Source organism: Rhodococcus sp. NPDC058521 (genome assembly GCF_042719695.1).
Classification (GTDB): Bacteria; Actinomycetota; Actinomycetes; order Mycobacteriales; family Mycobacteriaceae; genus Rhodococcus_F.
Map to the genome: position 1 here is coordinate 600,643 of NZ_JBHXNL010000001.1, position 55,065 is coordinate 655,707.

The 55,065-nt window shown below is 64.5% G+C and carries 60 protein-coding genes, 1 tRNA gene, 1 other RNA gene and 1 pseudogene (1 of these 63 only partly in view); 39 read left to right on the forward strand and 24 right to left on the reverse strand.

Features of this window, described 5'->3' with window-relative positions:
* Positions 1-261 carry the beginning of an acyl-CoA dehydrogenase family protein gene (locus ACFWO3_RS02805; protein WP_378573444.1) on the reverse strand. Its footprint begins 948 nt before the window's first position, so only the first 261 of its 1,209 coding nucleotides appear in the window; it begins with the start codon at positions 259-261; the stop codon falls past the left edge of the window.
* Between the two features lie 30 nt (positions 262-291).
* On the reverse strand, positions 292-1,704 hold the full coding sequence (locus tag ACFWO3_RS02810; RefSeq protein ID WP_378574006.1) for an acyl-CoA dehydrogenase family protein: 1,413 nt from the start codon (positions 1,702-1,704) through the stop codon (positions 292-294).
* Positions 1,705-1,838: 134 nt separating this feature from the next.
* Here ACFWO3_RS02810 and ACFWO3_RS02815 point away from each other — a divergent pair, with 134 nt between their 5' ends.
* Positions 1,839-2,207 (forward strand): DUF1304 domain-containing protein, encoded by a 369-nt coding sequence (locus ACFWO3_RS02815; RefSeq protein WP_378573446.1) that lies wholly within the window; start codon positions 1,839-1,841, stop codon positions 2,205-2,207.
* Between the two features lie 20 nt (positions 2,208-2,227).
* Here ACFWO3_RS02815 and ACFWO3_RS02820 read toward each other — a convergent pair whose 3' ends face one another.
* Positions 2,228-2,791: a TetR/AcrR family transcriptional regulator gene (locus ACFWO3_RS02820; RefSeq protein WP_378573448.1), complete on the reverse strand. Its 564-nt coding sequence runs from the start codon at positions 2,789-2,791 to the stop codon at positions 2,228-2,230.
* A gap of 147 nt (positions 2,792-2,938) precedes the next feature.
* Here ACFWO3_RS02820 and ACFWO3_RS02825 point away from each other — a divergent pair, with 147 nt between their 5' ends.
* Positions 2,939-3,520 (forward strand): hypothetical protein, encoded by a 582-nt coding sequence (locus ACFWO3_RS02825; RefSeq protein WP_378573450.1) that lies wholly within the window; start codon positions 2,939-2,941, stop codon positions 3,518-3,520.
* Between the two features lie 16 nt (positions 3,521-3,536).
* Here the strand turns inward: ACFWO3_RS02825 and hisN are convergent, their stop codons facing one another.
* Positions 3,537-4,322 (reverse strand): histidinol-phosphatase, encoded by a 786-nt coding sequence (hisN, locus tag ACFWO3_RS02830; RefSeq protein WP_378573452.1) that lies wholly within the window; start codon positions 4,320-4,322, stop codon positions 3,537-3,539.
* Positions 4,323-4,400: 78 nt separating this feature from the next.
* Here hisN and prfB point away from each other — a divergent pair, with 78 nt between their 5' ends.
* From prfB to ACFWO3_RS02865, 7 genes are all read left to right on the forward strand, one after another.
* Positions 4,401-5,507: a peptide chain release factor 2 gene (gene prfB / locus ACFWO3_RS02835; protein ID WP_378573454.1), complete on the forward strand. Its 1,107-nt coding sequence runs from the start codon at positions 4,401-4,403 to the stop codon at positions 5,505-5,507.
* Positions 5,508-5,513: 6 nt separating this feature from the next.
* Complete coding sequence (locus ACFWO3_RS02840; RefSeq protein WP_378573456.1) at positions 5,514-6,440, forward strand: mechanosensitive ion channel family protein; 927 nt, start codon at positions 5,514-5,516, stop codon at positions 6,438-6,440.
* On the forward strand, positions 6,437-6,877 hold the full coding sequence (locus ACFWO3_RS02845) for a hypothetical protein (RefSeq protein ID WP_378573458.1): 441 nt from the start codon (positions 6,437-6,439) through the stop codon (positions 6,875-6,877). The genes ACFWO3_RS02840 and ACFWO3_RS02845 overlap by 4 nt, the downstream gene beginning before the upstream one ends.
* A gap of 63 nt (positions 6,878-6,940) precedes the next feature.
* A complete protein-coding gene (gene ftsE, locus ACFWO3_RS02850) occupies positions 6,941-7,630 on the forward strand; it encodes a cell division ATP-binding protein FtsE (RefSeq protein ID WP_378573460.1) in 690 nt (229 codons plus the stop codon).
* A gap of 54 nt (positions 7,631-7,684) precedes the next feature.
* The gene (gene ftsX, locus ACFWO3_RS02855; RefSeq protein WP_378573462.1) at positions 7,685-8,590 is read left to right on the forward strand and encodes a permease-like cell division protein FtsX; all 906 of its coding nucleotides are present in this window, start codon (positions 7,685-7,687) and stop codon (positions 8,588-8,590) included.
* Positions 8,591-8,662: 72 nt separating this feature from the next.
* On the forward strand, positions 8,663-9,136 hold the full coding sequence (gene smpB, locus ACFWO3_RS02860; protein WP_378573463.1) for an SsrA-binding protein SmpB: 474 nt from the start codon (positions 8,663-8,665) through the stop codon (positions 9,134-9,136).
* Positions 9,137-9,144: 8 nt separating this feature from the next.
* Positions 9,145-9,999, forward strand: a complete 855-nt coding sequence (locus ACFWO3_RS02865; RefSeq protein ID WP_378574008.1) for an EamA family transporter — start codon at positions 9,145-9,147, stop codon at positions 9,997-9,999.
* A gap of 9 nt (positions 10,000-10,008) precedes the next feature.
* On the opposite strand, the gene ACFWO3_RS02870 is transcribed toward ACFWO3_RS02865, so the two are convergent.
* Complete coding sequence (locus tag ACFWO3_RS02870; protein ID WP_378573465.1) at positions 10,009-10,560, reverse strand: helix-turn-helix domain-containing protein; 552 nt, start codon at positions 10,558-10,560, stop codon at positions 10,009-10,011.
* A gap of 77 nt (positions 10,561-10,637) precedes the next feature.
* Here ACFWO3_RS02870 and ACFWO3_RS02875 point away from each other — a divergent pair, with 77 nt between their 5' ends.
* From ACFWO3_RS02875 to ACFWO3_RS02920, 10 genes are all read left to right on the forward strand, one after another.
* Entirely contained in the window at positions 10,638-11,591 is a 954-nt protein-coding gene (locus ACFWO3_RS02875; protein WP_378573467.1) for an NAD(P)/FAD-dependent oxidoreductase, read from the forward strand.
* Between the two features lie 80 nt (positions 11,592-11,671).
* Positions 11,672-12,044, forward strand: a transfer-messenger RNA (tmRNA) gene (gene ssrA / locus ACFWO3_RS02880).
* A gap of 127 nt (positions 12,045-12,171) precedes the next feature.
* On the forward strand, positions 12,172-12,621 hold the full coding sequence (locus tag ACFWO3_RS02885) for a DUF6463 family protein (protein ID WP_378573469.1): 450 nt from the start codon (positions 12,172-12,174) through the stop codon (positions 12,619-12,621).
* 9 nt (positions 12,622-12,630) lie between these two features.
* Positions 12,631-12,993: a fluoride efflux transporter FluC gene (locus tag ACFWO3_RS02890; protein WP_378573471.1), complete on the forward strand. Its 363-nt coding sequence runs from the start codon at positions 12,631-12,633 to the stop codon at positions 12,991-12,993.
* Positions 12,990-13,334 carry a fluoride efflux transporter CrcB gene (gene crcB / locus ACFWO3_RS02895; RefSeq protein ID WP_378573473.1) on the forward strand — a complete coding sequence of 115 codons (345 nt, stop codon included), beginning with the start codon at positions 12,990-12,992 and terminating at the stop codon, positions 13,332-13,334. The genes ACFWO3_RS02890 and crcB overlap by 4 nt, the downstream gene beginning before the upstream one ends.
* 55 nt (positions 13,335-13,389) lie before the next feature.
* Positions 13,390-15,021 carry a phosphoglucomutase (alpha-D-glucose-1,6-bisphosphate-dependent) gene (gene pgm, locus ACFWO3_RS02900; RefSeq protein WP_378573476.1) on the forward strand — a complete coding sequence of 544 codons (1,632 nt, stop codon included), beginning with the start codon at positions 13,390-13,392 and terminating at the stop codon, positions 15,019-15,021.
* A gap of 22 nt (positions 15,022-15,043) precedes the next feature.
* The gene (locus tag ACFWO3_RS02905) at positions 15,044-16,246 is read left to right on the forward strand and encodes an MFS transporter (RefSeq protein ID WP_378573478.1); all 1,203 of its coding nucleotides are present in this window, start codon (positions 15,044-15,046) and stop codon (positions 16,244-16,246) included.
* 24 nt (positions 16,247-16,270) lie between these two features.
* Positions 16,271-16,759, forward strand: coding sequence for a MauE/DoxX family redox-associated membrane protein (locus ACFWO3_RS02910; RefSeq protein WP_378573480.1), 489 nt, complete (start codon positions 16,271-16,273; stop codon positions 16,757-16,759).
* Between the two features lie 44 nt (positions 16,760-16,803).
* Positions 16,804-17,541 carry a DsbA family protein gene (locus ACFWO3_RS02915; protein WP_378573483.1) on the forward strand — a complete coding sequence of 246 codons (738 nt, stop codon included), beginning with the start codon at positions 16,804-16,806 and terminating at the stop codon, positions 17,539-17,541.
* 131 nt (positions 17,542-17,672) lie between these two features.
* Positions 17,673-17,745 (forward strand) — tRNA-Ala (locus ACFWO3_RS02920).
* Positions 17,746-17,856: 111 nt separating this feature from the next.
* Here ACFWO3_RS02920 and ACFWO3_RS02925 read toward each other — a convergent pair.
* Both ACFWO3_RS02925 and ACFWO3_RS02930 read right to left on the reverse strand, forming a co-directional pair.
* Positions 17,857-20,163: an excinuclease ABC subunit UvrA gene (locus tag ACFWO3_RS02925; protein ID WP_378573485.1), complete on the reverse strand. Its 2,307-nt coding sequence runs from the start codon at positions 20,161-20,163 to the stop codon at positions 17,857-17,859.
* Between the two features lie 173 nt (positions 20,164-20,336).
* Complete coding sequence (locus tag ACFWO3_RS02930) at positions 20,337-20,906, reverse strand: TetR/AcrR family transcriptional regulator (protein ID WP_378573487.1); 570 nt, start codon at positions 20,904-20,906, stop codon at positions 20,337-20,339.
* A 74-nt stretch (positions 20,907-20,980) separates the two neighbouring features.
* Here ACFWO3_RS02930 and ACFWO3_RS02935 point away from each other — a divergent pair, with 74 nt between their 5' ends.
* Positions 20,981-22,042 (forward strand): FAD-dependent monooxygenase, encoded by a 1,062-nt coding sequence (locus ACFWO3_RS02935; protein ID WP_378573489.1) that lies wholly within the window; start codon positions 20,981-20,983, stop codon positions 22,040-22,042.
* A 10-nt stretch (positions 22,043-22,052) separates the two neighbouring features.
* On the opposite strand, the pseudogene gap reads toward ACFWO3_RS02935, so the two are convergent.
* Positions 22,053-23,032 (reverse strand): annotated as a pseudogene (gap, locus tag ACFWO3_RS02940) (type I glyceraldehyde-3-phosphate dehydrogenase).
* Positions 23,032-23,631 carry a TetR/AcrR family transcriptional regulator gene (locus ACFWO3_RS02945; protein WP_378573491.1) on the reverse strand — a complete coding sequence of 200 codons (600 nt, stop codon included), beginning with the start codon at positions 23,629-23,631 and terminating at the stop codon, positions 23,032-23,034. The pseudogene gap and the gene ACFWO3_RS02945 overlap by 1 nt, the downstream one beginning before the upstream one ends.
* Before the next feature lie 65 nt (positions 23,632-23,696).
* Between ACFWO3_RS02945 and ACFWO3_RS02950 the strand changes: the two genes are divergently transcribed.
* The gene (locus ACFWO3_RS02950) at positions 23,697-24,614 is read left to right on the forward strand and encodes an alpha/beta hydrolase (protein ID WP_378573493.1); all 918 of its coding nucleotides are present in this window, start codon (positions 23,697-23,699) and stop codon (positions 24,612-24,614) included.
* Positions 24,615-24,621: 7 nt separating this feature from the next.
* On the opposite strand, the gene ACFWO3_RS02955 is transcribed toward ACFWO3_RS02950, so the two are convergent.
* Entirely contained in the window at positions 24,622-25,368 is a 747-nt protein-coding gene (locus tag ACFWO3_RS02955) for a TetR/AcrR family transcriptional regulator (RefSeq protein WP_378573495.1), read from the reverse strand.
* A gap of 94 nt (positions 25,369-25,462) precedes the next feature.
* On the opposite strand from ACFWO3_RS02955, the gene ACFWO3_RS02960 reads away from it, so the two are divergent.
* The 6 genes from ACFWO3_RS02960 (at position 25,463) to bluB (ending at position 30,610) form a co-directional block, all read left to right on the forward strand.
* Positions 25,463-26,632, forward strand: coding sequence for a DUF418 domain-containing protein (locus ACFWO3_RS02960; RefSeq protein WP_378573497.1), 1,170 nt, complete (start codon positions 25,463-25,465; stop codon positions 26,630-26,632).
* 33 nt (positions 26,633-26,665) lie between these two features.
* The gene (locus tag ACFWO3_RS02965; protein WP_378573499.1) at positions 26,666-26,956 is read left to right on the forward strand and encodes a DUF6412 domain-containing protein; all 291 of its coding nucleotides are present in this window, start codon (positions 26,666-26,668) and stop codon (positions 26,954-26,956) included.
* 52 nt (positions 26,957-27,008) lie between these two features.
* The gene (locus tag ACFWO3_RS02970; protein ID WP_378573502.1) at positions 27,009-27,632 is read left to right on the forward strand and encodes an ATP-binding cassette domain-containing protein; all 624 of its coding nucleotides are present in this window, start codon (positions 27,009-27,011) and stop codon (positions 27,630-27,632) included.
* Positions 27,623-28,834, forward strand: a complete 1,212-nt coding sequence (locus ACFWO3_RS02975) for a DUF6297 family protein (RefSeq protein ID WP_378573505.1) — start codon at positions 27,623-27,625, stop codon at positions 28,832-28,834. Before ACFWO3_RS02970 ends, ACFWO3_RS02975 begins: the two co-directional genes overlap by 10 nt.
* A gap of 83 nt (positions 28,835-28,917) precedes the next feature.
* Positions 28,918-29,952: a CobW family GTP-binding protein gene (locus tag ACFWO3_RS02980; protein WP_378573507.1), complete on the forward strand. Its 1,035-nt coding sequence runs from the start codon at positions 28,918-28,920 to the stop codon at positions 29,950-29,952.
* 43 nt (positions 29,953-29,995) lie between these two features.
* A complete protein-coding gene (gene bluB, locus ACFWO3_RS02985) occupies positions 29,996-30,610 on the forward strand; it encodes a 5,6-dimethylbenzimidazole synthase (RefSeq protein ID WP_378574012.1) in 615 nt (204 codons plus the stop codon).
* On the opposite strand, the gene ACFWO3_RS02990 is transcribed toward bluB, so the two are convergent.
* The 4 genes from ACFWO3_RS02990 to glp form a co-directional block, all read right to left on the reverse strand.
* Entirely contained in the window at positions 30,607-32,019 is a 1,413-nt protein-coding gene (locus ACFWO3_RS02990) for a DEAD/DEAH box helicase (protein WP_378573509.1), read from the reverse strand. The genes bluB and ACFWO3_RS02990 overlap by 4 nt on opposite strands.
* A 245-nt stretch (positions 32,020-32,264) precedes the next feature.
* Positions 32,265-32,678, reverse strand: coding sequence for a molybdenum cofactor biosynthesis protein MoaE (locus tag ACFWO3_RS02995; RefSeq protein WP_378573511.1), 414 nt, complete (start codon positions 32,676-32,678; stop codon positions 32,265-32,267).
* On the reverse strand, positions 32,671-33,648 hold the full coding sequence (gene moaCB, locus ACFWO3_RS03000) for a bifunctional molybdenum cofactor biosynthesis protein MoaC/MoaB (protein ID WP_378573513.1): 978 nt from the start codon (positions 33,646-33,648) through the stop codon (positions 32,671-32,673). The genes ACFWO3_RS02995 and moaCB overlap by 8 nt, the downstream gene beginning before the upstream one ends.
* Complete coding sequence (glp, locus tag ACFWO3_RS03005; protein WP_378573515.1) at positions 33,645-34,841, reverse strand: gephyrin-like molybdotransferase Glp; 1,197 nt, start codon at positions 34,839-34,841, stop codon at positions 33,645-33,647. Before glp ends, moaCB begins: the two co-directional genes overlap by 4 nt.
* A gap of 92 nt (positions 34,842-34,933) precedes the next feature.
* On the opposite strand from glp, the gene moaA reads away from it, so the two are divergent.
* Together moaA and ACFWO3_RS03015 are read left to right on the forward strand one after the other, a co-directional pair.
* Positions 34,934-36,004 carry a GTP 3',8-cyclase MoaA gene (moaA, locus tag ACFWO3_RS03010; RefSeq protein ID WP_378573517.1) on the forward strand — a complete coding sequence of 357 codons (1,071 nt, stop codon included), beginning with the start codon at positions 34,934-34,936 and terminating at the stop codon, positions 36,002-36,004.
* Complete coding sequence (locus ACFWO3_RS03015) at positions 35,997-36,248, forward strand: MoaD/ThiS family protein (RefSeq protein ID WP_378573520.1); 252 nt, start codon at positions 35,997-35,999, stop codon at positions 36,246-36,248. Before moaA ends, ACFWO3_RS03015 begins: the two co-directional genes overlap by 8 nt.
* Before the next feature lie 8 nt (positions 36,249-36,256).
* Here ACFWO3_RS03015 and dapA read toward each other — a convergent pair whose 3' ends face one another.
* On the reverse strand, positions 36,257-37,147 hold the full coding sequence (dapA, locus tag ACFWO3_RS03020; protein WP_378573522.1) for a 4-hydroxy-tetrahydrodipicolinate synthase: 891 nt from the start codon (positions 37,145-37,147) through the stop codon (positions 36,257-36,259).
* A 70-nt stretch (positions 37,148-37,217) separates the two neighbouring features.
* On the opposite strand from dapA, the gene ACFWO3_RS03025 reads away from it, so the two are divergent.
* Positions 37,218-38,123, forward strand: coding sequence for a LysR family transcriptional regulator (locus ACFWO3_RS03025; RefSeq protein WP_378573524.1), 906 nt, complete (start codon positions 37,218-37,220; stop codon positions 38,121-38,123).
* Here ACFWO3_RS03025 and ACFWO3_RS03030 read toward each other — a convergent pair.
* Together ACFWO3_RS03030 and nadE are read right to left on the reverse strand one after the other, a co-directional pair.
* On the reverse strand, positions 38,120-38,899 hold the full coding sequence (locus ACFWO3_RS03030; protein ID WP_378573526.1) for an SDR family oxidoreductase: 780 nt from the start codon (positions 38,897-38,899) through the stop codon (positions 38,120-38,122). The genes ACFWO3_RS03025 and ACFWO3_RS03030 overlap by 4 nt on opposite strands.
* Positions 38,900-38,905: 6 nt before the next feature.
* On the reverse strand, positions 38,906-39,745 hold the full coding sequence (gene nadE, locus ACFWO3_RS03035; protein WP_378573528.1) for an ammonia-dependent NAD(+) synthetase: 840 nt from the start codon (positions 39,743-39,745) through the stop codon (positions 38,906-38,908).
* Positions 39,746-39,812: 67 nt separating this feature from the next.
* Here nadE and ACFWO3_RS03040 point away from each other — a divergent pair, with 67 nt between their 5' ends.
* Entirely contained in the window at positions 39,813-40,364 is a 552-nt protein-coding gene (locus ACFWO3_RS03040) for a nucleosidase (RefSeq protein ID WP_378573530.1), read from the forward strand.
* Here the strand turns inward: ACFWO3_RS03040 and ACFWO3_RS03045 are convergent.
* Together ACFWO3_RS03045 and ACFWO3_RS03050 are read right to left on the reverse strand one after the other, a co-directional pair.
* Positions 40,351-41,133: an META domain-containing protein gene (locus tag ACFWO3_RS03045; protein WP_378573532.1), complete on the reverse strand. Its 783-nt coding sequence runs from the start codon at positions 41,131-41,133 to the stop codon at positions 40,351-40,353. The two genes, ACFWO3_RS03040 and ACFWO3_RS03045, sit on opposite strands and share 14 nt — an antisense overlap.
* 9 nt (positions 41,134-41,142) lie before the next feature.
* Positions 41,143-41,742: a TetR/AcrR family transcriptional regulator gene (locus ACFWO3_RS03050; RefSeq protein ID WP_378573534.1), complete on the reverse strand. Its 600-nt coding sequence runs from the start codon at positions 41,740-41,742 to the stop codon at positions 41,143-41,145.
* 98 nt (positions 41,743-41,840) lie between these two features.
* On the opposite strand from ACFWO3_RS03050, the gene ACFWO3_RS03055 reads away from it, so the two are divergent.
* Entirely contained in the window at positions 41,841-42,407 is a 567-nt protein-coding gene (locus ACFWO3_RS03055) for an NAD(P)H-dependent oxidoreductase (protein ID WP_378573536.1), read from the forward strand.
* 7 nt (positions 42,408-42,414) lie between these two features.
* Here ACFWO3_RS03055 and ACFWO3_RS03060 read toward each other — a convergent pair whose 3' ends face one another.
* Together ACFWO3_RS03060 and ACFWO3_RS03065 are read right to left on the reverse strand one after the other, a co-directional pair.
* Complete coding sequence (locus ACFWO3_RS03060; RefSeq protein WP_378573538.1) at positions 42,415-42,975, reverse strand: siderophore-interacting protein; 561 nt, start codon at positions 42,973-42,975, stop codon at positions 42,415-42,417.
* Positions 42,870-43,232: a siderophore-interacting protein gene (locus ACFWO3_RS03065; RefSeq protein WP_378573540.1), complete on the reverse strand. Its 363-nt coding sequence runs from the start codon at positions 43,230-43,232 to the stop codon at positions 42,870-42,872. The genes ACFWO3_RS03060 and ACFWO3_RS03065 overlap by 106 nt, the downstream gene beginning before the upstream one ends.
* A gap of 560 nt (positions 43,233-43,792) precedes the next feature.
* On the opposite strand from ACFWO3_RS03065, the gene nrdH reads away from it, so the two are divergent.
* From nrdH to nrdF, 4 genes are all read left to right on the forward strand, one after another.
* Positions 43,793-44,026, forward strand: a complete 234-nt coding sequence (gene nrdH / locus ACFWO3_RS03070; protein ID WP_378573542.1) for a glutaredoxin-like protein NrdH — start codon at positions 43,793-43,795, stop codon at positions 44,024-44,026.
* A 39-nt stretch (positions 44,027-44,065) separates the two neighbouring features.
* Positions 44,066-44,533 carry a class Ib ribonucleoside-diphosphate reductase assembly flavoprotein NrdI gene (gene nrdI / locus ACFWO3_RS03075; protein ID WP_378573544.1) on the forward strand — a complete coding sequence of 156 codons (468 nt, stop codon included), beginning with the start codon at positions 44,066-44,068 and terminating at the stop codon, positions 44,531-44,533.
* Entirely contained in the window at positions 44,500-46,674 is a 2,175-nt protein-coding gene (gene nrdE / locus ACFWO3_RS03080) for a class 1b ribonucleoside-diphosphate reductase subunit alpha (protein ID WP_378573546.1), read from the forward strand. The genes nrdI and nrdE overlap by 34 nt, the downstream gene beginning before the upstream one ends.
* A 76-nt stretch (positions 46,675-46,750) precedes the next feature.
* Entirely contained in the window at positions 46,751-47,716 is a 966-nt protein-coding gene (gene nrdF, locus ACFWO3_RS03085; protein WP_378573549.1) for a class 1b ribonucleoside-diphosphate reductase subunit beta, read from the forward strand.
* Between the two features lie 84 nt (positions 47,717-47,800).
* Here the strand turns inward: nrdF and ACFWO3_RS03090 are convergent, their stop codons facing one another.
* From ACFWO3_RS03090 to ACFWO3_RS03100, 3 genes are read right to left on the reverse strand one after another with little or no spacing between them, the layout of a single operon-like run.
* Positions 47,801-48,277, reverse strand: coding sequence for an NUDIX domain-containing protein (locus ACFWO3_RS03090; RefSeq protein WP_378573551.1), 477 nt, complete (start codon positions 48,275-48,277; stop codon positions 47,801-47,803).
* A 1-nt stretch (position 48,278) separates the two neighbouring features.
* Complete coding sequence (locus tag ACFWO3_RS03095; RefSeq protein WP_378573553.1) at positions 48,279-49,358, reverse strand: HtaA domain-containing protein; 1,080 nt, start codon at positions 49,356-49,358, stop codon at positions 48,279-48,281.
* Complete coding sequence (locus ACFWO3_RS03100; RefSeq protein WP_378573555.1) at positions 49,342-50,406, reverse strand: iron-siderophore ABC transporter substrate-binding protein; 1,065 nt, start codon at positions 50,404-50,406, stop codon at positions 49,342-49,344. The genes ACFWO3_RS03095 and ACFWO3_RS03100 overlap by 17 nt, the downstream gene beginning before the upstream one ends.
* 368 nt (positions 50,407-50,774) lie before the next feature.
* Here ACFWO3_RS03100 and ctaD point away from each other — a divergent pair, with 368 nt between their 5' ends.
* The 3 genes from ctaD to ACFWO3_RS03115 all read left to right on the forward strand — a co-directional run bounded on the left by ctaD (position 50,775) and on the right by ACFWO3_RS03115 (position 54,627).
* Positions 50,775-52,565 (forward strand): cytochrome c oxidase subunit I, encoded by a 1,791-nt coding sequence (gene ctaD, locus ACFWO3_RS03105; RefSeq protein WP_378573557.1) that lies wholly within the window; start codon positions 50,775-50,777, stop codon positions 52,563-52,565.
* A 101-nt stretch (positions 52,566-52,666) separates the two neighbouring features.
* Positions 52,667-53,887, forward strand: a complete 1,221-nt coding sequence (gene serB, locus ACFWO3_RS03110; RefSeq protein ID WP_378573559.1) for a phosphoserine phosphatase SerB — start codon at positions 52,667-52,669, stop codon at positions 53,885-53,887.
* A complete protein-coding gene (locus ACFWO3_RS03115) occupies positions 53,884-54,627 on the forward strand; it encodes a peptidyl-tRNA hydrolase (RefSeq protein WP_378573562.1) in 744 nt (247 codons plus the stop codon). The genes serB and ACFWO3_RS03115 overlap by 4 nt, the downstream gene beginning before the upstream one ends.
* Positions 54,628-55,065: the final 438 nt, after the last annotated feature.

The window sequence follows — 55,065 nt, forward strand, 5'->3', positions numbered from 1 at the left end:
GAGGAGTGACGACATGTTGCCGCCGTTCTGGTTGCCGTCCTTCTCCTTGGCATCGGCGCTGCGACCCATGGTGGCGCCGGCGGCGCCCTTACCGGAGTCGTTGAGGCCCTCGACCATGGCGGCCATCGTGTCGAGCTCGACGGGGTAGTCGTGCTCGCCGAGGTCGTAACGGCGGGAGATGGGACGGAAGATCTCGGCAGCGACCTGGTGGGCCTGGTTCGCCTGGGCCTTGAGCTTCTTGGGGAGTTCGAGATTGATCATGTGAAGTGTCCTTTTGTTAGCTCAGGCCGCTCAGATGAGGACGATGCCCTCGGCAACGCCGACTGCACGAAGGTCGCGGTACCAACGCTCGACCGGGTGCTCCTTGGTGTATCCGTGTCCACCGAGAAGCTGAACGCCGTCGAGGCCGATCTGCATGCCCTTGTCGGATGCGAGCTTGCGGGCGAGCGCGGACTCGCGGGCGAACGAGAGGCCCTGCTCGGCGCGGGAAGCACCACGAAGGGTGACGAGGCGAATGCTGTCGAGTTCGATCGCGATGTTGGACACCATGAAGGCGACTGCCTGACGGTGGCTGATCGGCTCGCCGAAGGCTTCGCGCTCGTTGACGTAAGGAATCACGTAGTCGAGGACGGCCTGGCCGGTACCGACTGCGAGCGAAGCCCAGCCCAGGCGTGCGAGACGGATGGCCTCGGCGTACTCGAGCTTGCGCTGGTCGGCATCACCGTCACCCAGGATTGCGGACTCGGGAACGGCGACGTCGTCGAGGATGAGGCGACCCAGGCCGGCTGCGCGCAGGCCCATGCTCGGGTCTGCTTCGACGACAAGGCCCTTGGTGTCGGACTCGACGATGAAGAACGTCGGCTTTCCGTCGAGCTCGGCGGCGACGATGAACAGCTCGGACGACGCGGCGGCGGGCACGAGGCTCTTCACACCGTTGAGCTTGTAACCGCTGGGGGAGCGGACGGCCTTGGTCTGCAGAGCGAACGGGTCGAACAGTGCCCGCGGCTCGTTGACGACGACGGCCGCGTTGGGAACCTTCTCGCCGGTGAAAGCGGGGAGGTAGGTCTTCTGCTGTGCATCGCTACCGAACTGGGTGAGCGCGACAGCGACACCGCTGGGGGCGAGGATCGGGAGGGCAAGGCCCATGTCGCCGTGCGCGAGGGCCTCGGCAACGAGAGAGTTGGTGACCGCGCCGCGCTCGCTGGCTGCGCCGTCGAGCTCCTCCGGAACGTTGATGAGCGTGATGCCGAGTTCGGCGGCACGCTCGACCAGGTCGGCCGGGGACTCTGCTGCGGCGTCCGCGTCGTGGCCGGCGGGGCGCAGGATCTCTTCGGCGAACTCGCGCACCGTTTCGACGATCATCTTCTGCTCGTCGTTGGGCGTGAGGTCGAAGTAGTCGGCGTTCTTGGTCTCGGAGTCGGGGAGTCGCTTGGGAGCGCCACCTCCGGACACCTGCTTGAAGGTGCGGGTGGCCGCACCGAGAGTCTTGAATCCGGTCTTGGTGCCTTCGTAGGTCACGCGGTCGATCGTCTGCCGAAGGTTGTACTTCTCGGCCAGGTCGGATCCGGTGATCTTGGTCAAGACTCGCATTGCGGCACCCATGGCGTCGCGCTTGACCGGATTCAGTCCGACAGCGGACGTGTCGCGGGGTTCCCGCTTGGCGCCGTCAGTGGGGGCAACAGTGTCTTGCTTGCTCATGATCACCAGCAGTTTCTCGGTGTACGGGCGTGGACACTCCATAACCTTACTCCGGAGTAAGGTCGGTGTCTACTTTGGAGTAAGTTCCGAGTCCTGCCGTTCCGCCGAAATGTGTTGCCGGCTGTGGCAGATTTCTCTCCATGCCACTGATATCCCTGGTCCTGGCAACTTTCACCGCCTTGCTTCACGTAGGCATATTCGTGTTGGAGAGCGTGTTGTGGACGCGCCCGGACGTGTGGCAGCAATTCGGTGTGAAGTCGCAAGCCGACGCGGAGGTCGCTCGGCCCCTCGCTTTCAATCAGGGCTTCTACAACCTGTTTCTGGCGCTTGGGTTGTTCGGTGGTCTCATCCTCGGCGGCTCGGCAGGGCACGGCGTGGTCGTGTTCTGCTGCCTTGCGATCGTCGGCGCGGCCCTGGTCCTCGCTACGACGGGGAAGGCCTACCTGCGGCCGGCGTTCATACAGGGAATTCTGCCGGCGCTCGCTCTTCTTGCGGCCGTGATCTGGTAGAGGCCCGCTGCCACGACCGGCTAGCGATTGTGGTCAAGATGCTCGAGAATGCCTTCGATGCCGAGCAGGAAGGTCTCCGCAACGGGGCGGGGGTCGGTAAGGCAGCCGGCGGCCATGGCTCCGTCTCGCAGCATGACGAAGTGCCGGGAGGCGGTGTTCGGGTCGCTTTCTCCGGTGGCGGATACGAGTTGGGTGACCGTTTCCAGGAACCACTGTCTGTGTGAGAGGACCGCTTGGTGGACCGGGTGTGCGGGGTCCGGGTACTCGGCAGTGGCATTGAGGAAGGCGCAACCACGGAAGCCGGGGCTCTGGACATCCTCGGCGATGAACCGGGCGATGGCTCGAAGGGTGTCTTGGGGGGTTGCTTCCTGAGTTCGTGCTGAATCCGCACGCGCGCGGAGAGCATCGTCTGCTTGCGTCAGGTAGGCGACGGCGAGGGCGTCCTTGCTCGGAAAGTGCCGGTACAGCGTCGCCCGTGTCACCCCCGCGGTGGCAATGATGCGATCGATGCCCACGGAATGGAGTCCCTCGGTGTAGAAGAGCTCGGTAGCCGTTCCCAGGAGTCGCGCTCGTGCTTCCGACATCGAACCCCTGCTTTCGCTCGCTTGCTTGTCCTTGATCTCCGGACGGTAGCAGATAGAACGATCGGTCTTGACATCACCCCCTCAAGTTCTACATACTACGAGGAGTACCGATCGTTCTATCTACATTCATTTCGAAGGAGTAATCCGATGTCCAGTGCCATCGACACCCGCAACCCCGTTCCGGCCAGGAATGCAGGCCACGTCAGGGGGTTGCGACACTTGTACTACGCCCGATTCGGGTTCGCCGTCGTCTGGGCGGGCCTTCTCGCCCTCACGGCTGCGACGCTCACCGCACCCGTCATTGCCCTACTGGTGATCTACCCTCTGTTCGACGTCGTCGCGGCAGTGATCGACTTCCGTACCTCCGGCGCTGCACGAGCGCGAGCAGCGCTGTACGTCAATATGGCACTGAGTCTGGGGGCCGCGGTCGGTCTGGCCGCGGCAGTCACCTCGGGCATTCCTGGCGTGCTGCGGGTATGGGGTGTCTGGGCCATCGCTGCAGGCCTCGTGCAATTGATCGTCGCAATCCGGCGTTACCGGTTCGGTGGGCAGTGGGCGATGATCCTCAGCGGCGCAATCTCCGCAATCGCTGGTACGAGCTTCGTTCTGCAGTCGGTCGGGTCACAGGTGTTGCTCACGAACATTGCCGGATACGCGACCCTGGGTGGCGTCTTTTTCCTGATCTCGGCGATTCGCATGCATCGCCTCGACGCGAATCAAGCGGCCTAGCAGGGGTGACGCTGGACTATGAGCCGAGTGCCGCGAGTGTTGCCCCGTGCAGCAGACCGTTGGTCGCGACTGCGCTTCCGCCGTGCGGCCCGGGCTTGCCCTCGAGGTTGCCGAAGGCGCCACCCGCCTCGCGAACGAGAATGTCGAGCGCCGCGAGGTCCCACAGCGACACCTCGGGTTCGGCGGCGATATCGACGCTGCCTTCCGCAAGCAGGCAGTAGGAGTAGAAGTCGCCGTATCCGCGGACACGCCACACGTTGTCCGTCAGGCCGAGGAAGCGATCGCGGATGCCGCGGTCCTTCCACCCCGACAGGCTGGAAAAGCTCAGGCTCGAGGAGGCGAGGTCACCGACGGCGGACACGGCCAGTTTGCGTGGCTCACCCCCATCGAAACTTGCCCAGGCTCCCGCACCCTCCGAAGCCCACCAGCGACGCGACAGTGCCGGGGCGCTGACAACTCCCACCACCGGTACGCCGTGTTCGAGGAGTGCGACGAGCGTGGCCCACACCGGAACGCCGCGCACGAAGTTCTTGGTGCCGTCGATCGGATCGACGACCCACTGGCGTCCCACGAACGTCGGGTGCCCACCGAATTCCTCGCCGAGGACCGCATCGCGGGGCCGTTCGCGTTCGAGGGTCGCGCGCACCGCGCGCTCGACGGCAAGGTCGGCGTCGGAGACGGGAGTGAGATCGGGTTTGGAGTCGACCTTCAGATCGAGAGCGCCGAAACGGGCCTCGGTGAGTGCGTCCGCCTCGTCGGCGATTCGGAGGGCGAGGCGAAGGTCGTCCGCAAGATCGGTCACGAGGCCGAAGTTTACTAGGCGAGCACCTCGTTCGGTCGGCCCGTGGCGCCATCGAAGCACCCGGTAACCTTGAGAACCGTGCAACCTGACGTATCCGCAGACCTGAACGAACTCGACACCACCCTCCGTACCGTCGAATCGGTGCTGGACGTGGAGGAACTGCGTCGGCGTATCGACGAACTGGAGCACCAGGCGGCCGATCCCGACCTGTGGAACGACCAGGAGCACGCCCAGAAGGTGACGAGCACCCTGTCTCATGCGCAGACGGAACTGCGCCGAGTGGAGGGCCTCCGCCAACGCCTCGACGACCTTCCGCTGCTCTACGAACTCGCCGAAGAAGACGAAGGCGCGGACGCGATCGCCGAAGCGGACGAGGAGCGCGCCAGCCTGCGCACCGACATCGCGGCGATGGAAGTGAAGACCATGCTGTCGGGTGAGTACGACGAGCGTGACGCACTGGTCAACATCCGTTCGGGTGCAGGCGGTGTCGACGCCGCAGACTGGGCCGAGATGCTCATGCGCATGTACATCCGCTGGGCGGAGAAGCACGACTACGGAGTCGAGGTCTACGACACCTCGTACGCAGAAGAGGCGGGCATCAAGAGTGCAACCTTCGCGATCAAGGCTCCTTACTCCTACGGAACGCTGTCCGTGGAAATGGGGACGCACCGCCTGGTTCGCATCAGCCCCTTCGACAACCAGGGACGACGTCAGACGTCGTTCGCCGAGGTCGAGGTGCTTCCGGTCGTCGAGACCACAGACCACATCGACATCAACGAGAACGACGTGCGAGTCGACGTCTACCGTTCGTCGGGCCCGGGTGGCCAGTCGGTCAACACGACGGACTCCGCGGTTCGATTGACGCACGTCCCCACCGGCATCGTCGTGACCTGTCAGAACGAGAAGTCGCAGCTGCAGAACAAGGTGTCCGCGATGCGGGTGCTGCAGGCGAAACTGCTCGAGCGCAAGCGTCAGGAAGAACGCGCCGAGATGGACGCACTCAAGGGCGACGGTGGCAACTCCTGGGGCAACCAGATGCGCTCGTACGTTCTACATCCGTACCAGATGGTCAAGGACTTGCGGACCGAGTTCGAGGTCAACAATCCCTCGACGGTCCTCGATGGTGATATCGACGGTTTTCTCGAGTCCGGTATCCGCTGGCGTATGCGTGAGAACCAGGAGTAGGTCGTGATGTCGGCTGCCTCGAACGCCGCCGTCGCGGCGGCGTTCGTGCCGGCGCAGAACTTCCTGGGCTGGCTGTCCACTGTCGCACTGCCGGTGGCCCTCACCGTGCTCGGCGCGATGCTGGTGGCGCGCTTCGTGAGCTGGGGCGGAGCCAAGATCACCGACCGGATCGACAGCAGTTACACCCAGGGCGACGCACTTGTCCGTTCCGAGGTCAGTAAGCACCGGCACTCGGTGGCGCAGATGATCACCTGGGTGATCATCACGATGGTCTACGTCATTGCGACCACGAGGGTTCTCGGTCGGATGGGGTTGCCGATCGCGAGTCTCGTGGCCCCGGCAACCGTCATCGGTGCAGCCCTGGGCTTCGGCGCGCAGCGTGTGGTGCAGGACATTCTCGCGGGGTTCTTCATCATCACCGAGCGGCAGTACGGGTTCGGTGACACCGTCAATCTCGCCGTCACCGGCTCCTCCGAGGATGCGGAAGGCGTGATCGAAGACGTCACCCTCCGGGTGACCCGCCTGCGCAACTCCGACGGCGAAGTGATCACCGTCCCGAACGGTCAGATCGTCAAGGCCACGAACCTGTCGAAAGACTGGGCACGAGCCGTGATCGACGTGCCGGTTCCCGCCGCAGCCGACATCAACCGGGTCAACGATCTGCTGCACCGAGTCGGGGTCGAGGCGATGGAGGACCCGCACCTGAAGACACTCCTGCTCGACGAACCGTCGGTGATGGGCGTCGAGAATCTCGGCGTCGACGAGGTAGTGGTGCGGATGGTCGCCCGAACTCTTCCGGGCAAGCAGTTCCAGGTCCGCCGTGCGCTTCGGGTGCGCGTGGCGTCGACGATGCAGCAGCAGGGGATGGCCGTCACTTCCGATCTCGCCGCTGTACCCGACTCCGCCGAGTCGGCGAAGGAGGATCGGCAGTGAGCAGCAACGACCGAACCGGACTCGACCGCTTCCTGGCTCCGAACGTGCTACCCAGCCATCTCTTCGGTGGGCGAGTACGCACCTCGACTCTGTTTCTGGTGATCCTGTGGCTTGTGCTCTACTCCCTCAACGCGTATCTCAACCCGGAGGAACCGGAACCGAGTGTGGTGACCAACCCTCCCGCCGCCACGTCCGAAGCGCCTGTCGAGACACCTGCGCCGCAGACGACGACTTCCGTCACCAGCGAGACCACCACCGAACCCACGACGACCACCGAATCCACCACGACCGAGTCGACGACCACCGAACAGACCACATCCGAGTCGACCACGACGGCTCCCGGGCTGCCTCTGTTCGAGATTCCGGGGTTGAACCGGGACACGCCCGCGCCCGAGGACGAGCCGACCACCATGGTCCCGGCTGTTCCAGCGCCATAGCGAATCGAGCTCGGGAGTTGTCACAGAAGGGCACTCCCTCGCATCGGGCTAGACTGGCTCTCCGTGATCAGCGTCGAGAATGTGTCGAAGTCGTACAAGACCTCAACCAGGCCTGCTTTGGACAAGGTGAGCGTCGATGTGGACAAGGGCGAGTTCGTCTTCCTCATCGGGCCGTCGGGTTCGGGTAAGTCGACGTTCATGCGCCTTCTTCTCAAGGAGGAGTCGCCCACCGCCGGCGACATCCACATCTCGAAGTTCCATGTGAACAAGCTGTCTGCCAGGCGGGTGCCGAAGCTGCGTCAGAGCATGGGCTGTGTCTTCCAGGACTTCAGGCTGCTGCAGAAGAAGACGGTGTCCGAGAACGTCGCCTTCGCCCTCGAGGTGATCGGTAAGCCCCGATCGATGATCACGCGCACCGTTCCGGAGGTTCTCGAGATGGTGGGGCTGTCCGGCAAAGCGGACCGTCTGCCCAACGAATTGTCGGGTGGTGAGCAGCAACGAGTCGCCATTGCCCGAGCGTTCGTGAACCGGCCGTTGGTGTTGCTGTGCGACGAGCCCACCGGCAACCTCGACCCGGAGACGAGTCAGGACATCATGTTGCTGCTCGAGCGAATCAACCGCACCGGAACCACCGTCGTAATGGCCACCCACGATCACCACATCGTCGACTCGATGCGACGCCGCGTGGTCGAACTCGACCTCGGCCGAGTGGTCCGTGACGAAGCGCGGGGTGTGTACGGCGTCGGCAGATAGTCGACGAGCACACAGTCACCGTTCACGCCCTCCCACGAAGGACTCCATTTTCCGATGCGCGCCAGTTTCATCTTCAGCGAGGTTCTGACCGGCCTCCGCCGCAACGTCACGATGACGATCGCAATGGTTCTGACTACGGCGATCTCGCTCGGCTTGTTCGGCAGCGGCCTGCTGGTCGTGCAGATGGCCGGGAAGACCCAGCAGATCTTCCTCGATCGCGTCGAGGTGCAGATCTTCCTCACCGACGACATCTCCACGTCCGATCCCGGATGTGAGGGGGAGATCTGCAAGGCGATTCGTTCCGATTTGGACGACACCCCCTCGGTGGTGTCCGTGCAGTACCTCAACCGCGACGATGCGGTGAAGGACGCCACCGAGCGCGTCTTCAAGGATCAGCCGGAACTGGCCGCCCTCGTGAGCCCCGACAGCTTCCCGGCGTCGTTCAAGGTGAAACTGAGCGATCCCGAGCGGTTCGGTGTCATCAACGAGGAGTTCGGCGCCCGGCCCGGTGTCGAGAGCGTGCTCAACCAGCGCGAACTGGTGGAGCGGCTCTTCAGTGTCCTGGGCGGTGTGCGCAACGCCGCGTTCGCGATCGCGATCGTCCAGGCCGTTGCCGCCGTGTTGTTGATCGCGAACATGGTGCAGATCGCCGCATTCACTCGTCGTACCGAGGTCGGCATCATGCGACTCGTGGGTGCGACCCGTTGGTACACCCAACTTCCGTTCCTGCTCGAGGCGGTGGCCGCGGCCCTTGTCGGTGCGGTTCTCGCCATCGTCGGCCTGTTCACCGCGAAGAACATGTTCATCGACGATGTTCTGTCGGATGTGTACGAAGCGAACATCGTGGCCCGGATCTCCAACAGTGACGTTCTCTTCGTCTCTCCGTGGCTGATCCTGGTGGGCGTAGGAATGGCCGCTGCCACCGCGTACACCACCTTGCGTCTGTACGTACGCGAATAATCCGGTTGCCGACGCTCGTATGCTCGTTGGAGCAAGATCAATGATCGAAACGCGGACTGAAAGGCCCGGACAGTGAAGGAAAAGGGCCGCAAGGTCATCGCGAGCAACAAAAAGGCGCGCCACAACTACTCCATCATCGATGTCTACGAGGCGGGTATCGCACTCGTCGGCACCGAGGTGAAGAGCCTGCGCGAGGGCAAAGCGTCGCTCGTCGACGCATTCGCCACCGTCGACGACGGGGAGGTGTGGCTTCGCGGTCTCCACATCCCCGAGTACACCCAGGGCACGTGGACCAACCATTCGCCTCGCCGCACCCGAAAGCTGCTGCTGCACAAGCGTGAGATCGAGCACCTCGTGGGTAAGACCCGCGAAGGAAACCAGACGCTCGTGCCGCTGTCCATGTATTTCTCGGACGGCAAGGTGAAAGTCGAACTCGCACTTGCGAAGGGCAAGCAGGACTACGACAAGCGTCAGGACCTGGCCCGCCGAACCGCCGAACGTGAGGTGACCCGCGAACTCGGCCGCCGAATCAAGGGCATGCGCTGACATCGGTCCTGCTCGCCTTCGTGGCCGCGATCGGCTACGGCGTGAGCGATTTCGTCGGCGGGGTTGCCTCGCGTCGGGTCGCCGCCCTGCGTGTGGTGTTGGTGTCGTACCCCATTTCGTTCGTGATCGTCCTGGCGATCGCCCCATTCGTTGCAGGCGAACTCACGACCGCATCCATGGTGTGGGGCGCACTGTCCGGAGTTGCCAACGGTCTGGCCGTGTGGGGTTTCTACCTCGCGCTGGCGGCCGGGCCGATGTCGGTGGTGTCTCCGCTGACTGCCGTGTTGGTTGCCGGCGTTCCGGTCCTGATCGGCCTGGGTCTCGGTGAGCGTCCTGGTGTTATCGCGTTCGCGGGGGTGATGGTCGCGCTCGTGGCGGTCGTCCTCGTGAGCCGCGAATCCCCGGACGAGACGGTGGGTGAAGTCTTCGGTGGTCGGAAGATGCGATTCACGAAGTCGGTGGCGTTGCTGACCGTGGGCTCGGGGATCGCGTTCGCTCTGGCCTTCGCCTGTCTGCACCGCATCGACGGCGAAGGTGGCTTGTGGCCCCTCGTGCTCTCACGTGCGTCTGCAACGGCTGCGGTGTGGGTCGCGGCGCTCGTGGCACGGGACTTCTCGCCGTCACACGGCGAACCGCTGCGATTGGCCGTGTACATCAGCGTGCTGGACGTGATCGCCAACGTCGCAATGCTGTACGCATTCCACGGTGGCCTGTTGTCGTTGGTCAGCGTGATCGGCTCGCTGTACCCGGCTGCGACAGTGCTGCTCGCGATGGTGATGCTGGGGGAGCGGGTCACCCGGGTGCAGCAGGCCGGCATGCTGCTCGCGATGGCTGCGGTGGGAATGATCGCTGTCGCCAGTTGACCGATCCGTCTACGTGCGCAGGTGCATGCGCTCGCCTTGGCGGCCGAACAGGCTCAACAGCTCAGCGGGTTCTTTTCCCGCCGCCCCGAACCAGTGCGGAATCCGGGTGTTGAACTCGACTGCTTCGCCGGCCGTCAACATCACGTCCTGTTCGCCGAGGAGGAGTCGTACTCGACCGGCCAACACGTAGAACCATTCGTAGCCTTCGTGGGTGCGTTGTTGCTGCACCTGGTCGGGGTCCGGTTCGATGATGATCTTGTACGCCTGGAGATTGCCCGGTTGCCGGGTCAGCGGGATCGACGTCATTCGCCCGTTCGTATTACGAACCTGCTTGATCCGTGGATCGCGGACCGGTTCGCGCACGAGATCGTCGAGCGGAATGCGGTAGGTGGAGGCGATGGGTAGCAACAGTTCCAGACTGGCCCGTCGCTGCCCCGATTCGAGGCGCGAGAGTGTGCTGACCGAGATCCCCGTCGCCTCGGCGAGCACCGACAGCGTCAGATCCCGTTCGATCCGCAAGGCTTTGAGCCTCGGCCCGATTCCTGCCACGACGTCGTCCATGACTCCAGTGTGGACTCTGATTTGCCGAAACTGCAAACAAACTTGCCAGTACCGCCACACTCGCGGACAGTGGAATCATGACGAACAACAAGACCTTGGACGTGGCAATCGTGGGCGGCGGACCTGCCGGGCTCAACGCGGCACTCGTTCTGGCGCAGGCCAGGCGATCGGTGACGGTGATCGACGCCGGGCAACCTCGTAACGAGTTGGCCACCCACCTGCGCGGATTCCTGACTCGGGACGGGACCGTACCCACCGATCTGCTGGCGATGGGACGAGAGGAAGCCGAGCGTTTCGGGGTCACGTTCACCGAGGGCTCCGTCACGAAGGCGTCGGCAATCGCAGGGGGATTCGAGCTCGCACTCGCAGACGGAGAGTCCCTGGTTGCTCGTCGACTGCTCGTCGCGACCGGCATCAGCGACACCTTTCCGGACATCGAGGGTTTCGCCGATCGGTGGGCAAAGGACGTTCTGCACTGCCCTTACTGCCACGGCTACGAAGTGCGTGACCAACCACTCGGAGTCATCGCCGAAACCGCGTTCTTCGGCGTTCACCAGGCGCTGATGGTCCGGCAATGGACGGACGACGTGGTGCTGTTCACGCACACGGACGACGCCATCGAGCCCGGGGACCGAGAGAAGCTCGACGCCCGCGATATTCGTATCGTCTCCGGGAAGGTCACGGGACTCGAGGTCGAGAACGACGAACTGACCGGGGTTCGGCTGGCCGACGGCACGGTCACCCCGCGGCGAGCGGTGTTCGTCGGCGGCGCCATCACACCGGTGCCGCGCGATCAGACTCTGCGAGACCTCGGTGCCGAGACGAACGACACTCCGTTCGGGCCGTTCGCCGCAGTCGATGCGACCGGAGCCACGAGCGTTCCCGGCGTGTGGGCGGCCGGCAATGTCGTGGACCCGAAAGCGCAGGTCGTCATCTCCGCATCGGCCGGATATCAGGCGGCCGTGGCGATCAACATGGACCTGATCGAAGCCGACGTGGAGGCTGCCGTCGCCGCCCGGCGGGCTCGCTGAGGCGTGGGAGCAATACTCGGATGAAACGGCGCGCCCCACGCGTTACACTTGGTGGCCCCGCGAGATTCGTGGGGACGTACGGGGCTGAACGGTTTCGACTGCGTACGTTGAGTCAGGGGAAGCGTGTCGGTGCAGGCAAGAGACCACCGTTAAGCGTCGCTGCAACCAATTAAGCGCCGATTCCAATCAGCGCGACTACGCACTCGCTGCCTAAGTAGCGACTGCGTGTCTGTCAGTCCGGGTTCGCCCTCGGCCCGGGTACTGGCATCAGCTAGAGGGCTTTACCTACCGACTCGGTCGCGGAGTCGGATGGGACATCAAACAGCGACTGGGATCGTCATCCTGGCTGGTTTGTGAGACCGGGAGATCCAAGTAGAGACATAGCAAACTGCACACGGAGAAGCCCTGGCTTTGCTGCGGAGGACCCGGGTTCAATTCCCGGCAGCTCCACAAAGAAGAGGCCCCTCACCTGGATGTCAGGTGAGGGGCCTCTTCTTTTGCCCTGGACGAATCTGTTATACGCCTTCGTATATCACCTGTTACCATCAATTTATACGCACCCGTATAAAAGGAGGTCGGTATGTCGAACGGAAAGATGTCGACCAGCCGCGTGACCGAGGTAGGGGGCTGGCTTGCGATCGCTTTCGGAGCCGTCCACACCGTGGTTGCGCCACTGGGACATGGATCGGCTCTGTCGGACGCCGCGGAAGAAGGCTGGTGGAACACCTTCACGCTCGACGACTCCACGACTCTGGCCGAAGCCCTACGTTCCGAAGCGTTCTGGATGACCATCGGCAGCTTCGGAATCCCGATGTTCGCGCTCGGGAGTTTCATACTGTGGAGCGCTCGTCAGAGTCACCGCGTCCCGGCCTGGCTGGGTTGGATATTGGTTGTCTGGAGCGTGATTCTCACGACGGCGCTTCCCGCCTCGCCAGGATGGGTCGTCATCGTCATCGGCGTGCTCCTGATTCTCGGCGATCGCGCCGGCACACGGGATCGTGTGCAGGGGGAGGCACGCCGGGCGACGTAAGGTGATCCGGTGATCGAAGCGAGGGCCCTCCGCGTGGTGGTTGCCGGCGGCGCCCTCGGTGCATGCGCACGGTACGGGCTTTCCGAGCTGGTCCCGGGTATCTGGACGATTGCCGTTGTCAACGTGGTCGGTTCGCTGCTGCTCGGCATCATCGCCGCGATGCTGGGGCCGGAGCGCCTTTGGCGGCTGTTCCTCGGTACCGGGGTACTCGGCGGCTTCACCACGTTCTCCACCTTCGCCGTCGATGCGGTGGATCAGAGCGCACTCGTTGCGACCGCATACGTTGCCGCGACCCTGATTCCGGCGCTGCTGGCGGCGCGCGCGGGCATGGAGATCGGCCACCTCCTTCGACGTAAGAGAGGTGTCGCGTGAATGTCGTGTTCGTCGCACTTGGCGGCGGTGTCGGCGCCGGCCTCCGCTATCTGACGGGACGTTATGTCGCGTCCTACGGCAGCTTCCCGATCCCGACTTTTCTGGTCAACATCGTGGGTTGCTTCGTTCTCGGCCTGATCTCGGGTGTCGCTCTGCCGCCTTCGCTGTTCGCATTGTTGGGTACGGGTTTCTGCGGCGGTCTCACCACCTACTCCACATTTGCCGTGGAGTCCGTTGCGGCCGAACGGCTCCACCGGCCGTACGTGGGTGTGCTGTATGTCGCGGCAAGCCTGATCGTAGGCCTGAGTCTTGCGTGGGCAGGATTTTCACTCACGGCGTGAACCCCGCGGCGCGAGGGTGCAGGATGGTTGACAGTCGAACGATCAGGGAGGTTTCGTGGCGCACGAGCGGGCCGGGCAGTTGGCCCTTCCGGAGGATCTGGTGGACATCGCCCACCTTGTCACGGCGTACTACAGCCGAGTTCCGGACCCGGAGAATCCGTTGCAGCAGGTGACGTTCGGAACGTCGGGCCATCGCGGTTCGAGTCTCGACAGTGCTTTCAACGAGGCACACATCGTGGCGACCACCCAGGCGATCGTGGAGTACCGCAGCTCGCAGGGGATCGACGGACCGTTGTTCATGGGACGTGACACCCACGCGTTGTCGGAACCGGCGTGGGTTTCGGCCCTCGAGGTTCTCGCAGGCAACGGCGTGGACGTGCTGATCGATTCGCGTGATCGGTACACGCCGACTCCCGCGGTCAGCCACGCCATCCTCAGGTACAACGGCAGCGCACCGTCGTCTCTAGCAGACGGAATCGTGGTGACGCCCTCGCACAATCCGCCACGCGACGGGGGATTCAAGTACAACCCACCGCACGGCGGTCCGGCCGACTCCGATGCGACCTCGATCATCGCGAAACGCGCAAACGAACTGTTGCGCTCCGAATTGTCGGGCGTGCGGCGCATCCCGATCGAACGCGCGTTGCAGCACGCCGAGCGCTACGACTACCTGCGCTTCTACGTGGACGATCTACCGAGTGTCCTGAACCTCGATGCTATTCGCGGCGAAGGTATCCGAATCGGTGCCGACCCACTGGGGGGCGCCAGTGTCGACTACTGGGGTGCGATCGCCGAGACCCATCACCTCGACCTCCAGGTGGTGAACCCGACCGTCGACGCGGCTTGGCGCTTCATGACGCTCGACACCGACGGCAAGATTCGGATGGACTGTTCGTCGCCGCACGCGATGGCGTCGCTCATCGACATGCGAGATCGTTTCGACATCGCAACAGGCAACGACGCCGATGCCGATCGACATGGGATCGTCACTTCCGATGGCGGATTGATGAACCCGAACCACTATCTGGCCGTGGCCATCGACTACCTGTTCTCGCACCGTGAGGGTTGGGGTTCGCGGGCCGACGTCGGCAAGACACTGGTGAGTTCGTCCATGATCGACCGCGTCGTCGCCGGCCTCGGCCGCACGCTCGTCGAGGTGCCGGTCGGGTTCAAGTGGTTCGTGCCGGGACTGCTCGACGGCTCGGTGGGATTCGGTGGCGAGGAGAGCGCCGGCGCGTCGTTCCTCCGGCACGACGGGGGAGTGTGGACCACCGACAAGGATGGCATCATCCTGGCGTTGCTCGCCGCCGAGATCACCGCGGTGACGGGCAAGACGCCGTCGGTGCGGTACCGGAGGCTGACCGAGAAGTTCGGGGACCCCGCCTACGCCCGCATCGACGCGCCTGCGTCACGGGAACAGAAGGCCGTCCTCGCGAAACTGAACGCCGATCAGGTGACCGCGACCGACCTCGCGGGCGAACCGATCACGGCAGTCCTCACGGAGGCCCCCGGAAACGGAGCGGCCCTCGGTGGTCTGAAGGTGACGACCGAGAATGCGTGGTTCGCAGCCAGGCCGTCCGGGACCGAGGACGTCTACAAGATCTATGCCGAATCATTCGTCGGTGCCGACCACCTCGCGCGGGTTCAGGAGGCAGCTCAGGCGTTGGTGTCAGGGGTTCTGAAGTAGCGGGCTAGCATCGGTCACGATCATGACTACGCGAACCGACAAGCTGCCCAAAGAGATCTGGATACTGGTCTCGGCCAGCTTCGTCATCGCCCTCGGCTTCGGTCTCGTCGCGCCCGCACTACCGCAGTTCGCCCGCAGTTTCGACGTCAGCGTCACGGCTGCCACCGTGGTGATCTCCTCATTCGCGTTCATGCGGCTGGCCTTCGCGCCCGTCAGTGGTCGGTTGGTCCAGCGATTGGGAGAGCGGCCCGTCTACATCACCGGCCTCTTGATCGTCGCGGCCTCGACGGGCGCATGCGCGATTGCGATGGACTACTGGCAGCTGTTGCTGTTCCGCGGACTCGGCGGTATCGGATCGACGATGTTCACGGTCTCCGCGATGGGTCTCGTCATCAGAATGGCCCCGCCGGATCGTCGCGGTCGAGTGTCGGGTGTGTACGCGACCAGTTTCTTGATGGGCTCGATCAGTGGTCCGCTCGTGGGTGGTCTGCTCGTCGGATTCGGTCTGCGGGTGCCCTTCGTCATCTACGCGATTGCCCTGGTGATCGCGGCGGCGGTGGTGTTCGTGAGCCTGCGCGATTCGCATCTCGCGTCGCCGGAGGTCACCGAGAACAGTGCCACCATGACGTTGCGGGAGGCGCTGCGCAATCCCGTGTATCGGGCGGTCCTCGGATCCAATCTGGCGTTCGGTGGAGTGATCTTCGGGGTTCGGGTGGCGATGGTTCCTTTGTTCGTCGTCGAGTCGCTGCATCGGGAACCAGCGGTGGCGGGTGTCGCGTTGACCGTGTTCGCGGTCGGGAACGCATTGGTGCTGATGGTGGCGGGCAGGTTGTCCGACACCTACGGACGGAAGATGTTCGTCCTCATCGGTCTCGTGGTGTGTGGAACATCGACCATCGCGATGGGTTTGACGGGCAATCTCTGGGTGTTCCTCTTGCTGTCTGCGGTCGCGGGCTTGGGGTCGGGGATCATGAACCCCTCGCAGCAAGCCGCTGTCGCCGATGTCGTCGGGGCGAAGTCACGGGGTGGGCCCGTTCTCGCGACTTTCCAGATGGTCGCCGATATCGGCGGCGTTCTCGGACCGGTCGGCGCCGGACTGTTGGCTCAATACTTCTCGTATGGGGTTGCCTTCGCGGTGACCGGCTGCGTCATGCTCGCCGCCACCATCGGATGGTTGCTCGTGCCGAACCGCGCAGCACCGGAGGCCACGACCGAGGTGCGCTGACCGCGAATCGGTACTCTCGTTCCTGTGTGGAAACAGATCATCACCCTCGTCGCGCGGCTCGGACTGGCTGCGGTGTGGCTCGTTTCGGGTTGGATCAAGGCCGCGGACCCGGCTCAGACCACAGTGGCGGTGGAGGCGTATCGGTTGCTCCCACACGACCTCGTCCGTCCGGTCGCCAACACCCTGCCGTTCGTCGAGATAGCGCTCGGACTGCTCCTACTGATCGGCCTGGCCGTGCGTGCCACCGCGGTGGTGTCGGCCGGTGTACTGCTCGTACTGATCGGCGTGATCATCTCCGTGTGGGCGCGCGGACTGTCGATCGACTGCGGGTGTTTCGGTGGGGGAGGCGCCGCGGATGTGGGCGCGTGGGACTACGCGCTCGAAATTCTCCGCGACGTCGGTTTCCTGGCACTGGCGGCCTGGCTGATCGTGTTCCCACGATCGCCGTTCTCCCTCGGTCCACGATCGAAGGGACGATTCTCAGTGCGCCCTCAGCCTGCGGTGGCAGAGTAGATTGCCGCCCGCCCGTTTCATCCGAAATCTAAGGACTGCATAACGTGAGCTCGAAGAACAAGTACAACCCGCAACCGGAGTCCAGTAAGTCGACGTACATCCTCGGCGGACTCGCGATTGTCGTCATCGCGGTTCTCGTGATCGGGGGTGTGATCTGGCAGAACCAGCGCAGCAAACCGCTCAACGACGGGTACGGCGGTGTGCAGAACTCCGAGGTTCAGGTGCAGACGCAGGAAGACGGCATCGTCCTGCTGGGACTACCGGACGCAGCGACCACGATCGACTTGTTCGAGGACCCGATGTGTCCGGCGTGCCGCCTGTTCGAGGAGCGGTACGGCCAGCAGGTCGCGCAGGCTGTCGACGACGGCCAGATCGCGGTCCGCTTTCACATGATGAACTTCCTCAACGAGGCATCGCCCAGCAAGGACTACTCGACTCGTGCGATCGCGGCGACGCAATGCGTGGCCGATTCCGGTGATGCGATCGCCTACTCGGCCTTCCACACCGCGCTGTTCGACGAATCCAATCAGCCCGGTGAAGGTGGTAGCTCGGACCTGTCCAACGACGATCTGGCGCAGCTCGCACGTGATGCCGGCGCTTCGGACGAGGCCGCCGATTGCATCACCTCGGGCAGCGGCGTCGAGCAGGCCGGCGCACACGCTGCCGCGTCCAGCCAGGCGCTCTCTGCTGCCGGCGGAAACTCCACCCCGTCCGTGGTGCACAACGGCACCGTGATCGATCCGTTCGGTGACACCGACTGGATTGCGAACCTGCAGCCCTGATCAGCGTCCGGGAGGGTGGGGGCTCTCGCCTTCCCGGACGGCACCTGGCGATTTGTAGGCCGGGACGGCGATGGTGTAGCTTTCTTCGAGCACACAGAAGTGATTCTGGGTGCGACAATATAACTGAACACGGGGCTATGGCGCAGCTGGTAGCGCACCACACTGGCAGTGTGGGGGTCAGGGGTTCGAGTCCCCTTAGCTCCACGGCACGCACAAGACCCGAATCTCTATCAAACGGAAACGTCGATAGAGATTCGGGTCTTTTCGGCGCCATGTTTCGCGACGAGTGGTCGCCGGGATTTAGCGGGGCCGCGGTCAGTCTCTCGGACGGATCGCAGCCGCGAGAGCGATGCCGGTGAGCGATTCGTCATTTGCGATCACGTCGGCGGGGGAGCCTTCAACCACGAGCCGGCCACCCTCGGAGCCAGCCCCCGGACCGATGTCGATGACATGATCGGCGCGTGCCACGACGCGCATGTTGTGTTCGACGATCACCAAGGTCGCCCCTTCGTCAACGAGGTCGTCGAACAGCACGTTGATCGTGTTGACATCGCTGGGGTGCAGTCCAGTAGTCGGCTCGTCGAGCACGATGCGATCCGATCGATCGCGGCGCGGATCGCTGAGATGACGCGCGAGCAGCAGCCGCTGCTTTTCGCCGCCGGAGAGGGTGTCCAGAGAGCGGCCGACGGCCATGTATCCGAGTCCCGTGCGCTGAACCCACGACATGGCGGAGGATATACTGGCGTCCTCGGCGAAGAGCGCGGCGACGCGATCAGGGGTCGCCGCAAGGACGTCGGCGATCGACATCCCGTCGAGCTGCGCCGCCAGGGCGGTGTCGTTGAAGCGCAGGCCCCCGCACTCGTCGCACGGAGTGGCGACGTCGTCGAGGAAGGCGAGCTCGGTGGTGATGTGGCCCTTGCCCTTACAGGTGGGGCAGGCGCCCTTGCCGTTGAAACTGAACCACGACGGATCGAGTCCAGATGCCCCGCTGAACGCGTCCCGTACCGCTTCCGCAACTCCGAGCACGGACAGTGACATCGATCGCACCCCGCCGCGCAGCGGCTCTTGTCCGACGACGGTGAAATCGGGATGCTGCCGGGGCAGCTCGAGCGTAGCGAACGAGCTTTTCCCAGAGCCGGCTACGCCGGTCACTGCCGTGAGCACGCCGAGCGGGATGTCGGCATCGAACCCCGTCAGGTTGTGCGAGCGGGCGTCCTTCACGCGGACCGTACCCTGCGGAGCGCGCGGCGACGTCCGTATTTCGAGCGGTTCCGCGAGCAGCCGGCCCGTGATCGTGTCACTCTTCCGGAGCTCGGCTGAGGTGCCCTCGAACTGGATCCGACCACCGTCCGACCCGGCCCCTGGCCCGAGGTCTACGACATGGTCGGCGACGGCGATCACCTGCGGGTGATGCTCGACGACGAGGATCGTGTTGCCGCGATCGCGCAGTCTCGTCAGCAGGGCGATCAGTCGCTGGATGTCGGCCGGGTGCAATCCCGTGCTCGGCTCGTCGAAGACGTAGGTGACGTCAGTCAGTGCGCTGCCGAGGTGGCGGACAATTTTCACCCGCTGCGCTTCGCCGCCTGAGAGCGTGGAGGACTCCCGATCGAGAGTGAGATAGCCGAGCCCCACGGAGAGCAGAGCGTCGAGCGTGTGACGTATGCCGTCCAGGGCCGGAGCGACCCGGGGGTCGGTGAAGTCCTCGAGAAGACGGTGCAATTGGGCGACCGGTATCCGCATCCAGTCCACGATCGATCTGCCGTCGATGAGGCTCGCGCGAGCCGCCGCGTTCAGTCGTGCCCCATTGCAATCGGGGCACAGGTGCGTCGTGACTATCTGCTCCAGTTCGGCGCGGACCGACGCAGACATCTTCGAGCGACCTTGCCGGAAATAGACGTCGCGCATACGCGTGATCACGCCATCGAAACGGGCGCTCTTCGGGAATCGCGGATCGGGGTCCTCCAGCTTGACCTTGTCGGCGTATAGGAAGAGGTCCATCTCCTCGGGCGTGTAGTCCTTGAGCGGCTTCGACCGGTCGAAAAGTCCGCAATAGGCGAAACGCTTCCACCGGTACACACCGGGACGGAACATGCTGAAGCGCACCGGCCCCTCGTCGATGTTCTTCTCGAGATCGATCAGCTCGTCCACATCGATGTCGTAGACGGTTCCCAGGCCCTCGCAGGTAGGGCACATCCCCGACGGGTCGTTGAAGGAGTATGCGGGTGAATATCCTGCTGAGGGCGCCCCGATTCGGGAGAACACCAGCCGCAGGAGTGGTGCGAGGTCGGTTGCCGTGGCGACCGTAGAGCGTGAGTTGCCGGTAAAACGGCGTTGATCGATAAGTACCGCGAACGTCAGCCCGTCCATTGCTTGAACCTTCGGAGCAGGCATCTGTGGCAGACGTGCGCGAATGAAAGTCGAGTACGAGTCGTTCACAAGCCGCTGAGACTCGGCGGCGATCGTGTCGAGCACAAGCGAGGACTTCCCGGATCCAGACACGCCGGTGAAGACCGCGAGCAACCTTTTCGGGAGCGTGAGGTCCACATCCTTGAGATTGTTCGTATGCGCGCCGGTGACAACGATTGGCCTGGCGGCCGGACCGCCGTCATGAGGATCGGGCATGGCCCCAGCGTATTCGGTGGACCAACAGGAGCGCCGGTTAGCTGCGCACTTACGGGAGACAGTCGCCGTGTCGCAATCGAGGCACGCACAGGGCCGGGACCCTATGCTTCGGATGGCGGCACGGAGTCCGCGGCCGAGGACTCTCTACACCGTCAGCACGGAGTCTCGACTCCTCACCCCATCACAGGGGTTACCCAGGCTCGGATGTGCTGCTCGATGGCGGCACGGAATACGGCGATGTCGAGGAATTGGCCCGTGATGGTGTGCAGAAGAGCGCCGTCGAGATGATCGGCCAGCGCTCTGGCCGCCGCGTTCGGATTCACGTCGTCACCCATCGACGTCAATGACCGGGCGATGACCCCGATGAGGTCCGTTCGTCGAACTTCGATCGCCGCGGTGAGTGCCGAGTCGCCTGCGGACTCCGCGAACACCGCGAACCGGGCCCGGGAACGGGTCGCCTCGGGACCGCTGGCGTGGGCCAGGTAGGCCGTGAGCGCGTCGGCGAGTGTGCCTACCGAGTTGGGGAGTGCGGTGACGGTAATGCGCGCGATGACGTGTCGATCGACTTCGAGGAGCCGGTCGAGGACACCCTCCAACAGTGCGCGACGTGTTCGGAAGTGGTTGGAGGCCGAGCCGAGAGGCACCCCAGCCTGTTCGTCTACGCGCCTATGGGTGAGTGCACGCATTCCTTCCGCGCCGATCATGTCGATCGCGCTGTCGAGCAGGTCCGTGCGTCGTGACATATCGCGACACTATCTACGATCTCAAGGAAACTACAAATGTAGTAGAAGAACTACATTTGTAGTACGCTCGGGTTATGGCAAGGATCAGGGCTACTTCGGGTGAGGTGCGGATCGCGGGCGCCGGCGTCGCGGGGCTGGCTGCGGCTGTGATCTTGTCGCGGGCCGGAATCGCGGTGACCGTCGACGAACGTGCGGACTCGCCGCCGGCCACGGGAACCGTATTCGGCCTCGCAGGTTCGGCGCAGGATGCGCTCCGTCGATGTGGGGTGCTCGAGCGTGTTCGCGCTGTCGCAGTCGAGCAGCGCCGCGGCACGTTGCGTGCAGGCGACGGGCGGGTGCTGATCGCCGCAGACCTGCCGCACCCTGTGCTTCTCGTGACGCGCCCCGATCTTCAGAAGGTCCTGGCCGCAGAGTTGCCCGCAGGCACCGTCAACTACGGGCGGCCGGGAAGATCGCCGAGTGAGGTCGGGATCGACCACGTGATGATCGGTGCGGACGGCACATTCAGTCCGACCAGGGAGCATCTGTTCGGGCCGGACGCCGCACCACGACCGGTCGGTATCACGGTGTGGCGCGGCACGGTCGATGCATTTCCAACACCTACCGCTGAGGCCGACACCCTCTACGGTGAGACTTGGGGCCGTGGAGCTCTTTTCGGGATCACCCCGCGGTGGGATGGCAGACTCAACTTCTTCGGTGCTGTTCGCGCCGAGCCTGGGATCGCCACGGTCGAGGACTTCTTCACGCACTTTGCGGACTGGCACAGCGATGTGCGGGCCGTGCTGGACGGAGTGGGTCGCGATACGCTTCTTCATCACGACCTCTTTCAGTCACCTCCGCTGTCGCGGTTCACGTCCCGACGAGTCGCGCTGGTCGGAGATGCCGCCCATACGATGACACCGCACCTCGGACGCGGCGCAGGCGAGGCACTGATCGACGCCGTGACTCTGGCCGAACTGCTCGTCGAGTACCCGGTGAACGATGCCTTCGCGCGCTACGAGAAGACGCGGAGACGGCGTTCCTTGCGGATGGTTCGGGCCTCGGCGGCGGTGGGGTCCGTGGCTCTCGCCGATCGTTCGACGCCAATGCGCGACGGGGTGCTCGGCCTCGTTGGTCGCGCAATGAGACGGCGCTGACGGCGCAAGATTACGTGCCGACGCGATGTGAGATTTCCACGAGACGATTCGAGAAGCCCCATTCGTTGTCGTACCAGGCGAAGATCTTCACCTGGCCGCCGATGGCCTGCGTGAGAGGCGCGTCGAAGATCGCCGAGTGAGGATTTCCCGCGATGTCGGCGGAGACGATGGGCGCCTCCGAGTAAGCCAGGTACCGCGCCAGTCCGGGCGTCGATGCAGCTGCGCCGAAAGCCGCGTTGACCTCTTCGGCACTCGCCGGGCGTGTCAGGGTTGCCGTGAGGTCGGTGAGCGAGCCGACCGGAACGGGTACGCGCAGGGCGAGACCGGTGAGCTTGCCGTCGAGGTCGGGGATGATTCGGCCGATCGTGCGGGCGGCGCCGGACGACGTCGGAATTGTGGACAGGGCGGCTGCGCGGGCGCGGCGGAGGTCGCTGTGCGGGGCGTCGTGGAGGCGCTGGTCGCTGGTATAGGCGTGGATCGTGGTCATGAGCCCGGACTCGACGCCGAACGCCTCGTGCAGCACCTTCGCCATCGGGGCGAGACAGTTGGTGGTGCACGAACCGTTCGAGAACACATCACCCGTCACATCGAGTTCGTCGTCGTTGACCCCCAATACGACCGCGGGAACGCTGTCGTCGGCGGGTGCCGAGATGACGACCTTTCGTGCTCCTGCCTCGAGATGTTTGCGGGCGCTGACGGAATCCGTGAAGAGTCCGGTGGACTCGATGACGACATCGACCCCCACGTCGCCCCAGTCGATGTCGGCCGGTTCACGTTCCGAGGTGACGCGAATGCTCTTGTCGTCGACGACAAGAGCATCCTCGTGGGCGCGCACCCCGTCGAGATGTCCCGACAGCGAATCCCATTCGAGAAGCGCGGCGCTACGTCGTTGATCGCCACGACCTCGACGTCCGTATCGCTACGCAGGGCAGCGCGAAGGTAGCTGCGGCCGATGCGGCCGAATCCGTTGACGCCGATCCGAACAGTCATCATTGTCTCCTTCTCTGGGTGGTGTGGTCGGCGTCGACGGCGGCGTGTGCGGCGTCGAGCAGACCGACTGCTCCGCGAATCGCGGCGTCCATCGGGCCCTGATCGCCTTTCGCGCGGGCAAGTACGTAGCCGCCCTGGATGACGGCCGCCAATGTTCGGGCGAGCTCGGACGGGACGGTGCTCGCGGGGAGCTCGCCAGCCCCGACTGCCTCGGCGATCGTGGCCTCCCAGCGGCCCAGCATCGTGTCGAAGGCTTTGGACACGATGCCGAGCAGCTCGGCATCGGCGACGACTTGAGGGTCCTGGGTCATTCGGCCCACGCGGCACCCGCGAGTTCCCGGACGTGGCTCGGTCAGATGGTTCTTGATGCGCTGCAGGGGCGATCCTTCGCCGGCCAGCAGCGACGACTTGCCCGTCATGTCGCCAATGACAGCGGACATCACCTCCACGGCCAGGTCGTGTTTGCCACTGAAATGGTGATACATGCTCCCTTGGCCGACGCCGGCGCGTGCCATCACCTCGCGCGGACTCGTCGCGGCGTATCCGCGTTCCCACAGCAGCTCCGCCATTGCGTCCGTGAGTTGGTTCCGTGAGCTCATGGGAACAATTGTAACAACTAGTATGTACAGCACGCGACCGCGCCGTCGGCGCTAACGTGTCGAGCGTGAATCTGGGACTTGCAGAATCGACCGAATCGGTTCCCCGCGACGATCTCGCGGCCACGGAAGAGTTCTACGCAACGCGCTCCAGTGGCGTCGGACCGAAGTCGTTCGAGGAACTCGTCGCGGTGCGAAAGACTCGAGAGGTCGATCCCGGTGCACCCATCCGCGCTGTCGAGCACACGGTCGACTTCGAAGGACGATCCGCGTCGGTACGGATCACCAGCCCCAAGAATCGGGGCGTGTCCGGGGTATACCTGCACCTCCACGGAGGCGGCTTCTACATGGACTCCGCCGCGCGAGACGATGCCCGGAACGCACGGCTGGCCGATGCGGTCGGGATCGCCGTGGTGAGTGTCGACTACCGACTCGCGCCGGAGTCTCCCTGGCCCGCAGCTCCGGACGATTGCGAAGCCGTGGCCTTGTGGTTGATCGACGTCGCCGCCGAGCGGTTCTCGACAACGCGCCTCGTGATCGGTGGCATGTCGGCAGGGGCGACCCTGGTCGTGGCGACACTGCTGCGGCTACGTGATCGCGGGCTCGTGGACGCGTTCACCGGGGCAGTCCTCGAAGCCGGTACCTACGACCTGAGCGCACTGACCCCCGCCGGCCGGATCATCGCCGACGAGTACTTCATCGAGGCGTACGTGGGACATGTCGACGACCGGACCGATCCCGACATCTCGCCGTCCTACGGCGACCTGCGAGGGCTACCGCCCACCCTCGTCGTGATCGGGACCGAGGATGTGGTGCTGCCGGACAACCTGGCGATGGTGGCCCGGTTGTCCGCGGCGGGCAACGACGTCGACTTGCGTCTCTACCCTTCGGTTCCGCACGGATTCACGATGCACGGAACGCCTGTCGCACGCCGGGCCGTCCTCGACGTGGACACCTGGCTCCGGCAGCGGCTGGAGGTCCGCTAGCGCGGGCTCACCCGTCGAGGCGAGCGGCGATCCCGTCGAGGATCGTTTCGAGGCCCCCATGAAAATCGTTGCGTGCCGTCGTCTCGGTGGGTACGGATGGACCGTCGAAGACATCCGAATCGAACATGTCGGACAGTTGCGGGAATCGTCTGCTGTCCACGAGATCGCGCATTGCCAGTCCGTAGCGTCTTTCGCTTTCGGCCTGCTGCTCGGCGTCGTCGCGTCCTTCGGAAAGATCCTGGGTCAGCAGGATCGACTGTCGCACATAACCGCTCAGCAGCATGACATAGCCGACCTTTTCCGCCCAGTCGAGGTCGGTATCGGCGATGACGGTCAGTGCCCGCTCGAGCCATGCCAACTGATTGGGTCCGGTGGGAGCCCCGTGAACAGGCACTCGGACGATCCAGGGGCGGGAGCGGTACAGGTCCCACAATTCGTCGGCCCAGACTGTGAGTCCCTCGCGCCACCCCCGGTCTTCTGTCGGTGCCGAGGGGGTGGTGCTCGCGAAGTCGACCATCAGATCCAGTAGTTCGAGCTTCGAGCCGACGTGCCGGTACAGCGACATCGCAGTCACGCCCAGATCGGCAGCGACTCGGGGCAACGTCGCGGCGCCCAGTCCGTCTCGATCAGCCAGGCGGACTGCGGCCTGTACGACGACGTCGGTGTCGAGGGAGGATGGGCGTCCAAGCCGGGAAGCCTGTTCCGGTAGCCGCCACAGCCTCCGCAACGGCTCCGGAATGTCGTGGCCAGGCATCGGTGGTCTCCTGGATGGGTTGGGGTCGAGTCGTGTCGGATTCTATGACACATAATAGTCTATGTAAGAAACTATAGGTAGTAATCTAACTGCCATGACCGACGAGACGGCAGTGCGTACTGCGAACACCTCCCGAGTCCACGACGTCGATGCCCTACGCGGGTTCGCGCTGTTGGGCATCTTCGTCGTCAACATCACCTTCATGGCGTCCGCCTACCCCGGGAATCTCGTCGACGACCCGGACTTCTCCGCACCCCTCGACGACGCCGCCAGGTTCCTCACCTCGGCACTGTTCTCGATGAAGTTCTATCTGCTGTTCGCCTTCCTGTTCGGTTACAGCTTCACCATGCAGATGGCGGCCGCACATCGTACGGCCGCATCATTCGTTCCGAGGATGTTGCGACGGATCCTCGGACTGTTTCTGTTGGGTGTGCTGAACATCGTCGCGTTGTACAGCGGAGACGTGCTCACCACCTACGCCGTGGCATGTCTGGTCCTGTTGGCGATGTATCGAGTGACAGACCGGGTGGCTATTCGAGTCGCCGTCGGGCTCTACGCCCTCGTGTCGATATCGTTGGTGAGCAGCAGCCTCTTCGTCGACCGGTCGGCATTCATGCCCTCACATGCACAAGCACTGTCCAACGCCGAGGAACAGACCCAGACGATGCTCGGCTCCGTCGGCGACGTCGTGGGACAGCACCTCGACGGTCTCGGACTTCTCGCGCTGCAAGCCGTTTCGATGCAGGGGCCGACCGCTCTCGCCATGTTCTTGCTGGGAATGGTTGCCGGACGGCGTCGCCTGTTCGCCGAACTGAACGGGCAGGAGCCGATCTTGCGTCGTGTTCAGTTCGTGGGTTTCCCGGTCGGCATTGCAGGTGGCGTCGCATTCGCCGCGCTCGGCGGTGACGTCGACACCACGGCCGTCACGGTCAGCGTCGCCACCGCGCCCTTCTTGGCTGCCGCGTACGTGGCGACTCTGCTGCGTGCGATGCACAGTCGACGGTGGGGGCGGCTGCGTCGAGCGCTGTCGCCGGCGGGGAAGATGGCTCTGACGAACTACCTGCTCCAGTCGGTGATCGGGTTGCTGCTGTTCACGGGTGTGGGGTTCGGTCTCGCCGGTACCTGGGGCCCCGCGGCTCTACTCCTCGCAGCACTAGTTGTCTTCGTCGCTCAGATGGCCGGAAGTTCGTGGTGGTTGTCACGACACCGGTACGGACCCGCGGAATGGATTCTTCGGTGGTTGACCAACTGGCAGCGACCGTAGGCATCGAACGTGCAGCGGCGGTACAGTCGTCGTGTGTTCCTGAATTTCCTCTCGTTGTGCGCGATCATGCTGACGCTGATCGTCACTTCGCCCTTGGAAGGAACAGTTCTCACCGCCGTCGGCCTGTTGATCACGGTCCTGGCAATGGCTGCGGTGTTGTTGCAGTTCTACGGCCACAGGCTGGCGACAGCACCCATGCAGGCCTCCCACGGCCCGGAACCGGACGAGCGTCGACTTCGTGGCTCGTTCCGTCGCAGCTGCCATCCCGACACTCCCGGTCGGCCGCGCCCACGGGCGCCCGGTCTCTCGGCGGGGACGCTCTGACGCTGGTCCCCGCATCCTCGCTCATATTCACGAGGACAACCGGGAGTAACCCATGTTGCAAGTACGCGGCGCTTCGCGCTGCTTCGGTGCGCTGACCGTCTTCAGCGATGTCACATTCGACGTAGAACTCGGCACGGCCTGTGCGATCGTCGGCGCGAACGGCGCCGGAAAATCCACCCTGCTTCGCTGCGTCGTCGGCGCAGATCATCTGGACGAAGGGGCGATCCTCTTCGACGGTGAACCGGTGGACGAATCGTCCCCGACATTCCGGGCGGCGGTCGCCTCGGTTCTCGACGAACCCGGCTTCTTCCCACACCTGTCGGTCTCCGAACACATTCGGCTGATCGCCTCAGCGCACGGGATGCCCGACGCGTCGGAGGTCGCAGAGGCGACCCTCGACAACTTCGGGATGTCGGGTGCAGCCGATCAACTACCGGTCACCCTGTCGAGCGGACAACGCCGTCGTCTGGCGCTGGCCTCCGCCTTCGTGCGGCCCCGCACCACGTTGGTGCTCGACGAACCCGAGCAGCACCTCGACGCCGAAGGTAGGGCGCGGCTCGCGGACACGTTGAACGCCGAGAAGGCAGCCGGCGTGACGGTGCTGCTCGTCTCGCACGATCCCGAACTCGTCGACGCCGTCGCGGACTTCACGATAGACGGTGACTCATGGCGATGACGACGGACCCGACATCGCCCGAATTAGTGGTTCCCTCGGCGCCCGCGATCACGGGTCTGCGGAAGAGTTGGGAACGCGCACGCCGAACCGAGACCCTACGAGATCAGGCTGCCGTGTGGGCCGTACCGATCTGTGTGGTCACAGGCATTATGTGGGGGCTGGCACGCAAAGACTCCGGTGTGCTGTCCTCCGGGGGTCTTTTGGACACCGATCGCGTCGCGCTGCCGTATGCGGCGGGAGTGGTACTGCTGCTGATTGCGGCGTCGGCTTTTCGGGTGCTGAAAGCACTGGGTCCGATAGCCGTCGGCAGCGCCGAGATGCATTGGCTGTTCTCGAGTCCAGTGGACCGGGCTGCCCTGCTGAGGCGGAAACTGGTCGCGTGGGTGGTGGGCACTGCCGTCGCCGGCGTGCTGGCCGCCCGTCTCGTGACGCTGATGCTTCCCACTCCGACAACGTGGTGGTTGTTCGCCGCACTCGGAGTCGTGAGCGCTTGGGGAGTGTGGGGACTCGCTGTCCGCGCACAGGGCAAGTGGGACAGGTCTGCCCTCACCAAGGGCGCTGACGTGGCTACCGGATTCTCGGCGTCGTTGGTGTCGCTCGAACCGTCGCATCTGTCCTCTGCCTGGGAACGGCGTTCGTGGCGAAGGGTCGGATCGGTCCGGTCGCGAGCGTTCACCGTGGGACGCACCCGCTCACTCGTCGAGGCGGACTTTCGGCGCGTGCTTCGGGGACGGTGGGCCCAGGTGACATTCGTGGTCGCGCTGGGAGCGACTTACGCCGTAGCGCTGGTGGGTACGCCCTTGGCTGTGGCACTCGTTGAGACGATTGCCTGTTTCGCGGTCGGATCGGCGTTCAGCAGGGGATTGCTCGATGTCTGTCGCTCTGCCGAGTTGCGAAATCTGCTCGGTGGGACCGACCGCGGACTACGGCTGGCACATGTCCTCGTTCCGGCCGCCGCGATCGCGCTGTTGTGGCTCGCCACGATGCCTGTTGCGATGGCCGGAGGATGGGCGGCTCTCGCCATCACGCCGATCACGGCAACTCTTGCGGTGTATCGGTCGCGCACTCGTCCGCCGATGCAGTACGGCGGCCTCGTGCTCGAGACCAACTTCGGCCAGGTTCCGATCGACGTGTTGCGACAGATGGTGCGGGGCCCGGCGATCCTTGCTGTCGGCCTGTTCCTGCTGGCCTTCGGCCTGTGAGTGGCTAGCGAGTCTCTGCACTCGTCAGCCACTCACAGGGGTGGATTAGGATGGGCGGCCGGTTCAAGTCGACGGAGGCGTGCGTGGCCAAGAAGCGAATCCCCGTGGTGCTCGTGGGCGGATTCCTGGGTGCGGGCAAGACGACGCTGCTCAACCACCTGCTCCGGAACAACCGCGGCGTGCGCATCGGGGTCATCGTCAACGATTTCGGTGCCGTCAACATCGATTCGATGATGGTTGCGGGACAGGTCGATTCGATGATGGCTCTCAGCAACGGCTGCCTGTGCTGCGCCGTCGACGTCAGTGACATGGACGAGATGATCGATCGGCTGGCCGGTTCCGATCTCGACGTGATCGTCGTCGAGGCCAGTGGTCTGGCCGAGCCGCGCAACATGATCCGTCTGATCCTCGGTTCCAAGAACCCGAGCGTGGTGTACGGCGGACTCGTGATGCTGGTCGACGGCACCCAGTTCGAGGACACCGTCGAACGGCATCCAGAAGTGGTGCAACACCTCGGGCTCGCTGATCTTATCGTGCCGAACAAGACGGCCGGTATCGACGAGGAACGGCGCGCCCGCCTCGAACAGGTGTTGCGCGAGCACAACGGTCGCGCCCCGATCGTCTTCACCGATCACGGGCGAATCGACCCTGCGCTCCTCTTCGAGCCCGAAGAAGACCGTGCACCCACCGCAGGTGAGCAAATGAGCCTCGATCAGCTCATGCTCGACCAGGATCACGACGACTGCGATGACCACGAGCATCTCCATACCTCGTACCGAGCCGTCGATTTCGAGTCGGCATCGCCCGTCCACCCGCGGCGGTTGGTGGCGTTTCTCGAGGATCGTCCCGTCGGGCTGTACCGCATCAAGGGCTACGTTCATTTCGACGTACCGGGGCAGACCCGCAAGTTCGAGGTTCAGACGGTGGGGCCGCACATTCGGTTCGTCTCGACCAGGTGGGAACAGGGTCAGGAACGTTCCACCCAGTTGGTGCTCATCGGTGTGGACGTCGACGAACAGGACGTCCTGGGACGTCTCGGGGACTGTGTGGTGGTGGACGGCGAGGAGCCCGGCCCGGACACCATGCTCGGCGTCCACCGATACACCGTCACCGCCTGAACGCGTGTGAGAGTCTGGGCCAGTGAGCGAACTCGAACCCAGTATGTCGGTGTACGACGCCATCCGCCTCCGTCGCGACGTCCGCGCCGAGTTCACCGCGGAACCGTTGTCCGAGACCATGCTCGAGCGCATTCTCGGCGCCGCACACAGCGCCCCGAGCGTCGGCAACACGCAGCCCTGGGATTTCGTGGTCGTCCGGGACACGGGCACGTTGGACACGTTCGCCGATCACGTGGCAGACGCACGGCAACGTTTCGCGGACTCGCTGCCCGAGGACCGGCGCCAGACGTTCGACCCGATCAAGGTGGAAGGCATTCGGGAGTCCGGGATGGGCATCGTAGTCACGTACGACCGCTCGCGCGGCGGTGAACATATTCTCGGGCGCCACACCATCGACGACACTGGCCTGTTCTCGGCGGTCCTCGCGATTCAGAACCTGTGGCTCGCTGCCGCTGCCGAGAACGTCGGTGTCGGCTGGGTGTCCTTCTACGACGAGGCCTACCTCACGCAGCTCCTCGAGATTCCGGACCCCATTCGTCCCATCGCATGGTTGTGCGTGGGCCGGGTCAGCGAGTTCCAGCAGGTTCCGGACCTCGAAAGGTTCGGATGGCGCGGCCGTCGGTCACTGACCGACGCCGTCCATCACGAAAGGTTCTAGCGGGAACCGCGGCGGGTTCCGGACGCCGATGCACCAGCACGAGGCCGTCCACCTCCGGAACGGTTGCCGCCGCCCGAGCGGCCACGCGAACCCTGGCCGCCCTGACGCCGTCCGCCGGATCCGCTGCGTCCGCCGGATCCGCTGCGGCTTCCCTGACCTGCGGGCCGCGGTCGACGATTGCCGCCGTTGTTCTGGGCCGGTGCCTTGGGTGCGGGCTTCACGTGTGGGGCGATGGCACCGACGAGCTCGACAACGTGAGCCGAGTCGGCCGTCGACTTGACGGGCGACACTTTGATTGCGGCCTTGCGCATGAGCACCGAAAGGTCCTTGCGCTGTTCGGGCAGCACAACGGTCACCACATCACCTGCGCTGCCGGCACGCGCAGTGCGTCCGGAGCGGTGCAGGTAGGCCTTGTGCTCGGCGGGCGGGTCGACGTGAACGACGAGTTCGACGTCGTCCACGTGCACACCGCGGGCCGCGACATCGGTGGCCACCAGCACGCGGGCATCGCCGGCGGAGAAGGCTGCGAGGTTGCGGTCACGGGCGGCCTGCGACAGATTGCCATGCAGGTCGACGGACGGAATGCCGGCCTCGGTGAGCTGGCGAGCCAGCTTGCGTGCCTGGTGCTTGGTGCGCATGAAAAGGATGCGACGCCCGGTGCCGGATGCCAGCTTCTGGACGAGCTGACGCTTGGCCTCGACACCGTCGACGTCGAACACATGGTGGGTCATGGCGGCAACCGGCGAGTTGGCCTCGTCGACCGAGTGCAGGACCTCGTTCTTCAGGAACCGCTTCACCAACTTGTCCACGCCGTTGTCGAGGGTGGCGGAGAACAGGAGGCGCTGACCGTTCGACGGTGTCGCGTTGAGAATCCGGGTGACGACCGGCAGGAATCCGAGGTCGGCCATGTGGTCGGCCTCGTCGAGCACCGTGATCTCCACGGCGTCGAGCGACACGAACTTCTGCTTCATGAGGTCTTCGAGGCGACCGGGGCATGCGACGACGATGTCGACACCTGCCTTCAGTGCCTGGACCTGGCGGTGCTGGGAGACCCCACCGAAGATGGTGGTGACCTTCAGGTCGTACGCCTGAGCGAGCGGTTCGAGAGTGGCCGTGATCTGCGTCGCGAGTTCGCGAGTGGGCGAGAGGATCAGACCGAGGGGCCGCCCCGGGCGGCGCTTTCCGCCGGACAGATCACCGGCGAGCCGAGAGACCATCGGGATGGAGAATGCGAGTGTCTTTCCGCTGCCGGTCTTTCCGCGGCCGAGGACGTCGCGGCCGGAAAGAGTGTCGGGCAGGGTGTCGACCTGAATCGGGAAGGGCGCGGTGATGCCCTTGTCTTCGAGTGCCTTGACGAGGGGAGCGCGAACGCCCAGTTCGGCAAAGGTGGGCACGTGTGTTTCGGGCAAGATGTGAATGGCCTTTCGGGCACGTTGTCGTGCCGGAGGGCGACTGGAACACGAGTGTTCCATCGTGCTCGAGCACTTCGATGGCGGCGTTACCGGTTGGTACGCAGGTCGCCGTAAGAAAGAGTCGGTGACAGTTCACCGGACTGGATGCGTTCCACGACGCTGGACGGCCTTAGTGGCTGTCTAGTGGGCTCGACTGTACCCGTTCGGCGGTGTCGGGTCGATTCCAGCCGAGGTGCGAGGGCTCACAGCCCGACCCATTCGGACTCGCCGTCGGTGAACTTCTGCCGCTTCCAGATGGGAACTTGGTGCTTGATTTTCTCGACCAGTTCGGCACAGGTTGCGAAGGCTTCGGCGCGGTGTGGTGACGCGACGGCTGCGACGAGCGCCAGATCGCCCACCGTCAACGTTCCGACGCGATGAACGGCGGCGACGGACAGACCGCTGGATGCGGCAACCTCGGCGCAGCACCGACGGAGAAAACGCTCCGCGTCCGGGTGCGCCTGATACTCGAGCGAGGAAACAGGCTGTCCGCCATCGTGATTGCGCACCACGCCGGTGAAGGTGACAACCGCCCCGTTCGTGGGACCGCCGACGAAGGACTCGACCTCTGCCGTGTCGAGGGCTGTCGCGGAGATGCGGGCCAACGGCTCACTCATCGTGCGAACCTCCACCGGAGACCTGGGCGAGCAGATGTTCGAGGATCGGTTCGAGAACCGACAGGCCGTCCTTGACGCCCCCGGGCGATCCGGGGAGGTTGACGATCACGGTTCGCCCGGACACGCCCGCCAGCCCACGACTCAACACAGCATGCGGAGTGATCTTCGTCCCACGTTCACGAACGGCCTCTGCAACACCGGGGAGTTCGCGGTCGAGCACTGCCCGAGTGGCCTCGGGGGTGGCATCGGTGGGGGACACCCCGGTCCCTCCCGTGGTGATGATCAGCGATGGTGAGGTGCTCAGCGCGTCGGCAAGACCGGCAGCGATGGTTGCGTCCCCGTATACGAGGGGGCCACGCGTATCGAAACCGTGCCGTCCCAGCCATTCGGTGATGAACGGACCCGTCGTGTCTTCCCGTCTACCGGCTGCGCCTTCGGTCGACGCAACCAGCACCACAGCGGAATTGGGCTCGGGCACAACGGATTGTTCTCGCGCCCAACGGCCGCGTTTGCCGCCTTCCTTCGTCAGCAATCGGACCCCGTTCATGGTCGCCGCGGGATCGATGGCCTTGACCATGTCGTGCAGGGTGAGGCCAGCCACGGCGACGGCGGTGAGGGCTTCCATCTCCACACCGGTGGGGCCCTTGGTCGTTGCGGTTGCCTCGACGGTGATCGTGGTGTCGGTGAACCCGAACTCGATCGTGACCGAGGACAGCGCGAGCTGATGACACAGCGGTATCAACTCGGAGGTCTTCTTCGCGCCGGAGATGCCCGCGATGCGGGCCGTGGCGAGAACGTCCGCCTTCGGGAGTCCATCCGAACGAACCAGGCGAACCACCTCGGGCGTGGTGGCCAGTTCGCCTGCAGCGGCGGCGATTCGAGTGGTGTCCGCCTTCGCGCTCACATCGACCATGCGCGCACGGCCCTCGTCGTCGAGATGCGACAGTTCGTTCTGCTTCGGCTCGTTCACAGTGGCCACACTTCCACGAGTTCTCCCGCCGCGAGCGACTCGACTTCTTCGGGCAGGTCGATCAGGACGTTGGACCAGGCGAGGCCGGCGACGAGATGCGAGCCGGGTCCCGAGACCGTGTCGACCGTGCCCCGGTCGGTGCAGCGGGCGCGAAGGAGCTGACGTTTGCCCGGAATGGATGTCACACCTCGTTCGAGGGCGAGCCGTGGTCGCGATATTGCAGGGAGGCCGGCGGACTGTCGAAGGATCGGGCGCGTGAACACCTCGAAGGACACGAGGGTGCTGACCGGATTACCCGGGAAGCACAGAACCGGAACACCGTGGACGAGCGCAGTACCCTGCGGCCCGCCCGGTTGCATTGCGACGTGCACGAACTCGCCGCCCATCGTGGTGAGTGTTTCCTTGACCACCTCGAAGTCACCCATCGATACTCCACCGGACGTGAACACCACGTCGGCGATGGCCGTGGCGCGGTCGAGCACGGCCCGGAACGTGTCGATGTCGTCTTCGCTGTGGATCACGGACACGACCTCGGCGCCGTTTGCGGTGGCACTCGCGGAGAGTGCGGTCCCGTTCGAGTCGTAGATTTCGCCGGACCCGAGTGACCGTCCCGCCGCGACGAGTTCGGTGCCCGTCGTGATGATCGCGACACGTGGGCGGGCACGGACGGAAACGGTTTCGGCGCCAACTGCCGCGAGCAAGGCGATGTGCCTCGGTTCGAGAACGGTATCGGCGGCGACGAGCAGCGTCCCTTCGGTGACGTCGCTGCCCTGCTCGCGAACGTATTCGCCGGCGGACCTGCCTCGCGAGATGGTGACGGTATCGCCGTCGACCGTGGTGTCCTCGACAGGAACGATCGTGTCCGCACCTTCGGGGATCACGGCCCCTGTCATGATGCGTACCGCGGTACCGGGCGCGTGTGGAGGCGGGGTTCCCGGTCCGGCCGGCACGACCCCGCGGGTCGGCAGTGTCACCGGGACGGTCGCGAGGGAGGCGGCGTCGACCGCATATCCGTCCATCTGTGAGTTGCGGAAGGGCGGCAGATCGAGCGGGGAGAAGATGTCGGCGGCAGTGGCGCGTCCGAGGGCCTCGGTCGGTGAGACATCGACCGACGATAGTGAGAGCAACGGCTCGAGCAGGCTCTGGACGTGTGCGGAGTGCTCGTGCACCGACCGACGTTGTTCCGATCCCATGGGTCCCGATCCTAGGCGCATCGGGGCCGAGGGGAGTGTGCGGCGAGCCGGGGTGATGCGCATACTGGACGCAAGGACAGGAGGTGGACTCGATGACGGTGGTGTCGATGGGCATTCCTGCGGTGCGTCCCCTCGCCTCGCCTCACGTCGAGTCCGTCGAAGGTCGTCCGGACGTCCCCGAACTGGTCGACAGCTTCGGCAGGGTGGCTCGGGACCTGAGAGTGTCGATCACCGAGAAATGCTCCTTGCGCTGCACGTATTGCATGCCCGAAGGAGGGCTGCCCGCGATTCCGGCAGACCGCTTGCTGTCGGCGGAGGAGATCGTGCGTCTCGTGGGGATCGCCGTCGATCGGCTGGGTGTTCGAGAAGTGCGGTTCACCGGGGGCGAACCCCTCATGAGGGCCGACCTCGAGACCATCGTGTCCGGCTGCACGCAGCGTGTGCCGGGTATTCCGCTGGCCATGACGTCCAACGCGGTCGGTCTGGAGCATCGTGCCGACGCGCTTGCCCGTGCGGGGCTTGGCCGGGTGAACGTGTCCTTGGACTCGGTGAACCGCGAGCATTTCGCCCGGCTCACTCGTCGCGATCGTCTGCCGTCCGTGCTCGCCGGCATCCGGGCGGCGGCGCAATCGGGACTCGCGCCGATCAAGATCAATGCCGTGCTCATGGCGGAAACTCTCGATGGTGCGGCCGATCTACTCGAATGGTGCCTGGGCGAGGGTGTCGCCCTGCGCTTCATCGAGGAGATGCCACTCGACGCCGACCACGCCTGGCGTCGGGACGCGATGGTGTCGGCAGGGCGTCTGCTCGAGGTCCTCGGCCGAAGATTCGATCTACGGGAGGTGGGCCGCGCCGATCCGTCCGCCCCGGCAGAGGAGTGGGCGGTGAACGGTGGGCCGGCGACGGTCGGCATCATCGGGTCCGTCACCAGATCGTTCTGTAGCGACTGCGATAGAACACGGCTCACCGCCGAGGGGACCGTGCGTTCGTGTCTCTTCAGCGATCGAGAAACCGATCTGCGCGCCGCCATGCGCGCAGGTGCGGGCGATGAGGAACTCGCCGGATTGTGGCGCGGCGCCATGTGGAACAAGTGGGCTGGTCACGGTATCGACGCCGCGGGTTTCACCCCGCCCGAGCGGAGTATGGGAGCGATCGGTGGCTGACGGAATTGCGGTGCGGTACTTCGCGGCCGCCGCGGACGCTGCGGGCTGCACCGGTGAAATCTTGGCATTGGATCCTGGAGCCGATCTCGGGCAGGTGAGGACGATGCTCGTCGGCAAGTACGGTCCCGACATGGAGCGGGTGCTCTCGGTTGCCGCGTACCTCGTGGACGAGGAGCTGACCCGCGATCTCGCGCGGGTGGCCGGAGACGAGGTCGACATTCTGCCGCCGTTCGCGGGTGGGTGACGCGGCAGTCAACCCGCTCGAAGGTTGTTCAGCGCTTGCACTACCGCCGTAGGTGCGTCCGCTCGGAGAAGCGGTAGGCGTACGAAGGCGTTCGGTATCCGTCCCTGTGCATGAAGTACAGCCTTGACGACGGTGGGGTTCGGGCCACCGAGAAGGCCTGCGACCGGGGCCACGAGGCGATTGCCCAGTCCGCGGGCCTCCTCCGTTCGACCCGACCGCCACAGCCGATGGAGCTCCACGAGTTCGGCCGCGCAGACGTTGGCTGCCGCGAGAATGCCTCCGCTCGCACCCATGGCCAGCAGCGGAGAAACCAACGTGTCCTCGCCTGCGAGCACCGAGAACGAATTCGGTGTCCTCGCGAGGAGCAGCGCCGTATCCGTGTCGACGGACCCGACGGCTTGCTTGACTCCCACGATTCGTGGATGCGCGGCCAACCGAATCAGCGAATCCTGGCCCAGCGACTGCGCCGTCCGATACGGGACGTTGTACAGGACGACCGGCAACGGGCTGTGGTCGGCGATGTGCTGAAAGTGCGCGACCACACCGGCCTCCGACGGGCGCGTGTAGTAAGGCACCACCACCAATACGCCTGCGGCATCGGCGTTCTCGTGCACTTCACGAATGGAGTGCACCGTCTCGGCGGTGTCGTTCGTGCCCACACCCACGATGAGAGGAACGTCGTGTTCGCGGCAGACTCGCCAGCACGTCGTGATCACCGTTCGCTTCTCAGCAGGGGAGAGAGTCGATGCCTCGGCTGTCGTTCCCAACGCGACGATGCCGGCCGCGCCTTCTTCGATCGCCGTGTGCGCCAGACGTTCGAGTACCGATTCGGCTATGTCGCCACCGTCCGTGAACGGCGTGACGAGCGGGACGAAGATTCCGGATGGACGAAGACTCATGGGGACAGTGTCTTCGAACAGAAGGATAAGAACTAGCTACTGTTCATGACGTATTGCGTAAGCTGAACTTATGCTCGATGTTCGGAAACTGAGGGTGCTTCGTGAATTGGCGCACCGGGGCACCATCGCGGCGGTCGCCGAAGCCCTCTCGTACACCCCGTCGGCCGTTTCCCAGCAGCTCTCTGCGCTGGAACGCGACGTCCGTCGCCCCCTTCTGACACGCACAGGTCGCAGGGTTCGGCTGACCCCGGCAGCATGGGTGCTGGTCGAGCACTCCGAGGTGGTTCTCGAGGGGCTCGAGCGGGCGGAGGCTGCACTGATGCAGGACGACGTGACCCTGCACGGGCACGTTCGACTGGGAGCGTTTCCCACCGCATTGCGCACCATCGTCCTACCGGCTCTGTATGAACTCGGTCGGACCCAGGAACGCTTGGCGCTGACGGTGTCGGAGGTCGACCCGGCGAATGCCTCCGATCTTCTTCGCGACGACAGTCTCGACGTCGCACTCGTTCACGAATACGACAACGTGCCCTCGACGGTGGGCGCGGGGATCGAGCTCGAGCCGCTCCTCGACGAGGTCGTCTACCTCGCTTCCCCGGGTGCGCCCGATGTTCCCGAAGAAGAAGTGATCCGCAGCCATCGGGCGAGCGACTGGATCGTCGGCAATCCGGAGACGCTGTGTCACACCATGGCCGTACGTAGTTGCCAGGCACAGGGATTCGAGCCTCGGGTCGCGCACCGTGTCGACGACTTCGCGACCGTTCTCGGGCTGGTCGCCGCCGGCGCCGGGGTTGCTCTGGTTCCACAACTCGGTGTGACCGAGCTGCCCGAGGGCGTGGTCCTCACGCCCCTGCGAATCGGAAGACGGACACGGATCGCCTATCGGCGGGGCAGTGGCGCCCACCCGGCCCTCGTGGCGGTGGGTACGCAGTTGCGCAGCGCCGTCCGTCGGTTCGCCGAGTCGGGGCCCGACTAACCGCGCACTGTGTCGGCCAACCACTGCTCGAAGGTGATGGTGCCGAACTTGTGCTCCTCCACTATGTTCGACTCCTCGCGGAAGAACTTGCCGAGCTTCCCCGGCATCGGAATCTCGAGCACCAGACCACGCTTGCCCGCCGCCTTCTTCCACGCCTTCGTCAGTTCCTTCGACGTGCGGACTTCGGGCCCACCGATGACGACGGGCTCGTTCGGAACGCCACCACCTGACAGCGCGGCGTCCACCAGAGCTCTCGCCACGTCACGAAGATCGATGGTCTGAAACCGGGTGCCGGACAGGGCAGGTAGCAGCCCGATCCGGCTCGTGGATGCTGCGATCATCGGAACGAACTCGTGGAATTGAGTGGCCCGGACGATGCATGTCGGCAGGTCGGCGCCGTCGTAGATCTGCTCCTGCTCGAACTTCGCCCGGTAATAGGCGTAATCGCCGCGCTCCACGTTGACGATCGACAGCAGAACCGCACGCCTGACATTCGCTTCGGCAGCGGCACCGACCAGGTTCCGTGCCCCGTCCGTGAAGATGGGTCGCGTGGCTCGGGTACGACCGTCGGTGGTGTCGATGACCGCGTCCACACCGGTCAGGGCGTCGGCCAGGCCCTCCCCGGTGATCAGATCACCCGGGTAGTGGGCTATGGGGGTACCCGGCGCGCCGCCGTGACGAGTCAGCACGCGGACCGAATGCCCGCGGTGCAGAAGTTCCTTCACCACCTTGGCGCCGGACTGCCCCGTTCCGCCTGCAACCAGAACTTCGGCCATGGTCGATCACCTCCACCACGTGTCGAGCGGAGTCACCGGTACAGCGCGCTTGTGTCGGGTGTTGGTGTACATCGTCTCGAGCCTGTCGCCCACCTCGGACGGAACGTCCTTGCCCTCGAGATAGTCGTCGATCTGCGCGTACGTGACGCCGAGCGCGACCTCGTCCGGCAGCGCGGGCCGATCGTCCTCGAGATCTGCCGTGGGAACCTTCTGCCACGTGCTGTCGGGTGCACCCAGCTCACGAAGCAGTTGTGCACCTTGTCGTTTGGACAGACCCGTCAGGGGAGTGATGTCGACACCGCCGTCCCCGAACTTGGTGAAGAAGCCGGTGATCGCCTCGGCCGCATGGTCCGTTCCCACGACGAGCAGGCCGAGCTGACCGGCGATCGCGTACTGGATCATCATGCGTTCACGCGCTTTGATGTTGCCGCGCACGAAGTCCCGCAGCTCCCCGCCGTCGCCGAGCATTTCCCGCAGGGCCGCCGAGGACTCCTTCGCCGTGGCGTCGGCGCCAGGCTTGACGTCGACGGTCACCGACCGGTCCGGCTCGATGAACTTCAGTGAGACCTGCGCGTCGGACTCGTCGGCCTGCGAACCGTAGGGAAGCCGGACCGCTACGAAGAGTGCATCGTGACCCTCGTCGCGCAGCTCGGAGGCGGCGAGTTGAGCAAGCCGTCCCGCCAACGTGCTGTCCTGGCCGCCACTGATCCCGAGCACGAAGCCTCTCGCCGGGGTCGAACGTAAGTAGTCCTTGAGGAACTGCACTCGCGTTCGGATCTCGGCGGCTGCGTCGATGTTCGGTCGCGCCCCGAGGTTCTCGAGGATCTGCTCGCGTAGGTTCGCCATGACAGAACTCTAGCGACCGGGTCGCGAGCGAGCGAACGCAGGAAACGGCCCGGTACCGTCTCACGGCATGAGTAGATCGGACGTTCTCGTCGTCAGTGCCACAGCCGCAGAGGCCGCGCATGTGACTTCGGAGTTCGAAGTCGTCGTCACCGGAATCGGCAAGGTGAGTGCGGCGGTCACGGTTGCGGCAGCGCTCGGTCGGCACCAGGGGGAGTTGCCGCTGGTGGTCAACATCGGAACGGCGGGTGCACTACACGTCGTTCACGAGGGAATCTTCGTGCCGTCGGCGGTGATCAATCACGACATCAGTAGTGCCGCGATTCGTGCTGTCGGGCACGAGGTGCTCGACGAGGTTGCACTGCCGGACGGTGACGGATCCGTTCTGGCGACCGGCGACGCGTTCGTCTCGGACGCGGACGTCCGAGATCTGCTGGCCCAGCGAGCAGATCTCGTCGACATGGAGGGATTCGCCGTGGCGCAGGCGTGTGCCCACGTCGGTGCCCGCTGCCGTCTGGTCAAGTGTGTGAGCGACCTGGCAGACGACTCGGCACTCGACTGGCCGTCTCGGATAGATTCCTGTGCACGGCAATTGGCGAAATGGTTGGTCAACGAGCTGTGAGTTCCAGACCGTAGCCGTCCGCTTTCGACAAGCGCATGGTGTCGGAGTCGACCGAGACCCGAACTTCACCGTCCATCACGTGCAACACCGCGCGCTCGACCTCGGTGACGTCTTCGGGGCAGGCCATGCGAGTTGTCGTGAGTGGGCCGAAGACGATCGTGTCGGAGTGCACGTCGGCTTTACCGCTGATCCGGTTGCACCCGGCGTTGCCGGTGACTGCGCCGTCGTCGCCGATCGTCAACTGTGCGGCCGACCGTTCGAGTGCGGCGGACGTGGAGACGGCATCGGGAGACAGCAGCGACGTGACGGTCCACGCGGTCCCGGTGATCGGCCGATCGGGATCGAGAGCCTTCCGGTCCGTAAGAGTGATCGTGGCGGTGTCGTTTCGAAGCACGAGGTTCTCGGCGTCGAGTTGCCACGACGGTGACTGTTCGAGGAACTCCGTCACCCACGCATCAGCGCCGGAGAGCTCGCCAGGGCAGGCCATCAATGTCATGGCGATCGGGCCCGTCGTCATGGTGCCGTCGGCGAAGTCCACGTCTGCGCTGCCACGGTTGCATCCGGCGTGGACCGATACGCGGTCCTTCTCGGTGAAATCGAGGGTGAGCGGTCCGCCCCCGGGAATGTCCGTGCCCTCCACGGAAGTGGACACGAACGTCCGACCGGACGGCACTGTAGAGGCAGGCGCACCGGGGGATCCATCGGATTCGGCACACCCGGCAAGGCCCGCCGCGACGAGAGTGATGACGAGGACGGCCAAAGAGCGCATGACTCGAGGCTAGTTGCGGGTGAGGCGGCGAACCAGGTCTGTCCAGGACTCTTCGATTCGGTCGACCGGTATGCCCTGGTCGCGGATCTGGTGGAGCAACAACGCGGCGTCGAGCGTGGCGAACAGGAAAGCGGCGATCAGTTCGCGGTCGCCGTCGACGTTCGCTTCGCGCAGCAGTGCGACGATGTGTGCGATCGACAAGGTTCTCGCCGGAGCAGCGAAACGGAACTCGCGTGAATCCTCGGCGGCCCGCTGGACGTCGCCCTGAACTTCGACGATCGCGATGCGGGCGCGACCGAACGCCACGAGGCGATCGACAGGGTCGGCGCCCGGGCCCAGAGGCGGTGGACCGAACATGAATCCGTGCTGGAGTTCGCGCTCCGAGTGGTCGAGTAAGGCCTGCATGAGCCCGGACCGGCTCCCGAAGCGCCGGAACACAGTGCCCTTGCCGACGCCGGCGCGACATGCGACGGCATCCATGATGACCGCGTCCACTCCGCGTTCGGCGACCAACAGTGCGGCGGCGTCGAGCAGCAGGTGGCGGTTGCGTGCGGCGTCCTCGCGTTCTTGCGGCTGCGCGCCGATCAGGGGGAGAAAATGGCTGGTCACGAGATCATCCTACCGACCGGGAATAGAAGTGGACCGTGGTCCGCTTACTTTGGTATACATGGTCACGACCCACCGAACACACCACGAAGGATTTCGCAATGTCCAACACCAATGTTCTCGCTCTCGTCGGTAGTCTCCGCGTGGGTTCCGTCAATCGTCGCCTCGCCGAAACCGCCGAAGCGGTCGCGCCCGGGAACTCGAGCGTCACGGTATTCGACGGCCTCGCGGACATCCCGTTCTACAACGAAGATCTCGACACGGCCGACAATTCGATTCCGGCCGTCGTCGCACTCCGCGAAGCGGCAGCGGACGCGGACGCCTTCCTCCTGGTGACCCCCGAGTACAACGGCACCATCCCCGCGGTCTTGAAGAACGCCATCGACTGGCTGTCGCGGCCGTACGGAGCCGGCGCGATCAAGGACAAGCCGGTCGCCGTCGTCAGCGCGTCGCCCAGCGGAAACGGGGCGCAGTGGGCACACGAGGACACCCGCAAGGCAGCCCGCATCGCAGGCGGCAAGGTCCTCGAGGACGTCACCCTCGCCATCGGCGGCACCATCGACAAGTTCGGCGACGGACACCCACGTGAGAACGTCGAGGTCGCCGGACAGATCACCGAGGTCGTCGAGGTTCTGGTCCGTGCGACCAAGGAGCTCGTCGACGCCTGAACCAGGCTCATAGGCCAGCTTGCTCCATCGCCGCATCGACGGCGTCTCGTACGGATTCGAGGCCGTTGCCTTCCGCGATCGCGCGGTCTGCGACGGTCTCGATGTGTGTGCGCACCTTCTCGTAGCGGGCGGTCCATGCTTCCTTGTCGTCTCGCCAGTACCCCATGACGTGATACGACTCCGGTGTGCGGCCGAGCTCGTGACGGAGCCACTTGCGCACGTCCCGTGCAACGGCTGCCTCGCCTGCGAACCACACGTATTCGAAGTCGGGGTGCTCGCGAATGGCGTCACCGAGAATGCTCGGCCCGAGTCCGTTGCCGGTCCCGCGCAGCCATTCCGTGCTCGAGGTGGCCGGGGAGGTGAATTGTTGCTCGTCGGCCGACCCGACCGCTTCTGCGATCACGTGGGCGTGCATCGTGGCCGGTAGTTCCTCGAGGATTCGGCCTATTGCAGGTAGGGCAGTCAGGTCACCGACGAGGAGAGTCTGTGGGTCTCCTGCGGTGGGGCGTACCAGCCGGACGCGCCGGACAGGCCGACCGTGTCGCCAGGCTCCGCGTCGCGCGCCCAACCGGCGGCGGCACCGCCCGCGTGTGTCACGAAGTCGATCACGAGTTCGCCGCACTCGGGGTTCCATCGACGGACGGTGTAGCTGCGCCGCTCGCTGTGATCGGGCGCTAGCGCGACGAGTAGTCGTTCGTCCGGTCGGCCCGAAGAATCGAAGCCCGCGAGGCCGCGGCCTGTGAAGGTGATTCGGGTCGTGTGAGGGGTGAGGCGCACGGCGCTCGACACTTCGGCTGTGTAAGGGAGAGCGTCCTCGTGTTCCACGAACCGGAACGTTACGCGGGGCACTGTTCGACCGGGCGTCAGTTATCCAGGAGCAAGTGTCGGTCCGGGCCGTGTCGGGGCGGGATTTCAGGGGTTCGGGCAGGGCAGCTGCAGCGGGGCGGCGGACGTACTCCGGGCAGACGTGCGACACGTTTCGTGAATCGGGGAATCGTCGAGCGGTGCGATGGTTCCGTCGCCAGGGATGGGGGTGTGATCGGTTGCGCCCCGAGGCTGTCGGTGCCCTGTGGGAGTGTTCGGTGGCGTTCGATCGCGGCGAGTTGCGACGTGATAGCCCACGGCCGTAAATGTGATGTGCGACACGCCGGTGGTCGATGGAACTTTTGCGTTTCCGCGGATCACGACCTGGGAATTTCATCGATGTGACTCACTACATCTCGGGTTTGGTGTTTATGTCGCCCACTAGGTGTAGTGTCTTGGGCACCGGAAGGCCACAACGCGAGAATTACCGGACGCACTTCACGTCCGTCCCGCTCAGACGGCCGATCGGTAGCTGAAATCACAGGTCGTCAGCGTCGTCAGGTAACGGAAAGAGGGACTTCATGAGCATCACCGTCTACACCAAGCCCGCTTGCGTTCAGTGCAATGCCACCTACAAGGCTCTCGACAAGGCCGGCATCGAATATGCGGTCGTCGACATCACCGAAGATGCCGAAGCCCGGGACTACGTCATGGCATTGGGATACCTGCAGGCGCCCGTGGTCGTGGCCGGTGACGATCACTGGTCGGGCTTCCGTCCCGACCGGATCAAGAGCCTCTCGGCAAACGCTGCTTGAAGCGCGGGCGCCCGAACGTTCGATCGAAGGTGAGGGTCGATGACGTCGCTGGTGTACTTCTCCAGCGCATCGGAGAACACGCACCGATTCGTGGAGAAGCTTCGGCTTCCCAGCATCCGTATTCCAATTCATGACCGCGAAGGTGTCTTCGAGGTCGACGAACCCTACGTCCTCGTTGTTCCCACCTACGGTGGGGGAACGACGGCGATGGGTCGCGACACGAGCTACGTACCGAAACCGGTCATTCGATTCCTGAACAACAAGCACAACCGATCATTGATTCGGGCGGTCATCGCGGCCGGCAACACAAACTTCGGCGACTCGTATTGCTTCGCCGGAGACGTCATATCTCAGAAGTGTCAGGTTCCGTACCTGTACCGCTTCGAACTCATGGGTACGTCCGAGGACGTCGAACGTGTCCGTGCGGGTTTGCGGCAATTCTGGGAACACGAGGCAGAGCGGGAGCAAGCACAGTGGCACCAACCATCACAGACACAGTCGACGTAGCGCGAGACGTGCGCGGCGGTGACTCGACGGCCGGTCTCGACTACCACGCGCTCAACGCGATGCTGAATCTCTACGGCCCCAACGGCGAGATTCAGTTCGACAAGGATGTTGCGGCCGCTCGCCAGTACTTCCTGCAGCACGTCAACCAGAACACCGTCTTCTTCCACAACCTGGACGAGAAGCTCGACTACTTGGTGGAAGAGAACTACTACGAGCCCGAGGTGCTCGACCAGTACTCGCGTGAGTTCGTGAAGTCGCTCATGGACCACGCGTACGCGAAGAAGTTCCGCTTCCCGACGTTCCTCGGCGCCTTCAAGTACTACACCTCATACACACTCAAGACGTTCGACGGGAAGCGTTACCTCGAGCGGTTCGAGGATCGTGTGTGCATGGTTGCGCTCACCCTCGCCGCCGGCGACGAGGTGTTGGCGACCAAGCTGGTCGACGAAATCATTGCCGGGCGTTTCCAGCCCGCGACACCCACCTTCCTCAATTCGGGCAAGAAGCAGCGCGGCGAGCCGGTTTCGTGCTTCCTGCTTCGAATCGAGGACAACATGGAGTCGATCGGACGGTCCGTCAACTCCGCCCTGCAGCTGTCCAAACGCGGAGGTGGAGTCGCGTTGCTGCTCACCAACATTCGCGAGCACGGTGCGCCGATCAAGAAGATCGAGAACCAGAGTTCGGGTGTCATCCCCATCATGAAGCTGCTCGAGGACTCGTTCTCGTACGCCAATCAGCTCGGTGCTCGCCAGGGCGCCGGCGCGGTGTACCTGCATGCACACCACCCGGACATCTACCGCTTCCTCGACACCAAGCGCGAGAACGCCGACGAGAAGATCCGCATCAAGACGCTGTCCCTCGGTGTGGTGATTCCGGACATCACGTTCGAGCTCGCGAAGAAGAACGAGGACATGTACCTGTTCTCGCCGTACGACGTCGAGCGCATATACGGTGTACCGTTCGCGGACATCGACGTCACCGAGAAGTACTACGAGATGGTCGACGACAAGCGAATTCGCAAGTCCAAGATCAAGGCTCGCGAGTTCTTCCAGACGATCGCGGAGTTGCAGTTCGAGTCGGGCTACCCGTACATCATGTTCGAGGACACCGTGAATCGGGCGAACCCGATCGACGGAAAGATCACTCACTCGAACCTGTGCTCCGAGATTCTTCAGGTGTCCACGGCGTCTACGTTCAACGACGACCTCACCTACGAGAAGGTCGGCAAGGACATCTCCTGCAACCTGGGTTCGCTGAACATCGCGAAGACCATGGACTCGCCTGACTTCGCGCGCACCATCGAGGTGTCGATTCGCGCCTTGACGGCGGTGTCCGACCAGACGCACATCTACTCGGTGCCGTCGATCGAGCAGGGCAACAACGGTTCTCACGCCATCGGCCTCGGTCAGATGAACCTGCACGGATACCTGGCTCGCGAGCGCATCTACTACGGTTCCGACGAAGGTGTCGATTTCACGAACATTTACTTCTACACCGTGGTGTTCCACGCGATTCGTGCCTCGAACCTCATTGCCATCGAGCGTGGCTCGCACTTCGCGGGGTTCGCGGAATCGCAGTACGCCTCGGGTGAGTACTTCGACAAGTACACGGACCAGGTGTGGGAGCCCAAGACGGAGAAGGTCGGTCAGCTCTTCGCCGACTCCGGTGTGCACATTCCCACCCAGGACGACTGGCGTGAGCTGAAGGCTTCGGTGCAGAAGCACGGCATCTACAACCAGAACTTGCAGGCAGTCCCGCCGACCGGTTCGATCTCGTACATCAACTACTCCACGAGCTCCATTCACCCGGTTGCCGCGAAGATCGAGATCCGTAAGGAAGGCAAGATCGGCCGCGTCTACTACCCGGCGCCGTACCTGAACAACGACAACCTGGACTACTACCAGGATGCCTACGAGATCGGGTACGAGAAGATCATCGACACCTATGCTGCCGCGACGCAGCACGTCGATCAGGGGCTGTCACTGACGCTGTTCTTCAAGGACACCGCCACTACTCGTGACATCAACAAGGCGCAGATCTACGCGTGGCGCAAGGGAATCAAGACCTTGTACTACATCCGGCTGCGACAGATGGCGCTCGAGGGCACCGAGGTCGAAGGTTGCGTTTCCTGCATGTTGTAGCGGCTCCGCCGCCCGTGAGTGGTTGACGAGTCCAGAGACTCGTCAACCACTCACAGCCGAACGAAGTGAGGAATCAATGGTCAAGCTGGTCAGCCGCGTCTCGGCTATCAACTGGAATCGCGTCCAGGACGAGAAGGACGCGGAGGTGTGGGATCGCCTCGTCGGCAACTTCTGGCTCCCGGAGAAGGTGCCGGTGTCGAACGACATCCCGTCGTGGGGAACCCTCACGGAACAGGAACAGCAGCTCACGATGCGGGTCTTCACCGGCCTGACGTTGCTCGACACCATCCAGGGCACGGTCGGTGCGGTCAGCCTCATCCCCGATGCGATCACCCCGCACGAGGAGGCGGTGTACACCAACATCGCGTTCATGGAGTCCGTGCACGCGAAGAGCTACAGTTCGATCTTCTCGACCCTGTGCTCGACCCGTGACATCGACGACGCGTTCCGCTGGTCGGAGGAGAACCCCAACCTGCAGCGCAAGGCCGAGATCGTCATGGACTACTACCAGGGCGACGCGCCGCTGAAGCGCAAGGTCGCGTCGACCCTGCTCGAGAGCTTCCTGTTCTACTCGGGCTTCTACCTGCCGATGTACTGGTCCTCGCGCGCCAAGCTGACCAACACCGCGGACCTCATTCGTCTGATCATTCGTGACGAGGCCGTGCACGGGTACTACATCGGTTACAAGTATCAGAAGGGCCTCGAGCAGCTCACGCAGGCCGAACGTGACGATCTCAAGAACTACACGTTCGAGCTGCTCTTCGAGTTGTACGACAACGAGGTCGAGTACACGCAGGATCTCTACGACGAGGTCGGATTGACCGAGGACGTCAAGAAGTTCTTGCGCTACAACGCCAACAAGGCGCTGATGAACCTCGGATACGAGGGTCTGTTCCCCAAGGACGAGACGGACGTCAACCCGGCGATCCTGTCTGCGCTGTCCCCGAACGCCGACGAGAACCACGACTTCTTCTCGGGGTCGGGCAGCTCGTACGTCATCGGTAAGGCCGTCAACACCGAGGACGAGGACTGGGACTTCTAGCCCATCCTCGCCACCCCACCCCGACCAATGTCACACCGGTTCAGTTCAACTGAACCGGTGTGACATTCGTCAGGGTGGGGAGGGTCAGGTGGGGGACTGAAACCACGCCTCCGAGGTGTCGCGCAGTGCATGTGCGATGCGCGCTCGCGAGGTTTCGGTGAGTTCTTTCGGCAGCGCGTCGACGTCGAACCAGGCGACGTCCAGGTTCTCGTCGTCCGCCACGTGCGGTTTGCCCGCCACGTACCGGGCCAGGAAGCAGACGTCCAGATACTGCGCGACGTCACCGTTCGGGTACGTGATCGGCCCGGTCGACTCGACGCCGGTGATGCGAACGAGTAGGGCATCGACACCGGTCTCCTCGTGTACCTCGCGCAACGCGGCCGGCCCCGGTTGCTCGCCCGGCTCGAGAATGCCGGACACGATCGCCCACAGGCCGTTGTCCTTGCGGCGGGTGAGCAGGATTCGTTCGTCGTCGGCCACCACGACGCTGACCCCGGACAACCACAACGGATCGTGGCCGACGTGTCCCCGCAGCGCTCTGACGAAGTCCGGAATCGGCATGTCAGTACCGGAACGTGACCGGTGCTGCCTCACTACCCGAGTACGGCAGCAACACCGTCGGCTGCAGCGTGTTCGTGAACCGGGCTGGTACGTCGGTTCGCTCGGATGTGTTCGGGTCTGCAGGTACGTCCAAGCGTGCCAATCTAACTCGAGTCATGGAGTCGGTCCCCGTGGTGTTCGTGTTCGAAGACTCCGCGCTGAGGAACGTCCCGGACTCGGTGAATTCGACCCACGGGTCGGTGAGTGCGATCTCGGCGAGGTGGAAACGAGTGGAGGACACCACGGTTCCCGAGTAGCGAACCGTGCCGAGGCCGGTGGCAGGGTCGATGTCTGCGGAGTCGAGCGCGAATGCGAGTCGGCCTTCGGGCCGCACGGTGGCGCCGTCGGATCCCACGACAGCTCCCTGGGTCGAACGCGTCACGATGTCCGTGTACCCGGGGGCGAATCCCCACACGAGGTCCTGTGGCGAGGGTTTCGGCGCATTCGGACCCGGCGCCGGGTCGAACGCCACAGGCACCGAGAGCTCTTCGGCAGCGTTCACGGACTCCGCCGCGCCGTATGTGTATATGCCGTACAGGGCGTCGGTGGGGATGGACTTGGGCTTCTTCACGGTGATTTCGGCGGTGAACGTACCGTCGTCGGCGAGCGGTACCCACTGTTGACGGATCGTGCGCTGGAAATCGAACGGGGCACTGGGCACACGGTCGAGGGCACTCTGTGTCATCACCCAAGCCGTTGCAGATCGATCGGTGGCGCGGGCCTCGGTGGGCGCCCCTGCGGAGGGACGCCATTCGGGCGAGAAAGCGCCGAAGGTCACGAAGGTGCCGTGGGGGACTCCGGGTGGCACGGGAACGGGCAGTCCGCCCGTATTGCCGTGCGGATCGAACCCGGTTCCGCGGACCACGAGCGTGTCGCCTTCGTGTACTGGTTGGTCGCCCAGTGGTGTGACCCCATCGGCGGCGAAGACCTCGATCGCGGCGTCGGCGACCGGCGCCGCGTCCGCAGCGACGACGGGAAGCGTCATCGTGAACGCCGCGACGGTGGCGATAGCGAAGGATCGATATTTAGCTGACGTACGCATTGAGCGACTCCCTGAGGTCACCGACTATTGCCCGGGCCGCAACCAGCCCGTTGCCCTTCCAGATGGAATTGTCCACCGCGAACACGCGATTGTCCGTAGCGGCTTCCAGATCCTCCCAGCCTTCGCTCCGCATCACCTCGGTGCCGTGTTCCTGCGCCTCCGGGCCGTCGAAGCCGACGTAGATGAGATCACCTTCGGCCTTGCTCAGGTCGTCCTCGGAGATTTCCTCGGTCGCTGATTCTTCCAGGCGCTGGTAGTGGGGGCGGCGCACTCCCGCGTCGGTCAGTACCTGGCCGGCGAACGACGCCGGACCCGAAATGGTGAGGCTGTCCGTGCCGAACGACACGACGGACGCCTGAGTCTGGGTTGCGTCGATGTCGAGCCCGGTCTGGGCTGCTTCCTCCTGATACTGCTCGAGGCTCGCGGCTGCCGCCTCGGTGCGTCCGAGCGCGCCTGCTGCCACCTGGAACTGTGCCTTCCAGTACACGGGGTCGGACCCGGCGAACACCGTCGGAGCGATGGCCTCGAGCCCCTCGTAGAGGCCGTCCGATGCGGGCGAGGAGCCGAGGATCAGATCCGGTGCCGCCTGCGCGATCAGGTCGAGGTCGGGGGCGCCGACAGGGCCGACACCCGGAATCTCGGAGATTCCGGATCCCAGGTAAGCCGGCTGCGGGCTCTCACCCTCGACGGTCGCGGCCCCCACCACTCGTTCCCACAAACCCAATGCGCACACCGTGTCGAGGGCAGCCGGATCGAGTACGACGATCCGCTGGGGGTCGGCCGGCACCTGAGTCTCACCCAACGTGTGGGTGACCGGGTGTGTGCTGTCGGGGGCGAGTCCGCCGTCCAGAGGCGTGGGCGTTGCGCACGCGGTCGCGGTGTCGCGCTCGATGCCGACGACGCCGGCGCCCGCGATGCGGGTGGTCGTCTCGACGATCGTGCTCGCATTGTCGTCGGGGGCGCTGCATCCGGTGAAAGCGACGAGAGCCACGGCGGTCACCACCAATGAGGCGACCGATCGGCGGGGGAGACGGGTACGAATAGACAATTCGGCGACTTCCTGTGGGTGCGGGCGCAATCAGGTTAGCCGCCGCTTCGAGGGCCGGTTTCGAAGGATCTACGCCGACCGGCGGTGTGTACGACTCCCGACACGCCGGACAGGGTCGTGCGGTGTCGAGACTGCGATGTCGAACTGCAGGTGGGCGGCGGTTCGACTTGCCGTTCGAAGTCCGAAGTACGACAGTGGGTAGGACCGAGTAATCGGTCTGTTCGGGCACGGTCTACGATTCGATGAGCGCAAGCCAGTAGTGCGTTCGCCTCGCTGCGCGGGGAAGGACGTAGAGCAGAGCTTGCGGAGCGACCGAAGGCTCAGGAGCGGAGCCTGCGGAGCGACCAAGGGCACATTCAGGAGGATCAGTGACTGCCGTAGCGCCCCAGCCAGTCCCCGAGATAGCTGCAGCCAGGCCTTACCCGCCGCGGCAGGGACCCAAGGGCTCGTTCGTCTACAAGATGATTACGACCACCGACCCCAAGGTGCTCGGAATCATGTACTTGGCGACGTCCATCGCCTTCTTCCTCATCGGTGGCCTCATGGCGCTGCTGATGCGTGCGGAACTCGCCGTTCCCGGCATGCAGTTCCTGTCGAACGAGCAGTTCAACCAGCTGTTCACCATGCACGGCACCATCATGCTGCTGCTGTACGCGACCCCGGTCGTGTTCGGCTTCGCGAACTACATTCTTCCGCTGCAGATCGGTGCTCCCGATGTGGCGTTCCCGCGCTTGAACTCGTTCAGCTACTGGCTGTACCTCTTCGGCGCCATCATCACGACCGCCGGCTTCGTCACCCCCGGTGGTGCAGCGGACTTCGGTTGGACGGCGTACACCCCGCTGACGAGCGCCCTGCACTCGCCCGGCGCAGGCGCCGACCTTTGGATCATGGGCCTCGCGGTCGCCGGTCTCGGCACCATCCTCGGTGGTGTCAACATGATCACCACCGTCATCTGCCTGCGTGCTCCCGGTATGACCATGTTCCGCATGCCGATCTTCACCTGGAACATCTTCATCACCAGCATCCTGATCCTGCTGGCGTTCCCGCTGTTGACCGCGGCGTTCATGGGTCTGTTCGTCGACCGGCACCTCGGTGGTCACATCTTCGACCCGGCAACCGGTGGCGTGCTTCTGTGGCAGCACCTGTTCTGGTTCTTCGGACACCCTGAGGTCTACATCATCGCGCTCCCGTTCTTCGGCATCGTGTCGGAGATCTTCCCGGTCTTCAGCCGTAAGCCTGTCTTCGGCTACAGCGGCCTGGTCTACGCAACGCTCGGTATCGCAGCTCTTTCCATCGCGGTGTGGGCGCACCACATGTACGCCACCGGTGCCGTGTTGCTGCCGTACTTCTCGTTCATGACGTTCCTCATCGCGGTTCCGACCGGTGTGAAGATCTTCAACTGGATCGGCACGATGTGGAAGGGGCAGCTGACCTTCGAGTCGCCGATGCTCTTCTCGATCGGCTTCCTCGTGACCTTCCTCTTCGGTGGTCTGTCCGGCGTCATTCTCGCCAGCCCGCCGCTCGACTTCCACGTCACGGACACCTACTTCGTGGTGGCGCACTTCCACTACGTGGTGTTCGGAACCGTCGTGTTCGCGACGTACGCCGGCATCTACTTCTGGTTCCCGAAGATGACCGGACGCCTGATGGACGAGCGTCTCGCGAAGTGGCACTTCTGGACCACCTTCGTCGGCTTCCACGGCACGTTCCTGGTGCAGCACTGGCTGGGTAACGAGGGCATGCCGCGTCGCTACGCCGACTACCTGCCTTCGGACGGTTTCACCGGGCTCAACACATTCTCCACGATCTTCGCGTTCGTCCTCGGCGCTTCGACGCTGCCGTTCATCTGGAACGTCTTCAAGAGTTATCGCTACGGCGAAGTCGTCACGGTGGACGACCCATGGGGTTACGGCAACTCGCTCGAATGGGCGACCACCTGCCCGCCGCCGCGCCACAACTTCACCGAGTTGCCGCGCATCCGCTCCGAGCGTCCGGCGTTCGAACTGCACTACCCGCACATGATCGAGCGGATGAAAGCGGAAGCGCACGTCGGCCCCGGCCACGGCGGAAAGCACGAGAGCACGGTTCTCGAGGACGTCCGTCATTCGCCCATCGCCACGAAGGGCGAAGGCGACCCCGGCACCGACTCGGGACGCTAGGACCAGCATCGGAAAGCCCCGCCCGCACCATCGGGCGGGGCTTTCCGCTTGAACGACAATCTCGATCGACGAAATCTCGAACTACGAAACGGAGTCGCGCGGTGGGTGCCAACGACACCACTGTTCTGGTGACCGTGACGGGGCCGGACCGCCCTGGAGTCACCTCGGTGCTGTTCGCGGCACTCTCACGTCACGATGTCAGCCTGCTCGATGTCGAACAGGTCGTCATTCGGCGTCGCCTGACCCTCGGTGTTGTGGTGTCGTGCCCGAGTGACGCGGAAGCCCTCCAGGAAGAACTCGAAGAGGCGATGGCCACGGTCGGGATGTCCGTGGACGTCGAGATCGGCGCGGAACAGGCTCGGCCGTCGGTATCGACTCATGCTGTGGTCGTTCTCGGCAGTCCGGTGTCTGCGAAGGCCATGCGGTCGGTTGCACGCAAACTGGCATCGCTCGGCGCGAACATCGATTCGATTCGTGGTGTCGCCGACTACCCGGTCACCGGACTCGAGCTTCTCGTCAGCGCGCCCGGTACGGATGCCGGCGACGCGAGCCTACGGACCGGACTGGCGGAGGTGTCGGCAACCGAGAACGTGGACATCGCCATCGAACGCGGCGGTCTGGCCCGCCGTGCGAAGCGTCTCATCGTGTTCGACGTCGATTCCACACTCGTGCAGGGCGAGGTCATCGAGATGCTTGCGGCGAAGGCGGGCGTCGAAGACGAGGTCCGCGCCGTCACCGAAAGTGCCATGCGCGGCGAGATCGACTTCACCGAGTCGTTGCACCAGAGGGTCGCAACGCTGGCCGGGCTCGACGAGTCGGTGATCGAGGAAGTCGCGGAAAGCCTGGAGTTGACCCCTGGTGCGCGCACCACCATCCGTACTCTTCGCCGGCTCGGTTTCCATTGCGGTGTGGTTTCGGGTGGATTCCGACAGGTGATCGAGGGGTTGGCGCACGAACTGGAACTCGACTTCGTGCAGGCGAACACACTGGAGATCGTGGACGGCAAGCTGACTGGCCGGGTTGTCGGCGACATCGTCGACCGGGCCGCGAAGGCGACTGCGCTGCGGACCTTCGCCGATCAGGTCGGGGTTCCTCTGGAGCAGACCGTCGCGGTGGGAGACGGCGCGAACGACATCGACATGCTGACGGCCGCAGGGCTCGGCGTGGCGTTCAACGCGAAGCCGGCCTTGCGTGAGATCGCGGACACCGCGCTTTCGCATCCGTTCCTGGACGCGGTTCTGTTCATCCTCGGCGTGACGCGTGACGAGGTCGAAGCCGCGGACGCGAACGATGGTGGTATCAGGCGCGTTCCGCTGCCATGAGTCGTTCGTTCGAGGCAAGACATGCCAGGCTAGCGGCCGGTTACGGCGGGCAGCCCGATCCGGAAGATCCGGCGGCAGTTCTGGCGATGCCGATAGTCCTGCACATCCCCAAAGCGGAGCCGCCGAATCGGAGCGACCTTCTGGCTGCGGCGGCGACGGCCACGGTCGAGCTGTGCTTCGACGAGCGCGTCGGTCCGGACGAGAGCGGCGAGCCGGGCCCCTGGCAGGAGAACTTCGCGGCCTGGACCCAGGCTCGCATCAGAAAGGTGTCCCGCCGGGCTCGAGGCGCAGCGTGGGCCGGTGCTCACGAGGTGGACGGGATCACGGTCGAGGTGGGAAATGCACAGGCACGTGCTCTCGTTCCCGGCCCGGTCGGTGAGTTGGATCCGCGAATCAAGAAGCTCCAGATCGGCGGCACCGACCTGGAGCACGACGACCCCGAACTGCCGCCCTCGGGCGTGCCGATTCTCTGGATCGATGCGAGCCTCGAGATGACGGTGGGAAAAGCCGCAGCCCAGGTCGGTCATGGGGCGATGCTGCTGGCGGCCGCGCTCGACGTCGAGCGCGCGAGAGCATGGTCGGAAAGCGGATTCCGATGCGCAGTCCGGGACGCGGACCCCGAAATGTGGGGGCGTCTGGTGCCGCTCGTCGAGGCACGGCGCGCAGTTGCCGTCCGCGATGCGGGTTTCACCGAGGTTGCACCCGGATCGGTGACGGTGATTGCGGTTCCGGCGGGCTAGTGCCTGTTCGGTCCAGTCCCGCGTGGATGGCCATTGAGGACCGACATCGCGCCCGGCACGCTGATCTGCATGCTTGTCCGCCGTGTTCTGTCCCTGTTCGTCGGATTGTGGCTGTACGGGTTTTCGATGGCATCGATGATCAATGCCGGTGTCGGACTGAACCCGTGGGACGTGTTTCACCAGGGCGTCGCCGGACGGACGCCACTGAGCTTCGGAACCGTGACGATTCTGACCGGGGTGGTCGTGCTCGTAGTGTGGATTCCGATTCGGCAGCGACCGGGTTTCGGCACGGTCGCCAATGTCGTGGTCATCGGTTTGTCGGTGGATGCGTCGCTGGCCGTGCTTCCGGTCCACGACTCGGTCGCCGTCCGAGTCCCGATCATGCTGGGCGGAGTGGTGCTGAATGCACTCGCGACCGTTCTGTACATCGGCGCGGGC

Excerpts from the sequence above, each read along its gene's own strand:
- ACFWO3_RS02815 (WP_378573446.1), top strand. The coding sequence starts at position 1,839 with ATGCCACTGATATCCCTGGTCCTGGCAACTTTCACCGCCTTGCTTCAC.
- ACFWO3_RS02820 (WP_378573448.1), bottom strand. The coding sequence starts at position 2,791 with ATGTCGGAAGCACGAGCGCGACTCCTGGGAACGGCTACCGAGCTCTTC.
- ACFWO3_RS02825 (WP_378573450.1), top strand. The coding sequence starts at position 2,939 with ATGTCCAGTGCCATCGACACCCGCAACCCCGTTCCGGCCAGGAATGCA.
- ACFWO3_RS02840 (WP_378573456.1), top strand. The coding sequence starts at position 5,514 with ATGTCGGCTGCCTCGAACGCCGCCGTCGCGGCGGCGTTCGTGCCGGCG.
- ftsX (WP_378573462.1), top strand. The coding sequence starts at position 7,685 with ATGCGCGCCAGTTTCATCTTCAGCGAGGTTCTGACCGGCCTCCGCCGC.
- ACFWO3_RS02870 (WP_378573465.1), bottom strand. The coding sequence starts at position 10,560 with ATGGACGACGTCGTGGCAGGAATCGGGCCGAGGCTCAAAGCCTTGCGG.
- ACFWO3_RS02875 (WP_378573467.1), top strand. The coding sequence starts at position 10,638 with ATGACGAACAACAAGACCTTGGACGTGGCAATCGTGGGCGGCGGACCT.
- ACFWO3_RS02885 (WP_378573469.1), top strand. The coding sequence starts at position 12,172 with ATGTCGAACGGAAAGATGTCGACCAGCCGCGTGACCGAGGTAGGGGGC.
- ACFWO3_RS02905 (WP_378573478.1), top strand. The coding sequence starts at position 15,044 with ATGACTACGCGAACCGACAAGCTGCCCAAAGAGATCTGGATACTGGTC.
- ACFWO3_RS02925 (WP_378573485.1), bottom strand. The coding sequence starts at position 20,163 with ATGCCCGATCCTCATGACGGCGGTCCGGCCGCCAGGCCAATCGTTGTC.
- ACFWO3_RS02930 (WP_378573487.1), bottom strand. The coding sequence starts at position 20,906 with ATGTCACGACGCACGGACCTGCTCGACAGCGCGATCGACATGATCGGC.
- ACFWO3_RS02935 (WP_378573489.1), top strand. The coding sequence starts at position 20,981 with ATGGCAAGGATCAGGGCTACTTCGGGTGAGGTGCGGATCGCGGGCGCC.
- ACFWO3_RS02945 (WP_378573491.1), bottom strand. The coding sequence starts at position 23,631 with ATGAGCTCACGGAACCAACTCACGGACGCAATGGCGGAGCTGCTGTGG.
- ACFWO3_RS02955 (WP_378573495.1), bottom strand. The coding sequence starts at position 25,368 with ATGCCTGGCCACGACATTCCGGAGCCGTTGCGGAGGCTGTGGCGGCTA.
- ACFWO3_RS02960 (WP_378573497.1), top strand. The coding sequence starts at position 25,463 with ATGACCGACGAGACGGCAGTGCGTACTGCGAACACCTCCCGAGTCCAC.
- ACFWO3_RS02970 (WP_378573502.1), top strand. The coding sequence starts at position 27,009 with ATGTTGCAAGTACGCGGCGCTTCGCGCTGCTTCGGTGCGCTGACCGTC.
- ACFWO3_RS02975 (WP_378573505.1), top strand. The coding sequence starts at position 27,623 with ATGGCGATGACGACGGACCCGACATCGCCCGAATTAGTGGTTCCCTCG.
- bluB (WP_378574012.1), top strand. The coding sequence starts at position 29,996 with ATGTCGGTGTACGACGCCATCCGCCTCCGTCGCGACGTCCGCGCCGAG.
- ACFWO3_RS02995 (WP_378573511.1), bottom strand. The coding sequence starts at position 32,678 with ATGAGTGAGCCGTTGGCCCGCATCTCCGCGACAGCCCTCGACACGGCA.
- glp (WP_378573515.1), bottom strand. The coding sequence starts at position 34,841 with ATGGGATCGGAACAACGTCGGTCGGTGCACGAGCACTCCGCACACGTC.
- moaA (WP_378573517.1), top strand. The coding sequence starts at position 34,934 with ATGACGGTGGTGTCGATGGGCATTCCTGCGGTGCGTCCCCTCGCCTCG.
- dapA (WP_378573522.1), bottom strand. The coding sequence starts at position 37,147 with ATGAGTCTTCGTCCATCCGGAATCTTCGTCCCGCTCGTCACGCCGTTC.
- ACFWO3_RS03025 (WP_378573524.1), top strand. The coding sequence starts at position 37,218 with ATGCTCGATGTTCGGAAACTGAGGGTGCTTCGTGAATTGGCGCACCGG.
- ACFWO3_RS03030 (WP_378573526.1), bottom strand. The coding sequence starts at position 38,899 with ATGGCCGAAGTTCTGGTTGCAGGCGGAACGGGGCAGTCCGGCGCCAAG.
- nadE (WP_378573528.1), bottom strand. The coding sequence starts at position 39,745 with ATGGCGAACCTACGCGAGCAGATCCTCGAGAACCTCGGGGCGCGACCG.
- ACFWO3_RS03040 (WP_378573530.1), top strand. The coding sequence starts at position 39,813 with ATGAGTAGATCGGACGTTCTCGTCGTCAGTGCCACAGCCGCAGAGGCC.
- ACFWO3_RS03045 (WP_378573532.1), bottom strand. The coding sequence starts at position 41,133 with ATGCGCTCTTTGGCCGTCCTCGTCATCACTCTCGTCGCGGCGGGCCTT.
- ACFWO3_RS03055 (WP_378573536.1), top strand. The coding sequence starts at position 41,841 with ATGTCCAACACCAATGTTCTCGCTCTCGTCGGTAGTCTCCGCGTGGGT.
- nrdH (WP_378573542.1), top strand. The coding sequence starts at position 43,793 with ATGAGCATCACCGTCTACACCAAGCCCGCTTGCGTTCAGTGCAATGCC.
- nrdI (WP_378573544.1), top strand. The coding sequence starts at position 44,066 with ATGACGTCGCTGGTGTACTTCTCCAGCGCATCGGAGAACACGCACCGA.
- nrdF (WP_378573549.1), top strand. The coding sequence starts at position 46,751 with ATGGTCAAGCTGGTCAGCCGCGTCTCGGCTATCAACTGGAATCGCGTC.
- ACFWO3_RS03090 (WP_378573551.1), bottom strand. The coding sequence starts at position 48,277 with ATGCCGATTCCGGACTTCGTCAGAGCGCTGCGGGGACACGTCGGCCAC.
- ACFWO3_RS03095 (WP_378573553.1), bottom strand. The coding sequence starts at position 49,358 with ATGCGTACGTCAGCTAAATATCGATCCTTCGCTATCGCCACCGTCGCG.
- ACFWO3_RS03115 (WP_378573562.1), top strand. The coding sequence starts at position 53,884 with ATGAGTCGTTCGTTCGAGGCAAGACATGCCAGGCTAGCGGCCGGTTAC.